This is a genomic window from Amycolatopsis sp. NPDC004368, assembly GCF_053602515.1.
Genome location: NZ_JBSGDT010000027.1, coordinates 1 through 55,821, shown reverse-complemented (window position 1 = coordinate 55,821; position 55,821 = coordinate 1). Strand labels below are relative to the sequence as shown.

Genomic DNA, 55,821 nt, shown 5'->3' with positions numbered 1-55,821 from the left:
GCCGGCCTCGGCGTACGCCTCCAGCAGAGCCTCGTTCCTGCCGCCCACCGCGAACCGCGCCGCCCGCCGCGCCGCGTGCCGGCTGTTGCCGCCGACGTGGATCGGCGGGTGCAGCGACTGCATGCCCTCGTCGGTGACGAAGCTGAAGATCCCGAGCTTCACGAGGCTGTCCCGGTGCCCAGCACCAGGTCCGACGTGTTCACCGCGGCGGCGGTGAGCGCGACGAACGGGTCGAGCGTGCGGTAGTACTCCCGCGGCAGCTCGCCGCCCCCGGGATACGGGGTCCGGCGGCTCACCGGGATGTGCGAGTGCTCGGCCAGGAACAGCGAGTCGAAGCCGCGCTCCTCCACGGCCTCGCCGAGCACGTCGGGGCGGATGCCTTCGTCGGTCACGAACGTGGAGATCCCGAACTTCATGAGATCATCGAACCACGGTTCACCGGTGGTCCGCCGCGAGCCGCGCGAGGTCGTCGAGGGCGGCCAGCGTCTCGGCTTCGGGCAGCGTCGGCAGCATGAAGGTGTAGCGCTCCACGCCGGCTTCGGCGAAGCGCTTCACGTCGCCGGCGTCGGCTCCGCCCCCGAAAACGGTGAACGGCACGTCGGTGCGGCCCTGCTCGGCGAGCCATTCGCGCACGCGCTTGATCTCGTCGGACGGGGTGTGCTGGCGCGGCATCCACGCGTCGCCGTGGGCGGCCAGCCGCTTGAGGGCGGCGGGGCTCTCACCCCCGATGTAGATCGGCGGGTGCGGCGTCTGCACCGGCTTGGGCCAGGCGAAGATCGGGTCGAAGTCCACGTGCTTGCCGTGGTAGGCCGCCTCGTCCTGCGTCCAGATGGCCTTGAGCGCCTCGATCTGCTCGTCGATCAGCGCGCCCCGCGTCTTCGGGTCGGTGCCGTGGTTGGCCATCTCCTCGCGGTTCCAGCCCACGCCCACCCCGAACGCCACCCGCCCGCGCGACACCAGGTCGAGTGAGGCGACTTCCTTGGCCGTGTGGATCACGTCGCGCTGGATCAGCAGCGCGATCCCCGTGCCCAGCACGAGGTTCGTGGTGTTCACGGCGGCCGCCGTGAGCGCGATGAACGGGTCCAGAGTGCGCTTGTACTCCTCGGGCAGGCCACCACCGCCGGGGTAAGGGCTCTCGCGGCTCACCGGGATGTGCGAGTGCTCGGCGAGGAAGAGCGAGTCGAAGCCCCGCTCCTCCAGCGCCTCGCCCAGCACGTCGGGGCGGATGCCTTCATCGGTCACGAACGTGGAGATCCCGAAGTCCATGCCTCGTTCTACCCGATCCGGCGGCGGCCTATTCCCCTCGCGGACGGCAGCTCACCGGATCGGTCGCCGGGGAAAGCCTCAGATGTTGCGCCGGTACTGGCCGCCGACCTCGAAGAACGCCTCCGTGATCTGCCCCAGCGAGCACACCCGTGCGGCGTCCATCAGCACGCCGAACAGGTTGCCGCCGCGGGTGGCTGCCTCGCGCAGGGCCTTGAGGGCCTGCTGGGCGTCCTCGGCGTGGCGGTGCTGGAAGTCGGCCAGGCGGTCGAGCTGGGACTGCTTCTCGTCCTCCGTGGCGCGGGCGAGCTCGACCTCCACGTCGTCCTCTCCCGCGTGGGGGTTGCGGAAGGTGTTGACGCCGACGATGGGCAGCGAGCCGTCGTGCTTCTTGCGCTCGTAGAGGATCGACTCGTCCTGGATCTTGCCGCGCTGGTAGCCGGTCTCCATCGCGCCGAGCACGCCGCCGCGCTCGGAGATGCGGTCGAACTCGACGAGCACGGCCTCCTCGACCAGGTCGGTGAGCTCGTCGATGATGAACGAACCCTGCAGCGGGTTCTCGTTCTTCGACAGGCCCCACTCCTTGTTGATGATCATCTGGATCGCCATCGCACGGCGCACCGAAGACTCCGACGGAGTGGTGATCGCTTCGTCGAACGCGTTGGTGTGCAACGAGTTCGCATTGTCGTACAGCGCGCACAGCGCCTGCAGCGTGGTGCGGATGTCGTTGAAGCTCATCTCCTGGGCGTGCAGCGAGCGGCCCGAGGTCTGCACGTGGTACTTGAGCTTCTGCGACCGCTCGTTGGCGCCGTAGCGCTCGCGCATGGCCACGGCCCAGATCCGGCGCGCCACGCGGCCGAGCACCGAGTACTCGGCGTCCATCCCGTTGGAGAAGAAGAACGACAGGTTCGGCGCGAAGTCGTTGATGTCCATGCCGCGTGCGAGGTAGGACTCGACGTAGGTGAACCCGTTGGACAGGGTGAACGCCAGCTGCGAGATGGGGTTCGCACCGGCTTCCGCGATGTGGTAACCCGAGATCGACACCGAGTAGAAGTTGCGCACTGCGTGCTCGATGAACCACTCCTGGATGTCGGCCATCATGCGCAGGCTGAACTCCGTGGAGAAGATGCAGGTGTTCTGTCCCTGGTCTTCCTTCAGGATGTCGGCCTGCACGGTGCCGCGCACGTTCTTCAGCGCCCACGCGCGCAGCTCGGCTGACTCCTCCGCGGACGGCTCGCGGCCGTGCTCCGCGCGGAAGGCGTCGAGCTTCTGGTCGATCGCGGTGTTGAGGAAAAACGCGAGGATCGTCGGGGCCGGGCCGTTGATCGTCATCGACACCGACGTGTTCGGCGCGGTCAGGTCGAAGCCGTCGTAGAGCACCTTCATGTCCTCGATCGTCGCGATCGAGACGCCCGAGGTGCCGACCTTGCCGTAGATGTCCGGGCGGGTGTCGGGGTCGTGGCCGTAGAGGGTCACGGAGTCGAAGGCGGTGGACAGGCGCTTGGCCTCGGAGTCGGCCGAGAGCAGCTTGAACCGGCGGTTGGTGCGGAAGGCATCACCCTCGCCGGCGAACATGCGCGCGGGGTCCTCGCCGTCGCGCTTGAACGGGAACACCCCCGCCGTGTAGGGGAAATAGCCGGGCAGGTGCTCGCGGCGCAGGAACGACAGCAGCTCACCGGGGTCGGTGTAGCGCGGCAGGGCGACGCGTGGGATCCGGTTGCCCGACAACGTGTCGCGCCACAGCTGCGTGCGCAGTTCCTTGTCGCGAACCTGCACCACGAGCTCGTCCTCGCGGTACTCCTCGGCCAGCGCGCGGAACCGCTCGAGCAGCTTCGTCGTGTCGCCGTCCACATCGGACTCCGCCGCGGCGAGCAGACCGTCGAGCGCGTCAGTGGAAGCGTCCACTGTGTCCAACTCGGACAAAGCCAGCTTCGCGGCCGCCAGGTGGTCACGCTTGCGCACGGCGGCCACCTGCTTGGCGGTCTGCTCGTGGTACCCGCGCACGGTCTCGGCGATCTCGGAGAGGTAGCGCACGCGGTTGCCCGGGATCACCGTGCTCGCATCGGTGGACACCTTGCCGTCCACGGCAGGCAGCACTCCGGCTGACACCGAGAGTCCGAGCCCGGCGAGGTGGTCGCGCAGGTTCTGGTACAGCGCGGTCACGCCGTCGTCGTTGAACTTCGCCGCGCTGGTGCCGAACACCGGCATGTCCTCGGGACCGGAATCGAACGCCTCGCGGTTGCGCACGAGCTGGCGCGCGACGTCCCGACGCGCGTCCTCCGCGCCACGGCGCTCGAACTTGTTGATGGCCACCACGTCGGCGAAGTCGAGCATGTCGATCTTCTCCAGCTGCGACGCGGCGCCGAACTCCGGCGTCATCACGTACAGCGACTCGTCCACGTAGTCGACGATGCCCGCGTCGCCCTGGCCGATGCCCGGCGTCTCCACGATCACGAGGTCGTAGCCCGCGGCCTTGCACGCGAGGATCGACTCCCGCAGCCCGACGGGGATCTCACCGCTGGTGGTGCGCGTGGCGATGGAGCGGAAGTACACCGGCGCTGTGCCATTGCCTCCCGGGCCGGCAGGCCCGTTTTCGAGGCAGTTCATCCGGATGCGGTCGCCGAGCAGCGCGCCGCCGCCCTTGCGCCGCGACGGGTCCACGGCGAGCACCGCGATCCGCAGCTTGTCCTCCTGGTCGAGGCGGAAGCGGCGCACGAGCTCGTCGGTGAGCGACGACTTGCCCGAGCCGCCGGTGCCGGTGATGCCGAGCACGGGTACCTGACGCTTCTCGGCGGCTTCCGTGATGGCCGTGAGCCATTCCTCGGGCAGTTTTTCACGCTGCAGCTGGGTGATCACCCGCGCGAGCGCCGGCACGTCGCCGGCGAGCAGCTTGTCGACCGACGCCGGCGGCTGTGCCGAGAGGTCCACGTCGCAGGCCTTGATCATCGAGTTGATCATGCCCGGCAGGCCCATCTCGTAGCCGTCCTCGGGCGAGAAGATCCGCTCCACGCCCCGGGAGTGCAGCAGGTCGATCTCCTCGCGGACGATCACCCCGCCCCCGCCGCCGAACACCTTGATGTGCCCCGCGCCGCGTTCGCGCAGCAGCTCCACCAGGTAGGAGAAGTACTCGACGTGGCCGCCCTGGTAGGCGGAGATGGCGATGCCCTGCACGTCCTCGGTGATGGCGGCGGTGGCCACCTCGTCGACCGAGCGGTTGTGCCCGAGGTGCACGACCTCGGCACCCTGCGACTGCAGGATCCGCCGCATGATGTTGATCGAGGCGTCGTGGCCGTCGAACAGGCTCGACGCGGTGACGAACCGAACCGGGTTCTCGGGGCGGTAGAGGTCGCTGCTCATCCACCCAAAATACTTTGACTTCCTACTATTGGAAACCCGGGGGCCGGTGACGCGGATCTCAAGCGCGTGCTTCCCCGGGTTGACAGCCGCCAGCTGGGAGCTATATTCAACCTTTCAGTTAATCAACCGAGTGATTGAGAACCGATGGCCACAGATCAGCTCAGCACCACGTTCGCCGCGCTGGCGGACCCCACGCGGCGCGCCATCCTCGCCCGGCTCGCAAAGGGCGAGGCGACGGTGAACGAGCTGGCCGAGCCGTTCGAGGTGAGCCTGCAAGCGGTGTCGAAGCACCTGAAGGTGCTGGAGGCGGCCGGGCTCATCAGCCGCGGCCGCACCCGCCAGTGGCGCCCGTGCCGGCTCGACGCGAAACCGCTGGTGGTCGTGGCCGACTGGGTGAACGAGTACCGGCAGTTCTGGGAGTCGGGGTTCGACCGCTTGGACGAGCACCTGCGGCTCCTGCGGGAGCCCGGAAAGGAGACCGGGTCATGACGCAACGGGACCTGACCATCACGCGCGTGTTCGACGCGCCGCGGGAGCTGGTGTTCCGCGCGTGGACCGAGCCGGAGCGCCTGGCGAGCTGGCTCGGTCCGGAGGACTTCGCCGCTTCGGTGGCCACGCTGGACCTGCGTGCCGGCGGCGCGTGGCGCGCCCGGATCCACAGTGAAAAGCACGGTGTCGCACGGTGGATGCAGGGCACCTACCGTGAAATCAGCCCGCCCGGGCGGCTTGTGTTCACGTTCTCGTGGGACGACCCGGAGGGCCCGGCCGACACTGTCGGCGAGACGCTCGTGACCATCACGCTGGCCGAGGCCGGCGACAAGACCGAGATGACGTTCCACCAGGCGCCGTTCCCGGACGAAGCCGAACGCGCCGGACACCACGAAGGCTGGAACTCCACCTTCGAAGACCTCGCCCGCTACCTCGAGGAGGCCCGATGACCACCGCACTCCCCCGTGTCGTGTCCGCGAGCGAGTGGCAGACCGAACGCGAAGCCTTGCTGGCCAAGGAAAAGGAGCTGATGAAGGCGGCCGACCACCTGACCGCCGAGCGCCGGCGGCTGCCGATGGTGCGGTTCGCGAACGACTACCAGTTCACCTCGGCCGAGGGCCGCAAGAGCCTGCTCGACCTGTTCGACGGCCGGCGTCAGCTGATCGTCTACCACTTCATGCTGCACCCGGGCGACGACGCGGGCTGCCCCGGCTGTTCGCTGGTCGTGGACAACGTGCCGCACCTGGCCCACCTGAACGCCCGCGACGTCACGTTCGTGGTCACCGCGCCCGCGACGCTGCCCGAGATCGAGCGGTACAAGGCCCGCATGGGCTGGGACCTGCCGTGGGTGTCGGCGAACGGCAGCGACTTCACCGAAGACTGCGGGGTCGGCCGGTTCTTCGGCGTGAGCGTGTTCCTGCGCGACGGCGACGACGTCTTCCGCACGTATTTCACCGACGGGCGCGGGGCCGAGACGTTCCTGGCTTCGCACCGCTACCTCGACATCACGCCGTTCGGCCGGCAGGAGGCGTGGGAGGAGGAGTCGCGTGGCTCCGACGAGCCGGGCGGCTGGTGGCGAAGGCACGACGAATACTGACGAGCACCCTCGGCCGAGCGTCGAAACGAGGGCTGAAAACGTTCCGGCCACCGTGTCCGGTCCTGCCGGGCCGCTCCGACCCCACGGTGGACGGCGTCCACGGGGGACGCCGCCGGAGTGGAGGCAACACCATGGGTGAGCTCGTGTACTACGTCCACCTCTCGCTCGACGGGTGCGTCGAGGGCCCGAACGGCGAGTTCGACTGGGCGGTGATGGGTCCCGAGCTGTCCGCGCAGTCGGAGGCGCTCAGCGAGCGCGCCGCCGTGTTCGCCTACGGGCGGCGGGTGTGGGACATGATGGCGGGCTACTGGCCGAACGTGGAGTCCATGTCGGACGACCCGCACGACACCGCGTTCGCGCCGGTGTGGCGCGAGAAGCCGAAGGTCGTCTTCTCGCGCACGCTCACCGATCCCGGCTGGGGCACCGAGGTGCTCAGCGGCGACCTCACCAAGGAGGTCGCGGCCCTGAAAGCGCGCCACACCAAGGACATCCTGCTCATGGGTGGCGCCGACGTGCCCGCCCAACTGGGCCGGCTGGGGTTGATCGACGAGTACCACGTGGTCGTGCACCCGGTGGTGCTGGGCGGCGACCGGCGGCCGTTCGCGGTGGACGCCGAACGGCTCGGCCTGCAGCTCGTGGAGTCCCGGGTGATCGACAGCTCTCTGGTGCTCATGCGGTACCGCCGGGCCACTGAGTGACGACGTGACCCGGCTCCGGCTCGGACCGCGGTTGGGCGGGGCGATCCCCGCCGAGCCGCGGTTCAGCGGGCTTTGGCCGCCCGCAAGGCGATCCACTGCCGCATGGCGTACTCGACCAGCGTGATCAGCGTCTGCTTCGTCGACTCCCGGTCCCGCGCGTCGCAGCGGACGATCGGGATGCTGGGGTCGATCGAGAGGGCCTCGCGCACGTCGTTGATGTCGTGCTCCAGCACACCGTCGAACGTGTTGACGCCGACGATGTAGGGCAGGCCGCGGTCTTCGAAGAAGTCGATCGGCGCGAACGAGTCCGCCAGGCGGCGGGTGTCGGCCAGCACGACGGCGCCGATCGCACCCCGCACCAGGTCGTCCCACATGAACCAGAAGCGCTGCTGGCCCGGGGTGCCGAACAGGTACAGGATCAGGTCGGCGTCGAGCGACACGCGACCGAAGTCCATGGCGACCGTGGTGGTCGTCTTGTTCGGGGTCTGGTCGAGGTTGTCGATGCCGCGGCTCGCGTCGGTCATCATCGCCTCGGTGGTGAGCGGAACGATCTCCGACACCGAACCCACGAAGGTCGTCTTGCCCGCCCCGAAGCCGCCCGCCACCACGATCTTCGCCGATGTCATGGTCGGGGGCGCGGTTTCCCGCGGTGCCTTAAAGCCGACGGAGTCCACTCAAAACCCTTTCCATCAACATCAAGTGTGCTTCGGCGCCGTCATTGCCCGAAATCGTCCGGTGCACCGTGACGAGGCCGGCGTCGGCCGCGTCACTGATCAGCACCCTGGCGACACCCAGAGGCACCCGCAGGACCGCCGCGATCTCGGCGACCGAGCGCGGGGTCCGGCACTCTTCCATGATCGAGATGCTCTCGATCTGTTCGGCAGCCGCCTCGGGGAAGCCCCCCGCGACGACGTGGTCATTGGTGGAGATCAGCGTCTCCAGCTCGAGCGCGTAGTTCGCCCGGGTCCGGCCGCCGGTGAGAGCGTACGGCCGCACGATCGAGGTCTCCTCGGCCGGGTCCACCCGATCGGGGCGGTCCGGCCGGGTGAACGCGGCGGGCATCACGAACTCGCCGCTGGGCGGCCCGGGGTCGAAGAGCCCGCCTGGCCTGGGCCCATCCGCGTCGGTGCTCCCCGGTGGAGAGACTAGAGAGGTCACACGATCTCCTAACTCGGCCGGCGGCACTGGCACCGCCGGCGGCTCCTCCGCCGCGTGCGCTCCCGCGGGCGGGGGTTCGGGGGACTGGGACTCCTTACCGGTCTTCTTCCGCTTCTTGCGCGAGCGGCCCGAATCGAGGCTGAAGCCGTTGAGGAGATCGGCGTACGTGCCTTCTTCCTCTTCGCGGGCAGCACCGGGAGCCCCCGCGCGCGGGGGTTCCTCGCTGTCTCCGGGCTCTCCGCCGAATAATCCGGACCCCGTGCTCATCGCGTAATCATCCCACCGGTTCACCGATCAGTGACCCACCCGCGCCCTGCAGTTGTGCCCGGAGTTCGGGGGTCAGGATCTGTCCGACGCGGTCCACGAGCATCGTCATCTCGTAGGCCACCTGGCCGATGTCGCAGTTGGGCGCCGCGAGGATCGCGAGGCACGAACCGTCGCTGATGGACATCAGCACCATGATGCCGAGCTCCATCTCGACCACGGTCTCGTTGACCGCGCCCGCCTCGAAGCAGCGGGCCGCGCCCTGGGTGAGGCTCACGAGGCCGGAGGCGACGGCGGCGAGCTGGTCGGCGCGGTCCAGCGGCAGCCGGTTGGAGGCCGTGAGGAGGAGCCCGTCGGCCGACACCACGACGGCGTGCGCGACGCCCGGGACCCGCTCGGCGAAGTCGTTCACCAGCCAGCCGAACTGGTTCTGCTGCGGCTGAGCCGTACTCGGCGAGGTCATTCACCCTCCAGTGTTTCGTGGTTGGTCTCAGTGGCCTGCCCAGTGCGGTGCCGGCCGCGCTGGATGCCCTGTTGGAAACTGCTCAGGCGGCCACGCACGTCGTGCGCGTCGCGGGTCGGACGGGGGCTCGCCGCTCCGGCGGGCGGCGGTGCGCTCCCGGGGAGCAACTGCTCTCCGCGGCGCCGCCGGGGCAATCCTGCCGAAGTGAACGAAGTGGGTGTCGACTGGGACACCGATTGGACCGTCCGCCATCCCTCGTCGGACCCGAAAGCCCACTCCGCGGCGGGTGACCCGGCCGCGGCGGCCTCCAGGTTCGCCACCGCGGCGGGCACCTGGCCCGGATCGACGGCCGGCGGTCCCGGCGGCAGGTTGGTCGCGGCGGGCCGCCGGGTCGGCAGCGCCTCGGGCGCCGCGGGACGCCCGGGAACCTCGCCCTCGGGTCGCGCCGCGGGACGCGGGGTGGGCGACGGGCGCGTGCCGTTCCCGTTGCTGCCATTGCCATTGCTGCCGTTGCCATTGCTGCCGTTGCCATTGCTGCCGTTGCCATTGCTGCCGTTGCCGTTGCTCTGCCACCCGCCCTGCGGGTCGAACGCGGGTGGCACCGGCTGATCCGGTTGCGACTCGGGCTGCGCGGTGCGGGCGGCGCCGAAGGCGCCCGCGACGCGAGGGCGGTCCAGGCCAGTCTCACCGGACTGGTCGGGAGCGCTGGTCTGCGCCGCACCGAACGCGCCGGCGGCGGCGCCGTTCTGGTCGGCACCACCGAACACACCGCGGCGGTCCGGGCCGGAGCCGCCGTTGTGCTCGGGGGCATCGGCTCGAGCAGCGCCGAACGCACCCGCTGCTGCCGGGCGGTCCGCGGTCTCCCCGCTCTGCTCGGCACGCGGACCGCCGCGGCGGTCCAGACCAGTCGCGTCGGCCTGCTCGGGCGCGGCCGCATCCAGCGCACCGGCCGCACGCTCGGCGTCCATCGCGTCGAGGGCGCCCGCGAAGCCGGGGTACTCGGCCGTGACCTCGGTGTCCTGCTCGGGCACCCGCTGGTCCGGACCACTGGCCCCGACCGCGTCGGCCGGGCGGTCCGAGGCCGGCTCGCCGTCGAGGCGGTTGAGGGCGTCGGCGCCCAGACCCTGGTCCGCGGCGGGCTCCACGATGCCGTCGCGCACGTGCCGGCGGCCGCGGTTCACGCCGCGCTGGAAGCTGGTCAGGCGGCCACGAACATCGGCCGGGTCGCGGACCGGCAGGGCCGGCTTGGCGGGCTCGGTGGTAGGCAGCTGGTCGGGCGTCGCGCTGCCGGGCATGAGCTGCTCGCCGCGGCGGCGGCGCGGGAGGCCCGACTTCGTGAACGCCGTGGGCTCGACCTGCGACACGGCCTGGACGGTGCGCCAGTTCTCGTCGCTCGCGAAGTCCCAGTTGCGCTCGTCCTGCTCGGGCGTGGTGACCGGGGCGATGCCGGGCGTCTGGGCCGGGCCGGCCGAGGGCTGCTCCCCCGCCTTCGGCTCGGTGCCGGTCTCGTCGTCGGTCTTGGAGGCGGCCCTGGCGGCGGACTGGTCCGGACCAGTGGGCTCGGTGGTCTTGTCGTCCGCGGGCGGCGCGGGCGAGCGGAACCAGGCCGAGAGCATCTCGTCGAAGATCGGGGTGTTCTCGATCGTCGTCTCGGCGGCCGTGGGCGGCGGCACCTCGGGCACCTTCTGCGCCGCCTCGTGCCACCACTCGCTCAGGGTGGTTCCGTTGGCGGAGAACAGGTCCTTGCCCGAGGGCAGCTCGCGGGCGCGCTCGTCGACGGGCTCGGACACCGGCTGGGGCTCCGGCCTCGGCGGCGGCACGTCGACGATCTGCGGCAGCTGCGGCAGCGGGGGAACCGCCGGCGGGGTCGTCTCGTCGCGCGGGATCGGGCTGAACAGCGCCGTGCCCGAGATCTCGAGGTCCGACGGCGGCCGCACGCCCGAGTCGACGGTGTGGCCGTTGGCGAACCCGGCGAGGTCGCTCGCGGAGGGCCACAGCTGCTGCTCGTCGACGCCGGGGATCGGCTGCTGCGGCACGATCGTGCGGTCGAGGCCCGGGCGCGCCGAACCGTTGGCCGGGCGCTGGCGGCGCGGCAGCCCACCGGGGCTCGAGGGCAGCGTGGCGACACTGCCGAACGGGCCGGCCTGCGGCTGGTTTTCCAGAGCGGCGCCGGTCATCACCAGCTCGGGCGGTACCACCACGGTGGCCCGCACCCCGACGATGTCCTTGCCGCCGTGCAGCGAGACGCCGATGCGGTGGCGCCCGGCGAGGCGGCCGACCACGAACAGGCCCATGCGGCGTGAGGTCGCGAGGTCGACGGAACCGGCCTCGGTGAGGCGGCCGTTGGCCTCGACCACCTCGTACTCGTTCATGCCGATGCCCTTGTCGAGGATGTCGACGTTGAGCGAGCCGTCGTCGGCCAGGCGTGTCGCGACCGTCACCTGCGTCTCGGGCGCGGAGAACGCGGTGGCGTTGTCGAGCAGCTCGGCGATGAGCCGCTGCACGTCGCTCGCGGCGAACCCGACGATCTTCACCGCCGGCGGCTGCTGCACCGAAACCCGTTGGTACTGCTCGATTTCCGACACGGCGGCCCGCAGCACGTCGTGCGCGGCCACCGGCTGGCCCGAGCGGCGGCCCGGCTCGGCGCCGGAGAGGACCATCAGGTTCTCGTTGTTGCGCCGCATGCGGGTGGCGAGGTGGTCGAGCTGGAAGAGGGTGGCGAGCTGGTCGGCGTCCTCCTCGTCGCGCTCCAGCCGCTCGATGAGCTGCAGCTGACGCTGCACCAGGCTCTGGCTTCGGCGCGAGAGGTTGACGAACACGCTCGAGTAACCCGCGCGCATCGCGGCCTGCTCGGTCGCGAGCCGCAGCGCCTGACTGTGCACCTTCTCGAACGCCCGCGCGACCTCGCCGATCTCGTCGGACACCCGCACGGGCACCGGCTCGACCTCGACGCTCTGCGCGCGGCCCTCCTGGATGTTGCGCACCGCGGTGGGCAGGTCCTTCTCGGCGACGTCCAGCGCGCTGCGGCGCAGGATCCGCAGCGACCGCAGGATCTGGCGCGTGATGAGGAAGACGACCGCCGCGGCGGCGACCATCGCCGCGAACAGCAGCACGGCGAGCAGACCGGCACTGCTGCCGGCGTCCTCGACCAGCGCGGCCGACGCGGCGGTGGCGTCGGTACCCATCCGGTTGCCGACTTCGGAGAGCTGACCGACGACGGCGTTCGACGCGTCGTTCCACTCCTGCGACGAAACCCGCGCGAGGCCTTCCTCACTGGTGGCGTTCTGCTCGCCGAGGATGATGCCGACCATGCGCTTGCGGTCGTAGGCGGTGTCGGGCTTGAGCGTGCTCTCGAGGTCCTGGCGCTGCGGCGCGGTGGACGCGGCGTTGAAGTCGTCGATGCGGTCGTCGTAGCGCAGCTCGGCGTCGCGGATGTCGCTGAGCTGCTGCTCCTCGAGCCGGCCCTGGGAGATGCCGTAGGTCACCAGCGCCTGGCTGACCGAGACCTGTTCCTTCGCGGCCTCGAGGTCGTGCAGCGCGCTCGGTGTGCCGCCCAGCGCGTCGGCGCTCGCACCCGCGGCCACGGCGGTGTCGGCGCCGATGAGGGCACCGGTCACGGCGTTGTAGTCGCCCACCGCCTCGGCCGGGTCGAGCAGCCCGGCGCCGACCTGCTGGCGGATCACGGCGATCTCGTTGACCTGCGCGGTCGCCGAGTTCACCGCACCGGACACACTGGACTCGGAGGCGCCGACGCGGTTGGCCGCGGTGATGAACGGCTCGACCGCGGCGTCGGTGGCCGCGCGGGCCGCCTTCAGCTCGGGCGTGACGCCGGCGGTGCCCGCGGTCAGCTGCGCCGCGGTGAGCGTGCGCTCCTTCTGCAGGCCGTCGGTGAGCTTGCGCAGCTGGGTGCTCAAGCCCACCAGCTTGTCGATCCGCTCGTAGTCACCGGAACGGCTGACCTGTCCCACGATCGCGGTAACGCCCAGCACGAGCGCGAGGACGATGGGGACCAGCGTCACCGCCGAGAGCTTGACCGGAATGCTCCAGTCCCGCCACCGCAGTGCCGCGCGCCAGCCCGCCGACCGGCTCGGCCGGCGGGGCGGCCGCCCGAGCAGCTTCTCAACAGGCACTTGGCCATCTCCTGCAACGGTCACGAAAGTGACTCCCTGTCCCGCGTCGTCGTGGCTGCCCGTGGGCGGCTTCCGGTGCTCCCGGAACGGTCCACGGCATTCCGCCGACCCGCGCGATCGACCCCGTGAGGACACGAACGTGCAGACCTGGCACCGAGATCACCGGCGTGCTGCTTCCCGGGACTTTGCACGTGCACGGCGCAAGTTGCGTACTGCACGGCGGTGGTCGAGGTCAACTTGTCTGTGCCTATCGATCGCTGCGGTCAGCTGGGCCAAAGAATCGTACACCAATCCCGGGCGAGGATATTGTTCTCCACTTCGCACGGCTGACCTGGGAAAAGTCGTTTCGGACCCGGGTGGGCCCCGGGGATTCGGCCCCGAGCGGAGCCGAAGAGGGAATTTCGGTTACCGGTTGCTCCGGGCCACGGCGTCCGACGGTCACCCGATTAGCCCACGTAGGGTAGTCGAATCCCGCGGAAGATCTACGCTCCGTGCCACCATCGGGTGGGGTGGCTCCCAAGATGAACCCGATGTTGTGGTCTGGCAGCGACTCGCCGCCCGACCCGGTGATTTCTTTCGGGATCCTTCACCGGCCTGGGAATCCTCGTCCCGCGCCGACCGGAGGGACGCCGGACCGGGGCGCCCGCTCCGCGGTTTGGCTACCGCGCGTCACGGTATTCGTCCGATCATTGTCCGCTGCTCCACCATTTGCCGCAGTGTTCCTCAGCTGCGACAACGTCGCGTGACATACGCTCTCACTATTACGAGTGATCTGTTCGTGATCTTCATTGACGGTGCCGTTTTCGCACATTTCCAGCCGAAAAACGAATTCCGGAGACCCTTCCGGAGAACCGGCTTTTTCCGGTCCGAGACGCCGTCGTTACTATGGCCGCCTCCCAGTCCGCAAGGGCAGACCGGGTGCCACTCGAACGAGGGGCCCCGACCCGGCCACCGCCACGGACGCAAGTTGCCGGAGGCAGCCATGCACAACGTCGCGAACACCCCCGCGGCGAGCACCCCGCTCGAGGAGACCGGACAGCTGCCGGCCATGTTCGCCCGCGAGGGCGCCGAGCCGGCGCCGGCCGCCCGGCGTGGTCCCGACTACGACCTGATCCAGCGCAGCCCCGAGTTCACCGCGCTGCGCAAGCGATTCCGCAGATTCGTCTTCCCCATGAGCGTCGGCTTCTTCGCCTGGTACCTGACCTACGTGGTGCTGGCCGCCTACGCCAACGACTTCATGAGCACCCGCGTGTTCGGCCTGGTCAACGTGGGCATGCTGTTCGGCCTCGCGCAGTTCGTGACCACCGCGCTGATCACCCTGGTCTACGTCCGGTTCGCGAACCGCGAGGTGGACCCGCGCGTGGCCGAGCTGAGGGAACGGGCCGCCGTGACGGAAGGATCCCGCCAGTGACCACCACCCAGCTCGCCGAGAGCGTGCCGGCGAGCAACCCGCTCGTGAACACCGGGGTGTTCGCGCTGTTCGTCGCGATCACCCTGTTCGTCGTGTACCGCGCGGGCAACCGCGGCAAGAAGACCACCGCCGACTACTATGCGGCCGACAGCGCCTTCACCGGGCGGCAGAACGGCATCGCGCTCTCGGGCGACTTCCTCTCCGCCGCGTCGTTCCTCGGCATCGCCGGAGCCATCGCGATCCACGGCTACGACGGGTTCCTGTACTCGATCGGCTTCCTGGTGGCGTGGCTCGTCGACCTGCTGCTGATCGCGGAACTGCTGCGCAACACCGGCCGGTTCACGATGGGCGACGTGCTGAGCTTCCGGATGAAGCAGCGTCCCGTGCGCGCCGCGTCGGCGACCTCGACGCTGGTGATCTCGTTCTTCTACATGCTCGCGCAGATGGCCGGTGCCGGTGGTCTGGTCGCGCTCCTGCTCGACGTGCACTCGCGGCTCGGCCAGGCCCTGGTGATCGCGGTGGTCGGCCTGGTGATGGTCGTCTACGTGCTGGTGGGCGGGATGAAGGGCACCACGTGGGTGCAGATCATCAAGGCGAGCATCCTGCTCGTGGCCGCCACGCTGATCACCGTGTTCCTGCTGGGCAAGTACGGCTTCAACTTCTCCAACCTGCTCACCGCGGCCACCGACCGCAGCCCGATGGGCACGCAGCTGCTGGAGCCCGGCGGATCGTACGGCGCCAGCGGCACCACGCGCCTGGACTTCGTGTCGCTGTCGCTCGCGCTGGTGCTCGGCGTCGCATCGCTGCCGCACGTGCTCATGCGCTTCTACACCGTGCCCACCGCTCGTGAAGCCCGCCGCTCGGTGGTCTGGGCCACCGTCTGCATGTTCATCTTCTACCTGTGCACACTGGTGATCGGCTTCGGCGCCGCCGCGCTCGTGGGCAGCGACGAGATCAAGTCCGCCCCCGGCGGCGAGAACTCCGCGGCGCCACTGCTGGCCCTGCACATCGGGGGCACGCTGCTGCTGGGCATCGTCTCGGCGGTCGCGTTCGCCACGATCCTCGCCGTGGTGGCGGGCCTGACGATCACCGCGTCGGCCTCGTTCGCACACGACGTCTACGCGAACATCTTCAAACGCGGCAAGGCCGAACCGGCCGACGAGGTCCGCGTCGCCCGGCTGACCGCCCTGGTCGTGGGCGTGATGGCCATCCTCGGCGGCATCCTCGCCAACGGGCAGAACATCGCGTTCCTGGTGGCGCTCGCCCTGGCGGTCGCCGCGTCGGCCAACCTGTCGACGCTGCTGTACTCGCTGTTCTGGAAGCGGTTCAACACCACGGGCACCCTGTGGAGCATCTACGGCGGCCTCGCCGCGTGCCTGGTCCTGGTGCTGTTCTCGCCGGTCGTGTCGGGTGCCGCCGACTCGATCTTCAAGAGCGTGGACTTCCACTGGTTCCCGCTCAAGAACCCGGGCCTGGTCTCGATCCCGTTCTCGTTCCTGTGCGGTTTCATCGGCACCGTGGTCGGCCGCTCGAAGGCCGACAACGCCAAGCACGCGGAGATGGAGGTCCGGTCCCTGACCGGTATCGGCTCCTGACGGTTGGGGTGTTGCAGGGGGCGGGTCCGGCGAAGGACTCGCCCCCTTTGCCGTGTCGGAGATTCGACACCGTCCACGGTGAACATCCACCGGCAGCGCACTGGGGTCACCGGCGCGAAGGTCACCCGCGCAGGCCGTCGAGCAGCACCTTCATCAGCCGGGCCGCGTCCTCTTCGGACGCGTTCTTGGCGGCCATGCCGATGCCGTGGCCGAGGCGCAGCACGTCGGTGCCCGTGACGTCTGCGCGGACGTCGCCGGTGGTCTGGGCTGCGGCCACCAGCTCGCCGCACGCGGAGCGCAGGCGGGTCTGGCACCACAGGAACGTCTCGGAGCCCGAGTCGATCGAGGCCTTGAGCAAGGCGGCGAGGCCGTGGCGCTCGATGACGTACGCGACCTGCTCCCCCAGCCACGCCCGAAGCGCCTCCAACGGCGGCAGCTCGGCGGCGAGCACGTCGGCTCGGGCAGCGAGCTGGTCGATCTCGTCGCGGTAGACGGCTTCCATCAGCTTCTCGCGCGTCGGGAAGTGGCGGTACAGCGTGCCGGCGCCGACGCCCGCGCGTTTGGCGATGTCGTCGAGCGGCACGTCGATGCCGTGTTCCCCGAAGGCGTCCTTCGCGGTGGCGACGATGCGGTCGTAGTTCCGCTTCGCGTCCGCCCGCATCGGCCGCGCTGCCTCCGCCGTCATCCACGCACCTCCTCGCACCCAGCCCCCAGAAACGGAGAGATTCTCCGAATCCCCTTGCGGAACCGGAGACGCCCTCCATATTATCGCGAACGCAACCAAGTGGAGAGTTTCTCCACTTACCTCGTCCCTCTCTGGGAGTCCTCCTTTGACCGAGTTGACCGAGCGATCCTCGTCGGCCGAGCCTAGGCCGAGACGCCGGGCCGCCGCGTCCGGCCTCGTCCTGGCGATCGTGCTGACCTGCCAGCTCATGCTGATGCTCGATGCCACCGTGATGAACGTGGCACTGCCCCGAATCCAGTCCGATCTGGGCTTTTCCGCCGCAGGCCTGTCGTGGGTGATGACCGCCTACAGCCTGGTGTTCGGCGGCCTGCTGCTGCTCGGCGGACGCGCGGGCGACCTGTTCGGCCGGCGCCGCATGTTCGTGCTGGGCACGGCCGTGTTCACCCTCGCGTCGCTGGCCGGCGGGCTGAGCACGAGCGCCGGGTTCCTGATCACCGCGCGAATCCTGCAGGGTGTCGGCGCCGCGATGGCCGGGCCGAGCACGATCGCGCTGATCACCACCACGTTCACCGAGGCCAGGGCGCGCGTCCGCGCGCTGTCTCTGTTCTCCGCCGTGGCCAGCGGCGGGTTCGCGATCGGCCTGATCGTGGGCGGCCTGCTGACCGAGTGGATCTCGTGGCGGGCCGCGCTGTTCATCAACGTTCCGTTCGGGCTGGCCATCGCGGTGCTCGCGCCGAGGTTCGTGCCCGCGCCGCCGCGCCGGTCCGCGCACCTCGACGTGCCCGGTGCCGTGCTCGGCACGCTCGGCGTCGCGTCGCTCGTGCTGGCGTTCACCCAAGCCGCGACCGACGGCTGGGGCGCGCCGGTCACGGTCGGCGCACTGGCGGCGGGTGTGGTGCTGCTGATCGCGTTCGTGCTGCTGGAACAGCGGGTGGCCCAGCCGCTGGTGCCGCTGCGCCTGTTCGCCGAACGCAACCGCGCCGCGGCCTACGCGAGCTTTTTCCTCGGGCCGATGGCGATGATGTCGATGTTCTTCTTCCTGACGCAGTTCCTGCAGGACGTGCGCCACTTCGCCGCGCTGGCCACGGGGTTCGCGTTCCTGCCGATGGCCGCGTCGATCTTCACCCTCAGCCGGCTCATGCCGCGCCTGCTGGCGCGCTTCGGGCCGAAACCACTGGCGGTGACGGGAACCGTGTTGATGGTCTCGGGCGTCGCGTGGCTATCGCTGCTGACGCCGGACAGCGGTTACGTCGCTTCGCTGCTCGGGCCGCTGCTGCTGATGGGCATCGGTGGCGGGCTGGCGTTCTCGCCGCTCAACGTGATCATCATGTCCACCGTGCCGGCCGAGGACGCGGGCGCCGCCGGTGGCGTGCTGCAGACCATGCAACAGGTCGGCAGCACGCTCGGGTTGGGGATCCTCGTGACCGTGTTCGGCGCGGCGACGCGGTCGGCCTCGGCTTCGGGTGTCACGGGCACGCCGCTGCTGGTCGACGGGATGACCGCGGCGTTCCTGGCGGCGAGCGGGTTGGCCGCCCTCACCGTGGGGGTCGCGCTGACCTTCCGGCGGGGAAAGGCAGTGACCGCTTAGAACACTGACCGCTCAGAAGATGTCCTGGCCGGCGTGCACCCGGTGCGTCACCCGGCGCTCGACGATGAACGAGACGAACGGGACGCATCCCGCGAGCAGCACGAGGATCGTGCTCTTGATCGACCAGCGGGCCTTGATCGCCAGATCGATGCTGCAGGCCAGGTAGATCATGTAGAGGACACCGTGGATCGGCGAGTACACGGCGGCGGGCGTGGCGTTGCCGAAGCCGTACTCGATCACCATCGTCGCGCACAGCACGAGCAGGCCGACACCGGTGATCCACGCGGTGGTGCGGAACCGCACCAGGGCCCCGTTCAGTCGCGCCGGGCGGGTCTGGACGGCACCGTCGGTGCTCGTGGTCATGGGTTCGTCCTCACTTCCGAGGTGGTGGTTCAGGCCTGGTCGCGGGCGTTGAGCTCGCGCAGGTAGCGGTTGTACGCAGCGAGTTCGTCGTCCTCTTCGGCCACGGGGGCGGGCCGCCGGGCGGGTTTGGCGGGGGTGGCCGGCCGCGGGGCGGGCACGGTGACCACGGCCTCCTCGGCGGCGGTCTCGCCCTCGGCCTCTTCCCGTTCGCGCAGTTTCTTGATCCGCCAGAACATGAAGGCGGGGAACAACCCGAACAGCGGCCACTGCAACACGTAGCCGAGGTTCTGGAACGTGCCGTTGGCCGAGGTGAACCGGTCCCACTGCCACCACGCCAGCCCGCAGCACAGCAGCAGGCTCACCACGCACGTCGCGGCGATCAGGAGCCTGCGTCCGAGCGGGGACACGGCCGGGCCGGAGTTCACTGCCACGGACCTGACGCTAGCACTGGGAACCGGGAGCGAAGCTGAGAGGCGGGCCCGCACGTGGTCCGCCTCTCAGCCGGTGACCTCGGGGTTCGCACGGATTTCACACGAGCGCGGCGGTCGGCGGCGGGGGTCAGCCGGCCTGCACGGCCTTGGCCGACTGGGCATATCCGTCGGCGAGGCCGAAAACCTTCTGCGCGTACTCGGTGGAGTTGTTGTAGGACAGGATCCCCGACCACCAGCCCGACGGCGTGGCCATGTCGCGCCCACCCGCGCACAGGTAGCGGCCGGCGGCGAGCGCGGCGTCGTCGATCTGCTGCGGGTCGCCGAGGCCGTCGCCGTTGCCGTCGGCGGCCCACTTGCGCCAGGTGCTGGGGATGAACTGCATCGGGCCGACGGCGCGGTCGGCCACGGCGTCGCCGTCGAAGCGGCCGCCGTCGGTGTCGCTGATGGCGCGCACGCCCGACGAGCCGTCGAGCGGGACGCCGATGATCGGCTTGGACGGGCGGCCGTCGGCCCCGAGCACGGCACCGCCGTACTGGCCGTGGTTGGACTCGATGCGGCCGATGCCGGCGAGGGTGGCCCAGGAGATGCGGCAGCCCGGGTCGGCCGAGCGCATCGCGAGCTCCGCGTTGCCGTACGCGCGCAACGCCCGCGCGGGCACTCCGGTGACGGCGGCGACCTTCTTGGCCCACTCGTCGAGCGGGTCGGCCGTGGTGGACCGCGCCGACTGCGGCGTGGTCTGCTGGTCGGCACCACCCGCGACGACGGCGCTGACCGGGGCGATCGACCCCGGCCGCACGTCGGCCGCTTTCACGCTCAACGCGGGGATGTCCGTGGTCGTCGGGCTCGCCACGGGCGCGGACGCCCTCGTGACCAGCCACGTGCCGCCCCCGGCGACCGCGAGGACCACCAGCACCACCGCGAGCCGCACCGCCACCGCCGCGCCACCGCGGGCGCGACGCCGGACCGGTGCGGTCCCGGTCGTGGACTCGGCTGCGTTGGCGGCAGTGGTCTCGGTGGTGGACTCGGTGGCGTTCTCGGCTGCGTTGTCGGCAGTGGTCTCGCCGTCGGTCTGTCCGGTGAGGGGCACGAACTCCGGTCCTCCAGCGTGGCGGTCGGTCGATCACACAACGAGCCCGCGCAGGTTAGCGTTACGCACGGGTTCGGATCGCTGCCGCCACGCCGGTTCACCCGGCCGTGTCGAGAAGGGTCAGGCGGACTTCTGCTGCCGCGCCAGGCGCGCGACGCACCACGCCGGAGCGCTGCCACGACGGAGGTGCTGGAGCACGGTCATCGGGCCGAGCCGGCGGCTCAGGTCCGAGGGCGCCAGGCCCGCCGCGCGGTAGTCGAGGGCCCGCTGGTCGAGTGGGCTGATGCCGGCGTCCCACCACAGTTCGGCCTCGGCGACGTCGCCGACCATCTGCCACCAGCCGGCTGCGGCCACCAGCAGCTCGTCCGGAACCTCGGGCAGGCGCACGCGCATGGCGTCGAGGTAACCGGGATCCGCGGCGTCGACCTGCGCCCAGCGCGAGGGACCGGATCGGGCGCGCTGACCGGGGATGCCGGGCGGAGCCTGCGGCGCATCGGCCAGCCAGGCGGACGTGATGCGGTTGACCTCCTGCTCCTCGGCGGTCTGCTCGCGCTCCGCGGCCCACTGCCGGATCAACGCGTCCACTCCGGGATCTCCGGTCATCCCTGCCTCCTCATTGGTCCCCGACGGGCGGGCCCTGACGCCTGCCCCGTTGCGCGTCCACGACTTGCACCCAAACCGCGTGACCGAGCGGAAAAACCCCGCTGTGACCCGGCTCCCGGGGGACCGGAGAACCGGCTGATCACGCAATGTGAGCACCGTAGGGCCGGGCCCGCTTTGCGCGCCATACCCCGGCCCCCACAAATTCCGTGACCAGGCCCTTTCAGGGGGCAATCCACCCGGATGGTCGAGCGATCAGCTCGGATTTCGGGATCGAGTTACTCTCAGTGATTACCGGCCGGTAATGAGGCGTCGCGTGATCACGAGAAGAGGGTCTGGAAGAAGGTGATGATGGCCTCGGCGCCGTCGCGGAGCCACCCCAGGACCTGGTGCACGAGGTCGGCCGACTGGGTGGGCTGGGTGATCAGGAAGAACAGCACGAGGACCACCACCCCGATGACCACGATCTTCTTCACGCCACCTGACATGGCACCATCCGATCCGCTCCTCCGGCTCCCACGTCGGACACCGGCCGCGACCCCGAGGGGTCACGCTCACTCTAATGACGACGTGCCCCGCGGGCCCGCCCGGCAATCGCTCAGCGGGACGCCCACCACGACCGGGTGAGAGTTGTCCGAACGAGTGACGCCTGTCCCGTTCGGCCACCCGCTAGGCTGCCGCGATGGACGACGTGGTTCTCCGCCCGCTGAGCGAGGCCGACCTCGACCTGCTCGAGGCCCTCACCAACGACCCGGCCGGCGTGGGCGAGTTCCAGTGGTTCGGCTGGCACGACGCCGACTACCTCCGCCGCCGCTGGCGCGACGGCGCCATCATGACCACCGAGGGCGGCCTCCTGGTGCCGACACTCGGCGGCGCGGTGCTCGGGTTGCTGTCGTGGCACCGCTCCCGCTCCGGCCCCAGCTCCTACTGCTGGAACATGGGCCTCGTTCTGCGCCCCGAGGCACGAGGCCACGGCCACGGCACGGAGGCGCAACGGCTGCTGGTGCGGTACTTGTTCGCGCACACGCAGCTCAACCGCGTCGAGGCCACCACCGACGTCGACAACCGGGCGGAACAACGCTCCCTCGAAAAGGCGGGCTTCACCCGCGAAGGCGTGTTGCGCGGGTACTGCTTTCGCGACGGTGCTTGGCGGGACAGCGCCGTGTACTCGGTGGTGCGGTCGGATCTGGAGTGGCGGTGAAAAAGTCGCGGTGACCCGCCGGCGCCCTCAGGCGATAGCGCCTGCCGTCCGCAAAGCCGCCACCTCGTCGGCCGAAAGACCGAGGTCCGCCAGCACGTCCGCGGTGTCCGCGCCCGCCGCGTGGGGGGCGTGCGGGGTGTCCGGCGGGGTGCGGTCGAAGCGGGGTGCCGGGGCCGGCTGGACCGTGCCGCCGATGTCGACGAAGGTGCCGCGGGCCGCGTTCTGCGGGTGGGCCGCGGCTTCCCACGGGGAAAGGACCGGCGTCAGGCAGGCGTCGGTGCCTTCGGCGCGCGCGAGGAGGTCGTCGAGGGTACGGGCGGCGACGGCGGAGGCGATGAGCTCGCGCAGGCGGGGCCACTGGGTCTGGTCGAGGTGGGGTGGCGCGTCCGCCAAGTCGAGCACCTTCACCAGGTCGCGCCAGAAACGCATCTCGATCGCGCCGATGGCGACGTAGCGACCGTCGGCGGTTTCGTAGGTGTCGTAGAACGGAGCGCCGCCGTCGAGGAGGTTCTCGCCTCGGGCGCCCTGCCAGAGGCCTGCGGCGCGCAGGCCGTGGAGGCTGGTGGTGAGCAGGGCCGCGCCCTCGACCATCGACGCGTCGACGACCTGGCCGCGGCCCGAGGAGGTGCGTTCGTGCAGCGCGGCGAGCACGCCCATCGCCAGCACGAGCCCGCCGCCGCCGAAGTCGCCGACGAGGTTGAGCGGCGCAACGGGCGCGGAGCCGGCTCGCCCGATCGGTTCGAGCGCCCCGGCGACGCCGATGTAGTTGATGTCGTGCCCGGCGGACGACGCGAGCGGGCCGTCCTGGCCCCAGCCGGTCAGGCGGCCGTAGACGAGCCGCGGGTTGCGTTCGTGGACCACCGAAGGGCCGAGCCCCATGCGTTCGGCGACGCCGGGACGGAAACCCTCGATCAGCACGTCGGCCTGCGCGGCGAGTTTCAGCACCACCTCGACACCCTCGGGCGTTTTCGTGTCGACGCCGATCGACCGCCGGCCGCGCGCGAGCGGGTCGTTCGGGATGCCGAGCACGTCGGCACCGGGCGTCGCGCGGTCCACGCGCACGACGTCGGCGCCGAGGTCGGCCAGGATCATGCAGGCGAACGGCGCGGGCGCGAGCCCGGCCAGCTCCACCACCTTCAGCCCGCCCAGAGGTCCGGCTTTCACGGCGGAAGTCCTTTCGTCGGCCGAAAAACTCAGAGCGTGCGCGAGATGATCTCCTTCATGATCTCGCTGGTCCCGCCGAAGATCCGCGAAATCCGGACGTCGGCCCACGCGCGCGCGATCGGGTACTCCGTCATGTAGCCGTAGCCGCCGAACAGCTGCACGCACTCGTCCACGACCTTGTTCACGCGCTCGGTCGTCCACAGCTTCGCCATGGCCGCGCCCTGCACGTCGAGTTCACCGCGCAGGTGCCGTTCGATGCACTGGTCGAGGAACGCGCGGGACACCGCCGCTTCCGTCGCGGCCTCGGCGAGCTTGAACTTCGTGTTCTGGAACCCGAAGATCGGGCGCCCGAACGCCGTGCGCTGCTTGGTGTAGTCGATCGTGAGGTTCACGGCCGCCTCGAGCCCGGCCACCGCGGTCACGGCGATGATCAGCCGCTCCTGCGGCAGCTGCAGCATCAGCTGGACGAAGCCCTGGCCCTCGGCGTCGCCGAGCAGGTTGGCGGCGGGCACGCGAACGTCGTCGAAGAACAGCTCCGCGGTGTCCTGGCCCTTGAGGCCCACCTTGTCGAGCACGCGGCCGCGGCGGAACCCCGGCGTGTCCGTCTCGACCACGATCAGCGACACGCCCTGCGCACCCGCGTCGGGGTCGGTCTTGCACGCGACCACCACGAGGTCGGCGTGGAAACCGTTGGTGATGAACGTCTTCGCGCCGTTGAGCACGTAGTGGTCACCGTCGCGCACGGCCCGCGTCTTGATGCTCTGCAGGTCCGAACCCGTGCCCGGCTCGGTCATCGCGATGGCGCCCACGAACTCGCCGCTGGCGAGCTTCGGCAGCCACTCGCGCTTCTTCTCCTCAGCCGCGTACGCCAGCAGGTAGTGCGCCACGATTCCGTTGTGGACGGTGACGCCCCACGAGTTGTCCCCGGACCGGGCCTGCTCCTCGTACAGCACGGCCTCGTGCGCGAACGTGCCGCCGCCCCCGCCGTACTCCTCGGGGATCGACAGGCACAGCAGCCCGACCTCGCCGGCCTTCGTCCAGACCTCGCGGTCGATCTTCTTCTCCGCCGCGAACCGCTCCTGGTGCGGCACGAGCTCCTTCTGCAGGAAGGACCGGCTGAGCTCCCTGAGGTCTTCGAGTTCGGTGGTGCTCCACGAGCTCTTCTGGATCTGCAACGGCACGGCGACGCCTCCTGCGAAGCTGGAAAACATTACGCGTGGAAGGTAAGTTCTGTTCGGAATGTACATCCGCGCAGTCCGGTCCGTAAAGCGGGAGGGGCGATGACCGAGGCCAGGACGCACCGCACCCAGGCCCAGCGCCGGGAGCAGACGCGCACGGCCCTGCTCGACGCGACCGTCGAGTGCCTGGTCGACATCGGCTACACCCGCACGTCGATGCAGGAGATCTGCGCACGGGCGGGCGTGTCGAAGGGTGCGGTGCAGCACCACTTCGCCACGAAGGCCGAGCTGATGGCGGCCGCCGTCGAGCACCTGACGACGAAGCTGCGCACGCAGCTGGCGGCGTCACGGCAAGACCTGCCGGGTGGCGCGTCGGGGGTGGAGGCCGCGATCGACCTGCTGTGGGCGGGGTACTCCGGCACCCTGTCCACCGCCGTCACCGAGCTGTGGGTGGCCGCGCGCACCGACCCCGAGCTGCGGGCCGCGATCCGGCCCGTGGACCGGGCGCTCGGCCGCGCGACGCTGGCCCACGTGAGCCAGGTGGCCGGCGACCTGCCGAAAGAGCGGGCCGACACGCTGTTCTGGCTGACCGTGAACCTCACCCGCGGCCTCGCCCTCGACGCCGAGCTGGGCGGCGACCCGAACCGGCGCCGCGAGCTGCTGCAGGAGTGGAAGCGGATCGCGGTGCTCATGTACTCGCAGCCGTGAAGCGGCAATCCTTAGCGCGACGGCGTTCTTCGTGGTGGAATCGCACATGCCCTGAGCAGGCGAAGGAGCCCCGATGACCAGCGCGCCGCAGTACCCGCCGCCAGCACCCGTCACCGAGCCCGGCGCGGTCTCGCGCCAGCTCGCGGGAATCCTCGGGGTGTTCTCGGCGGCGCTCGTGGTGGCGGGCACGTTCCTGCCGATCGCGGCGACGCAGGTGACCGCCGCGGGGCAGGTGCAGAGCTCGTTCGCGATCACCGCGTGGAACCGGCAGGTCGACGTCGCGCCGCAAAGCGAGCGGGATCTGTTCGCGATCAGCCACGTCGCCCGCTTCGGCATTCCACTCTCGGTGGCGGCCGCCGTGCTGGTCGTCGGCGCGCTGCTCGCGTTCACGCGCTTGCGCGGCGCCGCCCGCACGATGCTGATCGCCGGCGGCGCCGCCGTGGCCGCCGCCGTGTGGACGGTGAGCATGGACGTGTCGGCCAGCCTCAGCTTCGAGCAGACGACCGGCATCGTCACCGCCCACTACACGACCGGCACCGGGTTCTGGGTGCTGCTCGGGGGCGGGGTGATCGCGGTGCTCGTGCTGGCGCTCGCCGCGTTCGGCGGGGGCCGCTGGACCGCGCCGTGGCTGCCGCTGCCGTACCCACCGGCGGCCCCGTACCCGGCGACCGAGGAACCGGTGATCCACACACTCCCGGATCCTGCGGCCCAGGTCCGGACCGAACCTCCCGGAGCGTCGACGCCGGCCGATGCCGCACCGCCGTCCACCGATCCGTGGACCGAACCACCGGCGGATCGGACCTGGGCAGAGCCGCGCGCGGACTCCGCGCCCGCGTCCGACCAGACCTGGGCCGAGCCGAGCTGGACCGAGCCGGCAGCAGCCCAGGGCGAGCTGTCGCCGGAAAGCGAGCCCGCTCCCCCGCTGTTCCCGCCGCAGGACGTGCAGCCCGAGCCGGGCGTCGACCCGCCGGGCAGGCACCGCGACTCCGATACGTGAATCCGTTTCAGATTTCCGGTTGGCCCGCCGCCATACCGACGGTATGCTGTACTCGTCGGTAACACCGGTCTGAACGGAGACGGCATGACCAGCACGACACCGGCGAACCTCAGCGGCGAGACGGCCCTGCCCGCGACCGTTGGGGGTGTTGACGGCGCTCCCTCGGCCGCGCGCGCGGCGCAGCTCGTAGCCCGCGTGACCGGCGGTGCGGACTCGGCGCCGATCCGGATGGCGGCGCCGTTCACCGGGCTGCCGGTCACCACGATCCCCCAGGCGACCGACGCCGACGTGCGCTGGGCGTTCGCGGCCGCGCGCACGGCCCAGCGCGAGTGGGCGGCCCGGCCGGTCTCCGAGCGGCAGCGGTTCCTCGTGCGCCTGCACGACCTAGTTCTCGCCCGCCAGGCCGAAGCCCTGGATCTCGTGCAGGTCGAGGCCGGCAAGGCGCGGCTCGACGCGTTCGACGAGGTGAGCGCGGCCGCGCTCGTGGCGGCCCACTACGGCAAGCACAGCGCGAAGATCCTGGCGCCGAAGCGCGCGGCCGGCGTGATCCCCGTGCTGACCAAGGCGGGCGAGCTGCGCCACCCCAAGGGAGTCATCGGCGTCATCACGCCCTGGAACTACCCGGTGGCGCTCACCGCGATGGACGTGTTCCCGGCGCTGGCCGCGGGCAACGCCGTGGTGCAGAAGCCCGACAACCAGACCGCGCTCTCCGCGTTGTGGCTGCACGAACTCGCTGCCGAGGCCGGTTTGCCGGACGGGCTGTGGCAGGTGGTGCTCGGCAGCGGCTCGGACGTCGGCCCGGCGCTGCTCGAAGAGTGCGACTACCTCTGTTTCACCGGCTCCACGCCCACCGGCAAGACCCTCGCGACGCAGATCGCCGCGCGGCTCACGAGCTACTCGCTCGAACTGGGCGGCAAGAACCCGATGATCGTGCTGCCGGACGCCGACCTGACCAAGGCCGCGACCGGCGCCGTCACCGCGTGCTTCTCCTCCGCCGGGCAGCTGTGCGTGTCGGTCGAGCGGATCTACGTGCACGAAAGCGTGCGTGAGGAGTTCACCCGCGCGTTCGTGGCGCGCACGGCCGCGCTGAAGCTGGGTGGTGAGCTGAGCTTCGGCCCGCAAATGGGGTCGCTGACGTCACCGAGCCAGCTCGAGACCGTGTCGGCCCACGTGGAGGACGCGCGGGCCAAGGGCGCACGCGTGCTCACCGGCGGGCGGGCGCGCCCGGACCTCGGCCCGCTGTTCTACGAACCCACCGTGCTCACCGACGTCACGCCGGACATGGTGCCGTTCGCGCAGGAGACGTTCGGGCCCGTGGTGTCGATCCACGGCTACACCGACGTCACCGACGCCATCGAACGCGCCAACGACACCGCGTTCGGCCTCAACGCCAGCGTCTGGTCGCGCAACGGCCGTGCCGGGTGGGAGGTCGCGGCCCGATTGAAGGCCGGGACGGTGAACGTCAACGAGGGGTATGCCGCGACGTTCGGCAGCGTCGGCGTGCCGATGGGCGGGATGAAGGACTCCGGCGCGGGGCGCCGCAACGGAGCCGAGGGCCTGCTGAAGTACACCGAAGCGCAGTCGATCGCGGTGCAGCGCGGGCTCGCGTTGCGGCCGCCGCGGCGCGTGCCGGGCGGGGTGTGGGCCCGGGCCATGACGTCGAGCATGAAGCTGCTGCGGCGCCTGCCCGGGCGCTGATCAGTCCTCCAGCCCCAGCAGCTCGACGGCGGTGCGGTCGAGGATGTCCGTGACGGCGTCGCCGGGCAGTCCCGAGCGCTGCACGTAGGTCACGGACTCGGTGAAGGCGTCGCCCTTCTGGTACGGGAAGTCGCTGCCCAGCACCAGGCGGTCGGCTCCGAGGACCTCGGCCGCCAGGCGCAACGCCGGAATGTGGTTGTGCCCCACCGTGTCGTAGAAGATGCGGCGCGCGGCGAGGCTCGGCAGCTCGGGAGTTTCCGGTGCCTCCCAAGGGTTTTGCCGGTCGATGCGCGGGAGCAGCATCGGCAGTGCACCGCCGAGGTGGGGCAGGATGATCTTCATCCGCGGGAAGCGGCTGGGAATCCCGGCCACGATCAGGTTCATCACGGCGACCGTGTCCTCGATCGGCGCGCCGATCTGCCACGTGAGCTCCGCCCCGATCAACGCCGATTCGGCCCCCACCCCGGCCGGGTGCACGAACAACACGCTCCCGCGACGGTCGAGTTCCTCGTACACGGGCAGGAACTTCGGGTCGCCGAGGGTGCGGCCCAGCACCGACGTGGTCACGGCGGCGCCCAGGAAACCCAGGTCTTCGATCGAGCGGGCCAGCTCCGCCAGCGCCGCGTCGGTGTGGGGCAACGGCAACGAGGCGAACGCCCTGAACCGGCCGGGGTGCTCGCGAACGAGCTCGGCGTACTCGTCGTTCACGAACCTCGCGGCCTCGACGGCGGCCTTCTCGTCCTCGAAGTGCGGCGGCGCCGGCGTGGTCGAGAGCACCTGCAGGTCGACGCCCGCGGTGGTCATCTGCGCGAACCGCGCGTCGAGCTCTTCGGCGGTCGCCCCCGCGCCCAGCGCCCCCTGACCGGCGGCCTTCGTGTTGCCCAGGCGGGTCACCAGATCCAGGTAGGCCTGGCTCCACAGGTGAGCGTGGACGTCGACGCGCATCCGGCGGTCCTCCCGGGTGGTCAGCATGCTCTTTGATCACCAGTCAACCACCGCGGCGGCGCATCGGCACGCGCCCGGTTCAGTCCTCCGCGACGGGCGTGGTCAGCAGGCCGCGGTCGTACGCGATGGCCACGGCTTCGGCCCGCCGGCTCGCGCCCAGTTTGGCCATGACGCGCGAAAGGTGCACCGACACCGTTTTCTCGCTGATGTACAACTCCTCCCCCACTTGACGGTTCGTGCGGCCGAGCGCGACGCGTTCGAGGACATCGCGTTCGCGGTCGGTGAGGGGGTGGGGGCCGGCCGGTGCGGCGGGTGCCGGGGCGAGGCCGGGCAGGTCGGTGCGGGCGCGATGGGCCAGGTCGCGCACGGCGTCGCGCAGGGGCAGCGCACCGAGGCGCGACGCGACCGCGTGGGCGGAGGTGAGGGCGTCCGCCGCGGGCAGGCCGCGCGCGAGCCGGGCCTGGGCTTCGTAGTAGCGGCACACGGCCTGTTCGTAGACCGCGCCGTAGCCGAAAGCCTCGGCGGCGGCGGACCACAGCTCGGGGTCGGCGGGGCCGTCGAGGCCCGACGCGGTGGCTTCGAGGCGGGCGAGCCAGGCGTGGCCTTCGGGCCCCAGCGTGCCGGAGCGCGGGCTGCCCTCGACGGCGGTGCGGCGGCCGTGTTCGGCCAGGCGCCGGCCGACGGCCGCCAGGTCTTCGGCAGTGCCCTGGTCACCTCGCAGGCGGGCGTCGGCGGCGCGGGCGGCGACGGACGCCAGCCCCAGCGCCACGATCCGGATGCCGCCCAGCAGCCACGGCTCGATCTTCTCCAGCCACGTGATGAGCTCCTCGGTGACGCGCACCGCTTCCTCGTGGTCGCCGCGCCAGGTCGCCAGCTCGATGGCGGCGTCGCCGGCCGACAGCGCGATCTGGATGTCGGCCGCCCACTGCTCGCGCAGCCCGGGCAACAGCCGCGCGGCGTCGTCGAAGCGGCCGCGCGCCACGAGGAACAGCACCCAGTTGGCCAGGATCCGCGCCGCGACCGCGCTCGACACCCCGCGCCCCGCGCGGCCGGCGGCGTCTTCGGCCGGCCAGTCGCCACTGAGGTAGCGCAGGTAGAGCTGCCGGGCCCGCAGCTCGAGCCCGAACGAGCTCCACGTGAGCCCCGACTCCTCCGCGCGCGCCACACCGTTGGCCACGTGCGTGAGCGCCTCGGCCATCTCGGCCTGGTCGTCGTAGCTCAGGGCGAGGAAGTACAGGCCGCGCAGCTCGGTGTTGAGGGCTTCGGAGTCGCGAGCCTTGCGCACGGCCTGGCGCAGCCGTTCTCGAGCCAGCGCGGCGTCGCCCGCTCCGTCGGCCAGCGTGCCGAGGGTGATGAGCGCCGACGCCTCGGCCCCGACCGCGCCGACGGCCCGCGCGTCGGACAGCGACGTGAGCGCGTTGTCCAGCGCCTCGCCCGGCTGGTCGAGGAACCGCAGGAACCCGGCGCGCGTGGCGAGCACGAACGCCCTCGTGGCGCTCGGTTCGGTGTCCTTCACCAGTTCCCACGCCCGGTCGACGGCCAGCGTCGCCTCGTCGAGCGTGCCCTCCAGCGCCAGCAGCGCCTCGGCCAGCCGGCGCCACACCTTGGCCGCGCGCAGCGGCGACACGTCGGGCGTCAGCAGCTCCGTGGCCGACCGCGCGTAGGCCGCCGCCCGCTCCGGCTCTCCCGACGTGCCCGCGAAGTACGAAGCCTCGTGCAGCAGCCGCAGCTCGTCGACGTCCTCGGGCCGGTCCTCGCCGGGCACGGCGTCCCAAATGGACAGTGCCTGCTCGGCGTGCCGCAGCGCCGTCCCCGGCGCACCCAGTTTCTCCGCTTCGGCCATCGCGCGAAGCAACGCCGGCAGCGCGGTGACGAAGTCCCGGCTTTCGAGACTGTGGAACGCCAGCTTGGCGTCGTGCCCCCGCCCCTGCGGGATCGAGCGGATCCACGCCGCATACGCCGCGTGCGTGCGGTTGCGCTCCCCCGGCAGCAGGTCTGCGTACACGGCTTCGTGCAGCAACGCGTGGCGGAACACGTACAAACCGTTTTCGATCACGATCACGTGGTGCTGCACGGCCTCGCGCAGCGCTTCGTCGAGTTCCAGCTCGCCGACAGCCGCCACCTCGGCGAGCGCGGCGTGCGACACCGGTTCGTTGGCCACGGAGATCACCCGCAGCACGCGCCGGGTCTCAGCCGGGAAGCGCTCGACGCGGGCGAGCAGCACTTCGGCGAGCCCAGCCGGCAGATCGCGGCAGTCGGCGTCGGTGGCCAGCAGCTCTTCGAGGAAAAACGGGTTGCCCTCCGACCGCGCGACGAGGTCGGCCACCACGTCGGCCGGCAACGGCTCGTCGGCCAGTGCCTCCACGAACGCCCGCGCGTCGGCCGGCCCGAACGGCGCCAGCGCGAGCTGCTCGACCGTGGCCAGGCGGACCAGCTCCGACAGCAGCCCCCGCAGCGGGTGGCGCCGGTGCACGTCCTCCTCGCGGTAGCTGCCCACGACCAGCAGCCGCTGCGCGCGCAACCTGCTGGCCAGGAAGGACAGCAGGTTGCGCGTGGACGAGTCGGCCCAGTGGAGGTCCTCGAGCAGGACCACCACCGGCCGCGACTCGGCGACCTCGGTCAGCACCCCCAGTACCGCGTCGAACAGCTGGAGCTGACCCAGGTCTTGTTCCTGCTGCGGCCGGCGCATGACCTCGCGCTCGCCGGCCGACACCTGCCCGTGCTCACCCGGCCCCATCGGCTGGGGCTCGCCGCTCTGCGGCAGCAGCCGCGCGAGCGCCGGTCGCGCCCGCACCGCGGCCGCGATCGCCGGATCCGCCGACGAACCCAGCGGCGCCAGCGCCTCGGCGAACGGCAGGTACGGCAGACCGCCGTCGCGCACGTCGATGCACCGGCCGGTGAGCACCAGGGCGCCGGCCGACGCGACGTGCTCGCCGAGCGCGGTGAGCAACCGGGTCTTGCCGACGCCCGCGTCGCCCGCGATCAGCACCGCGCCGGCCTCGCACCGCTCCGCACGAGCGAAGGCGCCACGAAGCCGCCGCATCTCGTGAGTGCGGGCGACCAGCGGGATTCCGGAGCCTAAGCGGGGCACGAGGAGCATTCTGTCCTACCCGACCGACAGTTCCGCCATGCTTTTCGCCGGGAGCGCTACGCCCCCGGCGAACGAACCGGTCACCGCGCCAGGTGATCGGCGCGGGAGCCCACTTGCGCGGGCGTGCGGCGTTCCTGCGCCGGCACCGACACGCTGGTCACCCGGTTGGCCCGCAACCACCGCACGAGCCGGCTCTGCTTGGTCAGCCGGGCGGCGCGGCCGGCCTTGCGCAGCTGCTCCTCGCGGTAGGCCACCTCGGCGCTCATCGCGTCCGGGAGCTGGTACGTCATCGCTTCTTCCCCATCCTCTGCGAATGCCTTGTTCGGTGACACTCACAGTCGTCCTGAGGAGGGGCCCCGGGCATCGGACGATCACCTCGTCCTGGACGCCGAACGACCCCTTACCCGTGACGCCGACCGGCAGGGGGCAGGTCAGCGGGGTAAGGGGTCGTCGGGTGGAACGTCAGTTCCGCGCCGGGCCGCCGGCGCGCACCGCCGCCAGCAGCCCCCGCCAACCCGAGGCGGGGAGGCGGAAAGCACCCCCTTCGGGGTCCTTCGAGTCGCGCACCGCGGCGTCGCCGCCGACGAACGCGATCTCGACGCAGTCGTTTCCGCCGCCGCTGTGGCTGCTCTTGCGCCAGGTGACCCGGGAAAGGTCCGCGTCCGGCATCATGTTCCCCACTTCCTCACTGTGTCCTTTGTTCCAGGTGGTGCACTGCGACCGGCGTGGTCGCCCGTTCGGCGAACCGGCCGGCCGCCTCGGTGATCAAGTCGACCGAGTCGTCCGGTTTCAGTGCGGCAGCGCGCAGGTGGTCGAACATCAGCGCGTAGCGCCGGACGTCTTCGGGTTGCTCGAGGTAGAGGCCGCTGGACGTGCTGTCGTCGACGTAGACGACGTCGGGGTCGGCCTGCTCGGGAAACCCCATGATGAGGAAAGGGCCTTCCATGCCGGGGTGCGCCCCGGCGCCGAAGGGGACCACCTGGATGGTCACGTTCGGTTTCTCGGCGACCGAGGCCATGCGGAAGAGCTGCTCGGCCATCACCTCGGGGCTGTCGACCACGCGGTGCAGCACCGCCTCGTCGACCACCGCCCAGTACTCCACCGGCGGGGTGTCGCTCAGCAGCTCCTGGCGGGCCATGCGCGCGGCCACGCGACGCCGGATCTCGGCGTCCTCGGCGTCGGGCCGCAGCGCCCTGATCACGGCGTGGGCGTAGCGCTCGGTCTGCAGCAGCCCCGGCACGAGCAGCGCCTGGAACGCGCGCAGCGAGGTCGCGTCGGCCTCGAGCCCCACGAACGTGCCGGTGAACACCTCGTTGTACGCGTGCCACCAGCCGCGCTTGCGCGCCTCGCGGGCCAGCTGGACGAGCGCCTCCTGCTCGTCGCCGGTGATCCCGTAGAGGGCCAGCATGTCCCGGGCGTCGCGCGGGGTGACGCCGACGTGCCCGGTCTCGATGCGGCTCACCTTCGAGGCGGAGCACTCGAGCTTCTCGCCCACCTCGTCGATCGTGAGGTCGGCGGCTTCCCGGAGCCGCCTCAGCTCGCTCGCGAGCCTCCGGCGGCGAACGGTGGGTCCCTGGCCTCGCGCCACGACAGCACCTCCGGATCGTCTTCCGCGGAACGCGCACCTTAGACCAACGACGGCCGACGCTGCCCGCACCGCATATCTAACCAGCCGTCCGACTGGTCAGTGGGGTATTAACACCGCGGAATTCCCGCCTTCGCGGCGGGGCTCCACCCTGCAATTTGCAGATTGCGCTTGTACTCTGACCCACACGTGAACCGGAACTCCCACGGGGCGCCGGACGCTCCGGCGCCGGTGATCATTCGGGTTCCTGAGCAGCGTAGACGACGACCAGCCGGAAACAGACACCGAGTGCGCGGGCGTTTCCGGCGGAAGGTGTCCGGGGCCGCCCCCCGACCGGTCCCGGGCACCTTCACCTTGTGTTGGCGGCGCGACGTCAGTTCTGCGGCAGCCGAACCGGCGCGTACTCCGTCGATTACCCGGCTACGCATTTCGCATAATTACGCCACCCGTAAGTGTGATTAATTCGGCGTGCCCCACCCAGTGGCACACTCTCGGTAGACCTCGGTGCGACCGTCCTCACAGGACGCGCAGGAGTCCCTCTTGGACGACGGTGGCGATGTGGGTGCCGTCCTGCGCGAAGAAGCGGCCGGTGGCCAGGCCGCGGGCACCCGAGGCGCTCGGCGAGGTGCTGTCGTAGAGGAACCACTCGTCGGCGCGGAAGGGCCGGTGGAACCACAGCGCGTGGTCCAGGCTCGCGCCGAGGACCTTGTCGACGTCCCAGTACACGCCGTGGCGCGCGAGGATGGAGTCGAGCAGCGTCATGTCCGAGGCGTAGGTGAGCACGCAGACGTGCAGCAGCTGGTCCGCGGGCAGTGTCCCGTCGGCGCGCATCCACACGCGGTTGCTGGGCGGGCGCTCGCCGGTGGCGCGGGTGATCCACGGCGGGTCGCCGACGTAGCGCACGTCGATCGGGCGGGGGCGCTCGGTGAAGCGCAGGTCGAAGCCGGCGGTGCGCTGGCGGAAGGTCGGCAGCGTGTCCGGGGCGGGCACGTCGGGCATCGGCTCGCCGTGGTCCAGGCCTTGCTCGTCCTTCTGGAACGACGCGGACAGCGCGAAGATCGCCTTGCCGTGCTGGATGGCGGTGACGCGGCGGGTGGTGAACGAGCGGCCGTCGCGGATGCGGTCCACCTCGTAGAGGATCGGCACGCTCGGGTCGCCGCCGCGGATGAAGTAGGCGTGCAGCGAGTGCACGCGGCGGTCTTCGGGGACGGTGCGCCCGGCCGCGACCAGGGCCTGCCCGGCGACCTGGCCGCCGAACACGCGAGGCGGGGAGTGCGCGGGCGAGACCCCGCGGTAGAAGTCCTCCTCCACCTTCTCCAGGTCGAGGAGGTCTACGAGCCGGTCGAGCACCGCCTGCCCGCCGCCGGCGGCCTCGTCGAGCCCGGCGGCGGCGGTCCTGGCGATCTCAGTCATGTCCGAACCCTATTCGGTCGGCATGAACACGTCCCTTATGCGTGGTCGTCTTCACCGAGGCGGTGCACGTGGATGAGGTTCGTGGAGCCGATGGTGCCGGGAGGCGAACCGGCCACGATCACCACGAGGTCGCCGCGCTGGTACTTGCCCATCTCGAGCATCGCCTGGTCGACCTGGTGGATCATCTGGTCGGTCGAGGCGACCTCCGGGACGATCGTGGTGACCGTGCCCCAGGTCATCGACAGCTGGCTGCGCACGCTCTCCTCCGGCGTGAACGCCATCAGCGGCAGCCGCGTGTGCAGGCGGGCCAGGCGGCGCACGGTGTCACCGGACTGGGTGAACGCGACCAGCGCCTTGGCGTTGAGCCGCTCGCCGATGTCGCGGGCGGCGTAGGAGATCACGCCGCGCTTGGTGCGCGGGACGTGCGTGAGCGGCGGCACGACCGGCGAGTCGGTCTCGACCGCCTCGACGATGCGGCCCATCGTCTGCACCGTCTCGATCGGGTAGCGGCCGACGCTGGTCTCACCGGAGAGCATCACCGCGTCGGTGCCGTCGAGCACCGCGTTGGCGACGTCGGAGGCCTCGGCGCGGGTCGGCCGGGAGTTGCTGATCATCGACTCGAGCATCTGCGTCGCGACGATGACCGGCTTCGCGTTCTCGCGGCAGATCTGGATGGCGCGCTTCTGCACCAGCGGCACCTGCTCCAGCGGCAGCTCGACGCCGAGGTCGCCGCGGGCGACCATCACCGCGTCGAAGGCCAGCACGATCGCCTCGAGGTTGTAGACGGCCTCGGGCTTCTCGATCTTCGCGACGACCGGCAGCCGACCCTTGCCGACGCGGTCCATGACCTGGTGGACCAGGTCGATGTCGGCCGGCGAGCGCACGAACGACAGCGCGATGAAGTCGACGCCCAGGTGCAGCGCGAACTCGAGGTCCTCGATGTCCTTCTCGCTCAGCGCCGGCACGGAGACGTCCATACCCGGGAGCGAGACGCCCTTGTTGTTGCTGACGGGGCCGCCTTCGGTGACCTCGCAGACCACGTCCTGGCCCTCGACGCCCTTGACCACGAGGCCGACCTTGCCGTCGTCCACCAGGAGGCGGTCGCCCGGCTTGGCGTCCTTCGCGAGGCCCTTGTAGGTGGTCGAGACGCGGTCGTGGGTGCCCACCACGTCCTCGACGGTGATCCGGACGACGTCGCCCGTGTGCCACTCGGCCGAGCCGCTGGCGAAGGTGCCCAGGCGGATCTTCGGGCCCTGGAGGTCGGCCAGAATGCCCACCGGCCGGCCACTCTCGGCCGCAGCGGCCCGGACCAGGTCGTAGACCTGCTTGTGGTCGCTGTGGCTTCCGTGGCTGAAGTTCATCCTCGCGACGTCCATTCCGGCGTCGACGAGTGCCCGCATCTTCTCCGGGGTGGAGGTGGCGGGACCCAGCGTACAAACGATCTTCGCGCGTCGGCTCACGTTCGATGAGAGTAGTCCTTCATCCCGCCGACGTCTGTACCGATACCGAAAGTTCGGAGGAAGTGTTCAGAAACCATTCAGATGACTAACCTCCGTGGTTATGACGGTGGTTCGCCGGCTCGTCGCCGCGATCTCGGCGTTCGCCCTGGTCGGGGCGTGTTCCGCGGCGCCGCAGCCGCCGTGGCGGCGCCTTGACCTGCCCGTTTCCGGTACACGCGTACTGGGATTCGTCCGAACTTCATCGGGAATCGTCATGACCGGCTCGGTGCCGGGACCCGCCGGACGGGCCCCCGGAGCGTGGTCGAACGGCGCCGCGGTGCCCCTGTTCCCCGCGACGGGCTACGGGCGGCAGGCCGAGCTGACGCAGCCCGCGGCGTCGGGCGAACGGCTGCTCGCGCTGGGGTCGGCCTTCGGCGGAGCCCACGCCAACCCGCGCCCGACCATCTGGACCGGCACCGCCGCCGGGCTGACCGAGCACGAGCAGCCGGTGGAACTGCTCGGGGGCGAGCGGGCGGTGACCACGTCGGGGACGGCGGTGTCACCGGCGGGCTACCTGCTGACCGGCCAGTGGGACCACCGGGCCGGGGGCGTCGGGGCGGCCGCGTGGGCTTCGGGTGACGGGGTGTCGTGGACGTTGAGCGAAGACCCGGCGCTGCTCAGCACCGGCGTCGAGCAGACCCGCCTGCTGTCCGCCGCCGGTGGTGGCCCGGGTTTCGTCGCGGTGGGTGACGTGCGCTCGGGGCCGACGGTGCGCCCGGCGGCGTGGACCTCGGCCGACGGGGCGGCGTGGACGCGGGTCGCGCTGCCGTTGCCCGCCGCGTCGGCCTCGGCTTCTGCGTCGGCTTCTGCGTGGCGGGTGAGCTGCGCGGTCGCGGACTGCACGGTGGTCGGGACGACGGCCGAGCAGCGGCTGGCGTGCTGGACCGGTCCGCCGTGGACGGCCTTCGCGGGCGGTCCGGTGATTCCTCCGTCGCAGCTGCTCGAGGTGGCCGGGCTGACGATCGACGCGTCGGGTCACCTCGACGTGGCGGTGAAGGTCGACGGACAGCCCCGGCTGTGGCGCGTCGGCCGCCACTGCGAGGACTTCGCCCAGCTCCCGCTGCCCGCGCCCGCGAAGTCGCTGGCCCTCGTCGCCGACGGCCCCGAGCTGCTCCTCGCGACGACGAACGACGGCGAAAGCCAGGTCTGGCGCTACCGGCTCCCCCGCTAGCGGCGGGGTTGCTCGCTCGGCCCCACGTGGTCGCGGGCCCATTCGTTGAACGCGCGCAGCTGCCGCCACGACTTGCGCACGCGGTCGAAGGCCTCGCGTTCGTGGAGGAAATCGGCGGGTTCCCAGGCGCGGGCGGCGTACACCGAGCGGTAGCGCAACAGGTCGAGCCGCGGGTGGTCTTCGGCGAAGCCGCGGGGGCGGGACTTGAGGCGGTCGCCGAGGATGTCGAACCCGGAACGCTTGAGCTTGGCCAGGATCTGTTCGAGGACCGGGCCGTGCAGCTCGGTGTCGACGGCCGTGCGGAAGCGCGCGAGCTGGTCGGACGCGAGGTGGAAGCAGCCGCCGCCCACGCGCAGGCCCGCGGGGCCCAGCTCGACGTAGTAGGCGCCGCCGCCGCGGCCGGCTTCGATCACGCCGCCGCAGTGGGTCTTGTACGGGGTCTTGTCCTTCGCGAAGCGCACGTCGCGGTACGGGCGGAAGACCTTGGCCTCGCCGAAGCCCTCGCCGAACTCGGGCTCCAGCTCCTTGAGCAACGCCTCCATGGGCTCGCGCACGTCGGACTTGTAGGTCGCGACGTGTTCGTCCCAGTAGGACTTGGAGTTGTCCGCCTCCAGCCCGTCGTAGAAATCGACGGCGTACTCACCGAATCCCGTGAACTTCACGCTTCGCACGATAATCCGCGGCACCGACAGTTTCCGCGGCGGATGCTCCCCGTGCGGCCGGCGCGGGTGCCGGCCGCACGGGAGGCGGTCACTTCGCGACGGCCGACATCAGCTCGCCGTCGGGTGTGTCGCCGGACAGCTCCCACACCATCGCACCGCCGAGACCCTGCTGCTTGGCGTAGGCGATCTTGCCGCCGAGGGTCGACGGGGTGTCGTAGCTCCACCAGTTCGAGCCGCACTTGGCGTACGCGGTGCCGGCGATCGTGCCGGTCGACGGGCAGCTGGTCTTGAGGACCTTGTAGTCCTCGATGCCGTCCTCGAACTTGCCCTTGGCGGGGCCGGTCGCCGTGCCACCGGGGGTGCTCTGCGTGACGCCGGTCCAGCCGCGGCCGTAGAAACCGAGGCCCAGCAACAGTTTCGACGCCGGGACGCCCTTGCTCTTGAGCTTCTGGATCGCCGCGTCGGAGTAGAAGCCGGCGGTCGGGATGCCCGCGTAGGACGTGAGGGGCGAGTGCGGCGCCGTCGGCCCCTGCGCGGCGAACGCGCCGAAGTAGTCGTAGGTCATCACGTTGTACCAGTTCACGTACTGCGCGGCGCCCGCGTAGTCGGCGGCGTCGATCTTGCCGCCGCTGGTGCCGTCGGCCGTGATCGCGGCCGTGACGAGCTTGGCCGAGCCGAACTTCGCGCGTACGGCCGCCATCAGGTTCTTGAACGCCGCCGCGCCGCTCGCGTCGCAACTGAGGCCGCAGGCGTTGGGGTACTCCCAGTCGAGATCGATACCGTCGAACAGGCCGGCCCAGCGCGGGTCGTTCACGAGGTCGTAGCAGGAGTTCGCGAACGCGGTGGGGTTCTTCGCGGCCTGGGCGAAGCCGCCGGAGAGGGTCCAGCCGCCGAAGGACCACAGCACCTTGAGACCGGGGTGCTTGGCCTTGAGCTTCTTGAGCTGGTTGAAGTTGCCCGCGAGCGGCTGGTCCCACGTGTCGGCGACGCCGTCCACGCTGCCCGCCGCGTCGTAGGTCTTCTGGTAGTCGGCGTAGGTGTCAACCATGGCGCAGCCGCCGTTGGTCACGTTGCCGAACGCGTAGTTGATGTGCGTGAGCTTCGCGGCGGAGCCGGAGGTCTCGATGTTCTTCACGTGGTAGTTGCGGTCGTAGACACCCCACTCGGTGAAGTAGCCGACCACCTTGCCGACCGAGGCCTGCGGGGCGGCCGGTGCGGCACTGGCCACCACCGGCGCGGTCACCCCCGCCACGGCGAGTGCGGCGCTGACCAGGCTGACGAGCGCCAAGAAGCTCTTTCTGCGCGGACGGGGCATGCCGGCTCCCTTCGGGGAGTCACACCAGGTGACCGAATGGGTACAGTGAGGACCCTCACACCGTAAGTGGACTAGACCAATAGGTCAATGGTCCAGTCCAGGGAATGAAGAGGACAATTCGGGCAGCACGAACCGCAGTTCACCATAGCGGTGGACGCCTTCCTTGAGGTGCGACAGGCTCACGGGCTTCCAGCGCCCGCCGATGAGCTCCACCGGGCACCAGTACCGCCTGTCCGTCATCACGGCCTCCTCGCTACGCACCGAAAAGTACGTGGTTGCCCGGCCGGACCGAGTGCGGTCTGCTGGCCGCATGACGGTGCAATACCTGCGCTACACGATCCCGGCCGAGCGCGCGGCCGCGTTCGAGGACGCGTGCGCCGCGGAGCTCTCGAAGGCGCCCCGGTGCACCGGCCACGACCTGCGGCGCAGTGTCTCCGACCCCACGCGCTACGTCCTCACGATCCACTGGGCCTCACCCGACCACCACCTCGCCCCCGACGGCCCGCTTGGGGCTTTCGCCGGCTCCGGCCAAGATCTGGGCCACTACGCGTCCACCAGCGAGCCCCCCACGCTGTACGAGTGGGCCGGCGGTGCTCCCGCGCTCGTCCGGCTGCTGCAGGTGTTCTACGGCCACGTGCTCGAAGACCCGTTGCTGGAGCCCGTGTTCCGCGGCATGCACGCCCACCACGCCGAACACGTCGCCACCTGGCTCGGCGAGGTCCTCGGCGGCCCACCGGCCTACTCGACCCACCACGGCGGGCACCCGCACATGATCGGCCGCCACCTCGGCCGCGGCATCACGGAGGAACAGCGCCGCCGCTGGGTGACGCTGCTGCTGGACGCACTGGACGAGACCGGCATGCCCGACGACCCGGAGTTCCGGGCGTCCTTCGCCGGCTACGCCGAGTGGGGCAGCCGGCTGGCGGTGGTGTTCTCGGCACCGGGAGCTTCACCGGCGGTGGATGAGCCGGTGCCGCAGTGGGGGTGGGTGCGGCCGCCTTGGCCGGCACCCGCGGATTAGCCGATCGGCGCAAACCAAGCCCACCAAGGCAATCCGGCCGCAAGAACCCGCAAGCCGGGCGGGGCCGAAACCCCGCCCGGCGCAAGAAGACTCAGCCGAAGAAGACTTCAGCCTCTTCGTAGCGCTCCAGCGGCACCGTCTTCAGCTCTTCGGTCGCCTCCGAGAGCTTGACGCGGACGATGTCCGTGCCCTTCAACGCCACCATCACGCCGAAGTCGCCGTCGGCGACCGCGTCCACGGCGTGGAGGCCGAAGCGCGTGGCGAGCACGCGGTCGTACGCGGTCGGGGTGCCGCCGCGCTGGACGTGGCCGAGCACGACGGCCCGGGACTCCTTGCCGGTGCGCGCGGCGATCTCGTCGGCCAGCCAGGTGCCGATGCCGCCGAGGCGGACGTGGCCGAAGGCGTCCTTTTCGCCGGTCAGCAGGCTCTCCTCGCCGCCCTCGGGCAGCGCGCCCTCGGCGACGACGATGATCGGCGCGTACTCCTTCTCGAAGCGGCGCTCGACCCACTCGACGACCTGGTCGACGGAGAACTGCCGCTCCGGCACCAGGATCACGCTCGCGCCGCCGGCCAGGCCGGAGTGCAGGGCGATCCAGCCGGCGTGGCGGCCCATGACCTCCACGACCAGCGCGCGGTGGTGCGACTCGGCCGTGGTGTGCAGGCGGTCGATGGCCTCGGTCGCGATGGAGACGGCGGTGTCGAAGCCGAAGGTGTAGTCGGTGGCGCCCAGGTCGTTGTCGATGGTCTTGGGCACCCCGACGACGCCGATGCCGTCGTCGGTCAGGCGCTTCGCGACACCGAGGGTGTCCTCGCCGCCGATCGCGATCAGGGCGTCGATCTCCTGCTCGGCGAGCACGGCCTTGATCTTCTCGACGCCGCCGTCGACCTTGTACGGGTTGGTCCGCGACGAACGCAGGATCGTGCCGCCGCGCGTGAGGATGTCCTCGACGTCGCGCAGGCCGAGCGGCTTGCTCTCGCCGGTGAGCGGCCCCTGCCACCCGTTGCGGAAGCCGGTGAACTCCCAGCCGTGCACCTCGATGCCCTTGCGGACCACCGCGCGGATCACCGCGTTCAGGCCCGGGCAGTCACCGCCACCCGTCAGCACACCGACACGCATCTCTTGCCTCCGTCGTTTCTCATGGGGAGATCGCAGTCACAGTCCGACGCCAGAGTAGCGGCATTCGTCTGGATCGGTGCAGCGCGTACCACCTGGCGAATCGGTCCGCGCACCACCGGCGGTGAGGAGTGTGCTAGCTTGATCGCGTGCAGCGCTATTTCTGGTTTACGAAGCCGGCCCCGGGTGGGCACGGCGGCGTGAACCTGCGCTGAGCCCCACCCGAGCCGGATTCGAAACCGGCTCGGCGAACTCCCGCGGGTCGGTGTCCACCAGGAAGGAACCACCCGCCGTGACCACCCCGCAGCTGACCGCCGGGCCCGCCGATGCGAGCACCCTCGACAACCAGCGCACCACGTCGATCAGCCCGCTGATCTCCCCCGCCCTGCTCCGCGAGGACCATCCCGTGGACGCCGCCGTGGCGAAGGTCGTGCACGCCGGCCGCACCGAGACCGTCGACATCCTCGACGGCCGCGACGACCGCCTCGCCGTGGTCGTCGGCCCGTGCTCGGTCCACGACCCCGCGGCCGCGCTGGAGTACGCCCACAAGCTGGCCGCCAAGGCCGAGGAGCTGCGCGGCGACCTGCACATCGTGATGCGCGTGTACTTCGAGAAGCCGCGCACCACGCTGGGCTGGAAGGGCCTGATCAACGACCCCGACCTCGATGGCACTTTCGCCGTGAACAAGGGCCTGCGCCTGGCCCGCAAGCTGCTGCTCGACGTGTCGGCGCTCGGCCTGCCGGTGGGTTGCGAGTTCCTGGACCCGATCACGCCGCAGTTCATCGCCGACATCGTCACGTGGGGCTCGATCGGCGCGCGCACGGCGGCGAGCCAGGTGCACCGCCAGATGTGCAGCGCGCTGTCGATGCCGGTGGGCATCAAGAACTCGGTGGAGGGCGACATCCAGGTGGCGGTGGACGCCACCCGCGCCGCCGCCGCGTCGCACGTGTTCCCGGGCATCAACACCGACGGCCTCGCGGCCCTCCTGACGACATCGGGCAACCCCGACTGCCACGTGATCCTGCGCGGCAGCTCACAGGGCCCCAACTACGACGCCGCCTCGGTCAGCGAGACCCTCGGCCGCCTCGCCAAGTCGGGCCTGCCGGAGCGCGTGATCATCGACGCCAGCCACGGCAACAGCAACAAGGACCACGTCCGCTCCCGCGAGGTCGTGCTGGAGCTCGCTTCCCGGATCGCCGCCGGCGAGCGCGGGATCGTCGGGCTGATGATGGAAAGCTTACTGACGGCAGGCGCGCAGAAACTGGTGCTGGGCCACGCTTCGGAGCTCACGTACGGGCAGTCGATCACCGACGCCTGCCTCGACTGGGACACGACGGCGGACCTGCTGGACACGCTGGCGGGTGCGGTGCGAGCGCGGCGCTGAGCGAATTTCGATCGGGCGCCTCGGTTCCGGCCGGGGCACCCGGGCCGCGGGCGGGCAGGTATCAAGACCGGCGAGGGAAGAAGTTGCTCATCCTCGCAAGTGCGCTGGCCCTCGAGTGGGTCGAACGACGTCGCCGAGATGCGAGTGCGGCGGCGAGCCTCAGTGGGTACAGCCGGGCTGGGTGTGGAGCCACGCTGACGCGGCCGCGATCACCTCGTCGGTGGTCGCGCTCGCGGGCAGTGGGTGGTCGGGTTCGATGGGGGTGTTGTCGTAGACCCGGCCGGTTCGGTCGGCGTCTCGCACGGTCGTGATCAGCAGTTGGGCGCCGTCGCTGAGGGGGAAGACCGCGTTGCCCGTCGCGAAGCCCGCGGTGGGCTGGCCGAACGTGGTGGCGCGGGCGAGGCCGCGGAAGGCGATGAGGGTCGCTTCGCCCGAGCTGCCGGTGCGGGCGGAGGTGAGGACGGCGACCGGGGGTTGCGGGTGGGCCAACCGAAACGGGTTGGCTTCGGCATACGCCGCGGTGCCGACCGTGAGGCGGCCGGCGTGCAGGGTCCACGGGGTTGAACCGTCCGGGCCTTCGAACGAGCCCAGCGGACCGTCGTCGAGAAGCGGAGAAACAACGGTCAGCATCGGGTGCATGTCGCCGCCGCCGTTGTCGCGCAGGTCGACGATCCAGCCGCACGGGTGGCTCGCGTCGCCGGAGCGGAGGGCAGCCACGCCGGCGGCGACGTAGCGGCCTGCCGCGGCCGGGTTCAGGTGGAATTCGGGCACCGTCAGCACGGCCACGTCACCGTGGGTGCGGCCGCTGGGCACGGCGACGGTCGCCGGTGGCGCGGGCACGGCCTGCACGGGGCCGCGCAGGCTCGTATGCGGATTGCTCAGCTCGGCGATCACGTTGCGGATCGCCGAGTACGTGCCCGCCGGCTCGGTCACGCCCTCGATCCGGCGCAGAGCGGCGGCTTGCGCACCCGGCCAGTCGACGGAGTCGCGATCGATCGAATGAGCCCGAAGCAGGGCGAGCGCGGTGAGCAGGTAGGCGCGCACCGGATCGGGGCGCGGGACCGCCGCGGCCGTGACGAGTCCGAGCACCGACACCAGCACGACGAACCCGACCAGCACTCGGCGCACCCAGAACTCCCCCAGGAGAAAACCTCAGCGACGCCGGAACGCCGGTTCGATCACTTCCCAGCGTTGCAGGTTGTGTTTCGCGTCCGCAAGCGCGTCGTGTTGATCCGTCGGCGCCAACGGCAGCTTCGGCTTCCCCGCGTCTTCCCAGCGTTGGCGCAGGTCGCGGGTGAACCGCGGCAGCTGGCGGGGCAGGGCGGGCATCGGGCCCCACAGCTGGGCGAGGGCGACGTGGTCGTAGGCCGCGAACCAGGCCCACAGTTCGATGCCGCCCGGGGGCTTGCCGAAGAACTCGAGCAGGTCGGTGCGGATCTTCTCGCGGCTGCGCCACGCGCGGTCAGCCGGGGACGGCAGCTTGGGCAGCACGTTGTCGCGCACCCACGGGCCCGCCTTGGCCGGATCGAAGTCGGTGGAGACGGCGTAGAACTCGCGGCCGCGTTCGTCGACGACACCGATCGACACCAGGTCGATGGTCACGCCGTCTTCGATGAATTCGGTGTCGTAGAAGAAACGCATCACGAAAAATTAGCAGCGGCGCGAAGCGCCTCCGTTGAGGGTGGTGGAGGGGAGGAAGGCGGAGCCTGGCCAGCTAGCCTGCCTTGGCCTCGGGCACCCGGTCGGCGTCGCGACCGGAGGGCTGCGCGGGCACCTTCGGCTTCACGCCGGAAGCCTCGGCCGCCAGCAGTTCCTTGGCCTTCGCGGCGTAGATGTCCACGTACTCCTGGCCAGAGAGCTCCATGAGCGCGTACATGATCTCGTCGGTGATCGAACGCTCGATGAAGCGGTCGCCGGACAGGCCGTCGTAGCGGGAGAAGTCGAGGGGGGCACCGAAACGGATCTCGAGGCGGCGCGGCCACCACATCTTGGAGCCGATCGGGTTGACCTTGTCCGTGCCGATCATGGCCACGGGCACCACCACGCCCTTGGACTCCAGGGCGATGCGCGCGACGCCGGTCTTGCCCTTGTACAGCCGTCCGTCGGGCGAGCGCGTGCCCTCCGGGTAGATGCCGAGGAGGTGACCCTGCTTCACGAGCCGGGTGGCGGTGTCGAGGGCGGCCTGCGCCGCGTTGCCGCTGGAGCGGTCGATGGGGAACTGGCCGACGCCGGTGAAGAACCACTTCTTGAGCAAGCCCTTGAGGCCCGGCTCGGTGAAGTACTCCGACTTCGCCGGGAACGTCACCTTGCGCTTCACGCGGATCGGCATGAAGAACGAGTCGGCCACCGCCAGGTGGTTGCCGGCGAGGATCGCGCCTCCGGTCTCGGGGATGTTCTCGGCGCCGACGACTTTCGTCGGCCAGAGCAACCTGAGCAGTGGTCCGATGAAGACGAACTTCATGAGCCAGTACAGCACCGCGCGCCAGTCCTTCCCGAGGCTCAACGACAGTTCCCAGTGGTCAAGCCTACGAAACCGGGCGGTGTGCGCACAATGCGGGACGAGCCGCTACTGGGTGGCAGCGATCGATCTCACAGCGCCAGCAGCGGGTTTCGGGCACCGGCCGGGCCCCCACAAGACCACCCGACCGTGAGAGCATGGAAGACCTACACCTCATCCGATCGGAAGGGCGTTCGTCATGGGCGTGCTCGCCGGCGCGGAACCGTTCGCCCACACCGGTTCCTCCGGGGCCGGTTTCCTGCTGTGCCACGGCTTCACCGGTACGCCGGCGGGGCTGCGGGCCTGGGGTGACCACCTGGCCGAGGCCGGGTTCGGCGTGCGCTGCCCGCTGCTGCCGGGACACGGCACGCGCTGGCAGGACCTCAACCGGACCACCTGGGAAGACTGGTACGGCGCCGTCCGCGAGGAGCTGCTCGCCCTGCTGCCCGGACACGACACGGTGTTCGTCGGCGGGCTGTCGATGGGCGGCACGCTCGCGCTGCGGCTGGCCGAGGAGTTCGGTGACCGGATCGCCGGGATCGTGCTGGTCAACCCGTCGGTCACGCGGCTGAGCGCCGACGCGAAGCTGCTGCCGCTGCTCGCGCGCGTGGTCCCGTCGATCTCCGCGATCGCCAACGACATCGCTAAGCCGGGCGTGACCGAGCTGGCCTACCCGCGCACGCCGGTGCGCGCCGCCGCGAGCCTGGCGCGCCTGTGGAAGATCGTGCGCGCCGATCTGGGCAAGGTCACGCAGCCGGTGCTGCTGCTGCACTCCGCCGTCGATCACGTGGTGGAGCCCGAGAACTCGCGGATCGTGCTGGCCGGGATCGCCAGCACGGACGTGACCGAGGTGGTGCTCGAGAACAGCTTCCACGTCGCGACGCAGGACAACGACGCGGAACTGATCTTCAACCGCAGTGTCGACTTCGCCCGGGCGCTGCGGGCGGGACAGGTGGGTGCCTGATGACCCGGGGGAAAGGCACGGACGGCCCCGAGGACGTCGACGCGACGTTCGCCGAGATCGTGGCCGACCTGCGCGCCGAGGGCGTCGGCTTGTTCCTCCCCGAGGACGCGCTCGAGCTCGCCGACGACCCGACGGCCGAGCAGGCCGGTGAAGAGGCCGCGCCGCCGGTCGCGAAGACCGACGCGAAGCCCGACAAGGCGCCAGAAGCCGACGACTCCTGGCGCACGGGCGGCACCACGTGGGACACCACGATGTTCGAGGACGACCCGGCCGAGGACGACGAGCACTTCGTGCCGCCGGAGCCCCCGCCGCTGCCGCGTCCGCGCAAGGGCGCGTTCGTGGTGCTGCTGTTCTTCGTGGTCGGGTTGTTGCTGCTGATCGTGCCGAACCTGATCGGCGTCGGGCCCGCGCTGGCGACGCCGCTGGGCATCCTGGCGCTCGCCACGGCCATCGCGCTCCTGCTGCTGCGGGTGCGCCAGGGCCCGCCGCCCGGCGCCGACCCGACCAACGGCGCCCAGGTCTGACCGGGCGGGTATGCGGATCGACTTCAACCCTTCGCGCCGTTCGACGATCGGGGCGGAGTGGGAGCTGGCGCTGGTGGACCGGCGCAGCGGCGAGCTGGCGTCGGTCGCGGAACGGATCCTCGACGCGGTGCGCCCCGACGGCGCCGCCGAGCACCCGAGGATCAAGCAGGAGCTGCTGCTCAACACCATCGAGGTGATCAGCGGCGTCTGCGACACCGTCGCCGAGGTGAAGGCCGATCTGGCCGCGTCGCTCGACGTGGTGCACACCGTGACCGATCCGCTGGGCGTGGAGCTGTTCTCGGCGGGCACGCACCCGTTCTCCAACTGGTACCACCAGAAGGTGACCGACAAGGCCCGGTACGCCAAGCTCATCGACCGCACCCAGTGGTGGGGCCGGCAGATGCTGATCTACGGCGTCCACGTGCACGTGGGTCTCGACCACCGCGACAAGGTGCTGCCGGTGCTCGACGCGCTGCTCAACTACGCGCCGCACCTGCAGGCGCTGTCGGCGTCGTCGCCGTACTGGGGCGCGGAGGACACCGGCTACGCGTCGAACCGCGCGCTGATGTTCCAGCAGCTGCCGACAGCCGGGCTGCCGTTCCAGTTCCGCGAATGGGCGGAGCTGGAGCACTACGTGTCGGACATGTTCACCACCGGCGTGATCGACCACTTCTCCGAGATCCGCTGGGACATCCGCCCCGCGCCGCACTTCGGCACGATCGAGATGCGCGTGTGCGACGGCCTGCCCACGCTGGAGGAGGTCGGCGCGATCGCGGCGCTGACGCAGTGCCTCGTCGAGGACTTCAGCACCCGCCTGGACGCCGGCGAACGGCTGCCGACCCTGCCACCGTGGCACGTGCAGGAGAACAAGTGGCGCGCCGCCCGCTACGGCACCGACGCGATCATCATCCTCGACGCGGCCGGGCGCGAACGGCTCGTGACCGACGACATCGCCGATCTGCTGGAGCGGCTCTCCCCCGCCGCGCGGCGCTTGGACTGCGTCGACGAGCTGCGCGACGTGGAGACGATCCTCGAGTACGGGCCGAGCTACCGGCGGCAACGGGCGGTGGCGAAGCAGCACAACGGGTCGCTGAAGGCCGTGGTGGCTTCGCTGGTCGCGGAGATGCGGGACGGGATCGCACGTTAGCGATTGCGGTGCGCGCCGCCGTCAATTCGCCCGGCGCATCCGAGCGGAGCACGCCCTAACGGTCCAGCTCCCGCAGCAGCGTGCCCGGGCCCATGATCGAGGCGCCTTCCGCGGTGACGCGGGCGCGCAGCTCGCGGTCGGCCGTGACCACCACGGTGTGGTCCTGCGGGCGGGTGTTCGCGGTGACCTCGACGATGTGCGAGTCGCCGTCGGTCGGCGCCGTGGCGATTTCCACGCCGGGCACCGGGTCGATCCCCCGCGCCTGCCCCTCGACGACGAGCACGACCCGCGGCCACCACGCCCAGCCCGGCCCGGCCCCGATCCCCGCGACGGCGTCGGCGATCCCCCGTTCGGCGAGCCCCGCCAGCCGGTCGCGCAACCGCTCGGCGGCGCCGCGGCGGTCGCGCCACCAGCCGTCGGGCCGGGAGCCCACCACGTTGGCCCCGTCGACGACGAGGACGAGCTCGCGGCCGAGCTGCTCCCGCAGGCCCGGCCACGATTCGGCGAAGTCGCGGTGCAACGGCAGGTCGGCCACCCCGTCCGGCGCGACCCAGCGCAGCTCGGAACTCTCCTGGTTGGCCACGCGCGCGTCGAGCGTGCTGTCGGCGACACCGAGGACGGTCGTGTAGCGCCAGGTGCCGTGGTCCAGCACCGACGCCGCCAGCGCGCGGAACGCGGTCTTCGGCACGTCGGCCTCTTCCCAGGCCTCGCGGGCCGCCGCCTCGCGCGCGGTCTCGCCCGTCTCGAGCGCGCCGCCGGGCAGGGCCCAGGTGCCGCCGTTGTGCACCCACCAGGCGCGCCGCTGCAACAGCACCCCGCGGGCGGGATCCGAGAGGAGCAACCCGGCCGCGCCGTGCGCTCCCCAGTGCAGCCGCCCGCACTCGCACCGCACGAAACGATTGGCGGTCATCGGCGTCACCGGTCCACCTTTTCACACGAAAGCGGTCGCGGGCAGCCTCCGCGCGCCGGAGTGATCGCCACACGGAGGTGGCACGGCAGTCAGCCGGCGACCCCGACCACCGGAGCCTTCGCCGTGGCCAGAGCCAGCGCCGCCGCGCCGACCACGTGACGGGGTCGGCACCGAGCACCAACCGAACTTCGCCGAACGCGACTTGGCCGACCCCCGGCGCGGCAACGACCCGACCGCCGCCGGCCAGCGACCTGCCTGCCCAGCGCAAGCGGAAGATCGGCCGACGACCTCGCACCAGAGGCGCAGCGTCGACCATGGTGGTGAAGCCGGGAACGAGCACCACGGAACTTCGCAGAATGCGACCTGCCCGGCAACCGGCCCAGCGACGACCCGACCACCGTTGGGAACCCGCTTGCTCAGCGCAAAGCCGCAGGTCAGCCGGCGACCCCGACCACCGGAGCCTTCGCCGTGGCCAGAGCCAGCGCCGCCGCACCGACCACGGCGGCGAAACCACCACCAAGCACCAACCGAACTCCGCAAAACGCGACCTACCCGGCGCCGCGACGACCCGACCCCGCAGCCCGGCAACCTGCCCCCAACCCAGCCCAAAGCCGCAGGTCAGCCGGCGACCTCCACCACCGGAGCCTTCGCCGCGTCCAGTGCCAGAGCCGCCGCGCCGACGATCGCGGTGTCGTCGCCGAGGTGGGCGGTGCGGATGCGGGCCAGGGGGCGGTAGCGGGCGCCGGTGATGGCGCCCGCGTAGTGCTCGCGGGCTTCGTCGAGGAACAGGGGCGCCGATTCGGACACGCCGCCGCCGATGACGATGATCTCGGGGTCGAAGACGTCGGCTACCAGGGCCAGGCCTTCGCCCAGCCACTTGGCCAGTTCGGCCATCGCGCGCAGGGCGATGGGGTCGCCGTCGCGGGCGGCGCCGGCGACGCGGCGGCCCGTGACGGAGCCCGGGTCACCCGCGACCTCGCGTGAGAGGACCGTGGAGCGGCCCGGGTAGCGGGCCAGCAGCTCGACGGCGGTGGCGGCGAGCGCCGTCCCGCTGCAGTAGCGCTCCCAGCAGCCGTACTTGCCGCACGGGCAGGCGCGCCCGCCCGGGACCACCGTGAGGTGGCCCAGCTCGGGGGCGACGCCGTAGGCACCGCGGTAGATCTCGCCGTCGAGGAGCAGGCCGGCGCCGATGCCGGTGCCCAGGGCGACCAGGGCCGCGACCTTCGCCCCGCGCGCGGCGCCGAAGCGGTGCTCGCCGACGACGGCCGAGTTCACGTCGTGCTCCAGTGTCACCGGCAGGCCCACGCGCTTCTCGATGCGGTCGGCCACGGGCGCGTCCCGCCACGCGAGGTGCGGCGCGAACATCACCGACCGGCGGTCGCGCGCCACGAAACCCGCCACGGCCAGGCCCACGGCCGCGACGTCGTGGCGGTTGCGCAGGTCCTCGACGACGCCGGCGATGGCGTCCTCGAGCGCGTTCTCCTCACTCGGCGTCCCGACGCGTGCGGTGTCCAGGAGCGATCCCCGCTCGTCCACCACACCGGCGCGCACACTCGTGCCGCCGACGTCCACCCCTATCGTCAGCACTCAGATCTCCTGCTCCGGCCGCCAGTCTTCCCGCTTGCGGACGGCGATGTGCTGCACCCGGGTGACGGCTCCCGGGTCGTCCGCGGGCCCGGTGGGTCCGGCCGCGGGTCTGGGCGCGGGCCGGAACCCCGGCATGTGCACACCCTCGTCGGGCTCCCAGCGATCCGCGAGCACCGCCCGCAACAGCGCCACCAGCTGCGCCGCCTGCTCCAGCAGCCGGGCGGCGAACTCCGGCCGTTCCCCGCGCACGACGGCGACGATCGCACACAACGGGCACCACCCGCACCCCGAGCCCTCCGAAGCATCAGGAGCCCCAGCAGCCTCATGAGCCTCAGCAGGCCCGTGCCCCGAGGCCACCAGACCTTCCAGCCACGGCGCGGCCCGCTCCACCACCAGCTCCACCAGCAGGCGGATCTCCTCCGCCAGCCGCAACCCTTCGGCCGCGTACGCCTCCTGCTCGCTCACGCACGACCCCGGTTCCCGGCCAGGCTGATGACCAGACCATTCGCGTCGGACTCCGCGCCGGTGATCCCGCAGGGCCGCAGCGTCTCGGGCAGGGCGATCAGCCGGCGGAAGCCGTCGACGGTGATCGCCAGATCGTCGTCGACGCGGGCGAGGTCCACGTCGGACTCCCGCTGCAGCGGGATCGCCACCCGCAGCCGGAAGCCGTCGTCCGAAGGCGTGACCTGCAGCAGCGGCGTCACGGGCTTTCCGTTACCGGACAAGGGATCCCGCGGGCCATACAGCTCGCGAGCCAGCTCGGCCAGCGCCTCGGCACCCACCGGCTCACTCGCCCGGTGCTCCACGCGGGCGAGAGCGCCCGGACCGAACCCGGCGGCCGCGAGCTCGGCCAGCACGGCGTCCTGCTGCGCGCGCCGCGTGCGCAGCCACGTGGCGGCCGAACCACGCCAGAACCCGGGCGCGGGCATCAGGCGGTTGGCGATCAGCCCGTCGACAGCGATGCCGCGCAGGGCCAGCGACGTGAGCGTGCGCCGCGCCTCGGCGACCACGACCCGCTCGGGCGTGAGCACCAGCCGCACGGTCGTCACGCTCGGATCGGTGAGCAGCTCGCGCAGCGAGTCCAGGTGTGCGCCCAGGCGCCGCACGGACCCGGCGACGCGGCTCCGCCGTCCGTGGGTCTTGCCCAGGTACCCCGCGACGGCTTCGGGCAGCGCCAGCAGCCGCAGCGTCTCGGCGGTCGGCCCGCAGTCGACCACCACCGTGTCCCACGGCCCGTGCCCGGCCAGGCGCTGCACCTCACCCAGGGCGAGCAGCTCGTCGACGCCCGGGAGCACGGTCAGCTCCTCGGCGTCGAGCGTGTCGAGCCCGGCTCCCGCCAGCAGCGTCCGCAGCTGGTCGCGCAGCTCGTGCCAGGAGCGGTCGGCCAGCGCACGCGAGTCCACCTGGGCGGCCCACAGCCCCGCCGGGGAACCGTCGCCACGCACGTCCACTTCGGATGGTTCGGTGCCCAGCGCCGCGCCGAACGCGTCGCCGAGGGAGTGCGCCGGGTCGGTGGACACCACGAGGGTCTTCCTGCCGCGCCCGGCCAGCGCGGTGGCGGTGGCCGCGGCGAGCGTGGTCTTCCCGACACCCCCCTTGCCGGTGAACAGCAGGATCCGCATGTCGCCTAGCCTTCGGCCCTTCGCTTCAGCTCCTTGAGCGCCGTGTCCATCACCATCTTCTCGGCCTTGCGCCGCAGCAGGCCGATCATCGGCAGCGCCAGCTCGACCGAGAGCGTGTAGGTGACCTTCGTACGCCCGTCCCGCAGCGCCTCCAGCGCGTAGCGGCCGTTCTGCGCCTTCTGCATCTGGCCCTTGACCAGGTGCCAGCTCACGCCGAGGCCGCCCGCGTCCCAGTCGTACTCGAGCGTGTAGACGTCCTTGATCGGCCCGGCGTCCAGGGTCAGCTTCACCTGCTTGGCTCGTCCGGCGTCGTCGGTGCCCAGCACCTCGACCTCCTGGACGGCCTTGGCCCACTCCGGGTACGCGGGGAAGTCGGCGATCACCGTCATCACCCGTTGGGGCTCGGCGTCGACCTCGATGGACTGCGTGGACTGCTCGGCCATGGAACGAAGCGTAGCCGGACTACGTCATCACCAGCGCAGCACGTAGGGCTGCCCGGTCTCCTTGAAGTGACCCACGTTGCGGCACTCGGTGTAACCGAGCCGCCGCCGCGAGGCCAGCGGCTGGTGCACGTGGCCGAACACCGACCAGCGCGGTCGCTGGTCGCGAATGAGCTCCAGCAGGGCCTGCGAACCCAGCTCGGCGCGGCGCGCCACCACGTCGTAGGTCAGCTCGGGCACGGCCGGCGGGATGTGCGTGCACAGCACGTCGACCTGCGAAAGCTTGGCCACACCCTCGTCGAACTCCTCGCGGGCCCGCAGGTACGGGCGCCAGGCCGCACCCTTGCGCGGGCGAGGCACCACCCCTTCGGGCAGCACGGCGCCACCGACGAAGCCGAAGCGCAGGCCGCCGATGGTGGCCACCTCGCCGTCGAGCACCTGCACGCCGTCACCGACGAACTCCGGCCACAGCACGGGCGAGTCGACGTTGCCGGGCGTGGCGTAGGTCGGGGCGGTCATCGAGGCGAACAGCGTGGCGTACTGCTCGCGCACGGCCTCGTCGACGGCCGCGGCCGGGTCGTCGAGCGTGGCCCACAGCGTGCGCGAGTAGGCCACCGTCTCGTCGCGCGTGCCCTCGCGGCGCAGGCGGGCGAACTGCGCCACCTTTTCAGCGCCGAAGAGGGCACCCATGATGCCTTTGTCGTGCTCGCGGTAGTCGACGAAATCCAGCAGGTCGCCGAGCACGACCAGCGCGTCGGCCCCTTCACCCGCCCGCTTCAGCGCGTCGGCGTTGCCGTGCACGTCCGAAACGACGTGAACCCGCACAAGACCCTCCTAGTCCGTGGCCCCGGTGGTCTCGGGCTCTTCGGTCCCGTTGTCTCCGGTCCGGGGTGGGATCCCGGGCTCACGCCCGCCTTCGAGGACGTCCTTCAGCCCCAGTGCGAGGTGCTTCGCCGCGCGGGCCCGCCGGTCGAACTCCCGGCGCAGCTCACGCGGAGTCAGCGTCCGCGGCGCGCCGCCGGGGCCGGCGGGCGTCGCGCGCAGGAAGTAGTGCAGCACGGTGCCGTCGAGCACGGGTTCCAGCCAGACCTCCATGGTACCGACGAGCGCACCGGTCACGGTCCAGCGCAAACCCTTGTCGCCACGGTCGGTGTACACCTGGAGGGAGAGGTCCGGCCAGTAGCGCCGCCAGGCGCCCGGGTCGGCGAACGCCGCGGCGACCGTGCTCGGCGGCACGACGATGAAGGTCTCGTCCACGAGATCGAGAGCGGGTGGTCCGGGGTTCACCGCCGCAGAATGTCACGACCTCGTGCGGCGAGCCGCCGCGGCGTGGTCTTAAGGTCTACGGCAAGCTAAGTTGACCGGCGGGTAACCCCGCACGCGTCGAACACGGAGGTCCACGTGCGCGAATACAGCGCCCCCGCCGGGAAGCCGGTGACCGACGACGAGAACCTGGCGGACGTCGTCTGGGCGAACGCCGAGCGGTTCTCCGACGTCGTGAGCTTCCGGCGGCAGGTCGACGGCACCTGGCTGGACGTCACCGCCAAGGACTTCGCCGACCAGGTCGCGGCCGTGGCCAAGGGGCTGATCGCCGCCGGCGTCGCCCACGGCGACCGGGTCGCGCTGATGTCGAAGACGCGCTACGAGTGGACGCTGATCGACTTCGCCATCTGGGCCGCGGGCGCGGTCACGGTGCCGATCTACGAGACGTCGTCACCCGAGCAGGTGCACTGGATCCTCTCCGACTCGACCGCCACGGCCGTGCTCGTGGAAACCGGCACGCACCGCGGCGCCGTCGACGAGATCCGCGACCGGCTCACCGCGCTGCGCCACACCTGGCAGATCGAGGGCGCCTCCCCCGCCGTCGACGAGCTGACCGCGCTGGGCGCCGAGGTCACCGACGAGCAGCTGCACGCGCGCCGCCGCGAGGTCCGCGCGGGTGAGCTCGCCACGATCGTCTACACCTCGGGCACCACGGGCCGGCCCAAGGGCGTCGAGCTGACGCACCGCAACCTGCTGGCCGAGATCCGCGCCGACATCGACGCGTTCCCCGAGCTCATGGAGCAGGGCAACTCGCTGCTGTGCTTCCTGCCGCTGGCCCACATCCTGGCCCGCGCGCTCGCCGTGACCGCGCTGTCGGCCCGCGTGACGCTGGGCCACACGTCGGACGTGAAGAACCTCGTGGCCGACCTCGGCACGTTCCGGCCGACGTTCGTGGTCGCCGTGCCGCGTGTGTTCGAGAAGGTCTACAACTCGGCCAAGCAGAAGGCCCACGGCGACGGCAAGGGCAAGATCTTCGACGCCGCCGAGGCCGTGGCCGTCGAGTACAGCGAGGCGACGGACAAGGGCAGCGTGCCGCTCGGACTGCGGGCCAAGCACCTGCTGTTCGACAGGCTCGTGTTCAGCAAGCTGCGCGCGGCCCTCGGCGGCCGCTGTGTCGCCGCGGTGTCCGGCGGTGCCCCGCTCGGCGTGCGGCTGGGCCACTTCTTCCGCGGCATCGGCATGCCGGTGTACGAGGGCTACGGCCTCACCGAGACCTCGGCGGCGGCGGCCGTGAGCGTCCGGACGGCGTTCCGGGTCGGCACCGTCGGCAAGCCCGTGGCGGGCACCTCGGTGCGCATCGCCGACGACGGCGAGATCCTGCTCAAGGGCGACGTCGTGTTCGACCGGTACTACAACAACCCGGCCGCGACCGCCGAGGCGCTCACCGAGGGCTGGTTCCACACCGGCGACCTGGGCGAGCTCGACAGCGAGGGTTTCCTCAAGATCACCGGCCGCAAGAAGGAAATCATCGTGACGGCGGGCGGCAAGAACGTCGCGCCGTCGGGCCTCGAGGACACGATGAAGGCGTCGCCGCTGATCAGCCAGGCCATGGTGGTCGGCGACCAGCGCCCGTTCATCGCCGCGCTGGTGACCATCGACGAGGAGTTCTTCCCGTCCTGGAAGATCCAGCACGGCAAGCCCGCGCAGGCCACCGTGTCCGACCTGGCCGGCGACACCGACTTGCTGAGGGAGATCCAGGGCGCCGTCGACGAGGCCAACAAGCAGGTGTCGCACGCCGAGGCGATCAAGAAGTTCACCGTGCTGGCCAAGGACTTCACCGAGGCGAGCGGCGAGATCACGCCTTCGCTGAAGCTCAAGCGCAACGTGGTGACCAAGAACTACGCCTCGGACATCGACGCCCTCTACAAGCGCTAGTCGTCGTGTTGTCTGCCTCGGCTCCGCCGAGGCGTGCGAGACCGCCTTTGAGCCGGCGTCTCGATCAGGCGGTCGGATCGGCCGGGGGCCGATCGCACCGCCTGATCG

At 71.0% G+C, this 55,821-nt stretch carries 54 protein-coding genes and 1 pseudogene (1 of these 55 only partly in view); 18 read left to right on the top strand and 37 right to left on the bottom strand.

Annotated features, from left to right (window positions below):
• The 4 genes and pseudogenes from ACWEOE_RS30395 to icmF all read right to left on the bottom strand — a co-directional run.
• Positions 1-162, bottom strand: the 5' portion of a protein-coding gene (locus ACWEOE_RS30395) for a hypothetical protein (RefSeq protein WP_452015132.1). It extends 96 nt beyond the left edge of the window; the window shows 162 of its 258 coding nt (coding positions 1-162); its start codon is at positions 160-162; the stop codon falls past the left edge of the window.
• 2 nt (positions 163-164) lie between these two features.
• A pseudogene (locus ACWEOE_RS30390) lies at positions 165-416 on the bottom strand (LLM class flavin-dependent oxidoreductase); the annotation flags it as partial.
• A 19-nt stretch (positions 417-435) separates the two neighbouring features.
• The gene (locus ACWEOE_RS30385) at positions 436-1,266 is read right to left on the bottom strand and encodes an LLM class F420-dependent oxidoreductase (RefSeq protein ID WP_452015130.1); all 831 of its coding nucleotides are present in this window, start codon (positions 1,264-1,266) and stop codon (positions 436-438) included.
• 78 nt (positions 1,267-1,344) lie between these two features.
• The gene (gene icmF / locus ACWEOE_RS30380) at positions 1,345-4,620 is read right to left on the bottom strand and encodes a fused isobutyryl-CoA mutase/GTPase IcmF (protein ID WP_452015128.1); all 3,276 of its coding nucleotides are present in this window, start codon (positions 4,618-4,620) and stop codon (positions 1,345-1,347) included.
• 144 nt (positions 4,621-4,764) lie between these two features.
• Here icmF and ACWEOE_RS30375 point away from each other — a divergent pair, with 144 nt between their 5' ends.
• The 4 genes from ACWEOE_RS30375 to ACWEOE_RS30360 all read left to right on the top strand — a co-directional run bounded on the left by ACWEOE_RS30375 (position 4,765) and on the right by ACWEOE_RS30360 (position 6,903).
• On the top strand, positions 4,765-5,109 hold the full coding sequence (locus ACWEOE_RS30375; protein ID WP_452015127.1) for an ArsR/SmtB family transcription factor: 345 nt from the start codon (positions 4,765-4,767) through the stop codon (positions 5,107-5,109).
• Positions 5,106-5,558, top strand: a complete 453-nt coding sequence (locus ACWEOE_RS30370; protein WP_452015126.1) for an SRPBCC family protein — start codon at positions 5,106-5,108, stop codon at positions 5,556-5,558. The genes ACWEOE_RS30375 and ACWEOE_RS30370 overlap by 4 nt, the downstream gene beginning before the upstream one ends.
• A complete protein-coding gene (locus ACWEOE_RS30365) occupies positions 5,555-6,205 on the top strand; it encodes a DUF899 domain-containing protein (RefSeq protein WP_452015124.1) in 651 nt (216 codons plus the stop codon). Before ACWEOE_RS30370 ends, ACWEOE_RS30365 begins: the two co-directional genes overlap by 4 nt.
• Positions 6,206-6,336: 131 nt before the next feature.
• Positions 6,337-6,903 (top strand): dihydrofolate reductase family protein, encoded by a 567-nt coding sequence (locus tag ACWEOE_RS30360; RefSeq protein ID WP_452015122.1) that lies wholly within the window; start codon positions 6,337-6,339, stop codon positions 6,901-6,903.
• A 62-nt stretch (positions 6,904-6,965) separates the two neighbouring features.
• Here ACWEOE_RS30360 and ACWEOE_RS30355 read toward each other — a convergent pair whose 3' ends face one another.
• Genes ACWEOE_RS30355 through ACWEOE_RS30340 form a run of 4 tightly spaced genes read right to left on the bottom strand, consistent with a single transcriptional unit; the run spans position 6,966 to position 12,918 of the window.
• Positions 6,966-7,577 carry a GTP-binding protein gene (locus tag ACWEOE_RS30355; RefSeq protein WP_326569773.1) on the bottom strand — a complete coding sequence of 204 codons (612 nt, stop codon included), beginning with the start codon at positions 7,575-7,577 and terminating at the stop codon, positions 6,966-6,968.
• The gene (locus tag ACWEOE_RS30350; protein ID WP_452015120.1) at positions 7,558-8,328 is read right to left on the bottom strand and encodes a DUF742 domain-containing protein; all 771 of its coding nucleotides are present in this window, start codon (positions 8,326-8,328) and stop codon (positions 7,558-7,560) included. Before ACWEOE_RS30350 ends, ACWEOE_RS30355 begins: the two co-directional genes overlap by 20 nt.
• Before the next feature lie 7 nt (positions 8,329-8,335).
• Positions 8,336-8,788 (bottom strand): roadblock/LC7 domain-containing protein, encoded by a 453-nt coding sequence (locus ACWEOE_RS30345; protein ID WP_220238205.1) that lies wholly within the window; start codon positions 8,786-8,788, stop codon positions 8,336-8,338.
• Entirely contained in the window at positions 8,785-12,918 is a 4,134-nt protein-coding gene (locus ACWEOE_RS30340; protein ID WP_452015118.1) for a nitrate- and nitrite sensing domain-containing protein, read from the bottom strand. The genes ACWEOE_RS30345 and ACWEOE_RS30340 overlap by 4 nt, the downstream gene beginning before the upstream one ends.
• A 982-nt stretch (positions 12,919-13,900) precedes the next feature.
• Between ACWEOE_RS30340 and ACWEOE_RS30335 the strand changes: the two genes are divergently transcribed.
• Together ACWEOE_RS30335 and ACWEOE_RS30330 are read left to right on the top strand one after the other, a co-directional pair.
• Positions 13,901-14,329, top strand: a complete 429-nt coding sequence (locus tag ACWEOE_RS30335; RefSeq protein ID WP_452015116.1) for a DUF485 domain-containing protein — start codon at positions 13,901-13,903, stop codon at positions 14,327-14,329.
• Positions 14,326-15,924, top strand: coding sequence for a solute symporter family protein (locus tag ACWEOE_RS30330; RefSeq protein WP_452015114.1), 1,599 nt, complete (start codon positions 14,326-14,328; stop codon positions 15,922-15,924). The genes ACWEOE_RS30335 and ACWEOE_RS30330 overlap by 4 nt, the downstream gene beginning before the upstream one ends.
• 121 nt (positions 15,925-16,045) lie before the next feature.
• Here the strand turns inward: ACWEOE_RS30330 and ACWEOE_RS30325 are convergent, their stop codons facing one another.
• On the bottom strand, positions 16,046-16,609 hold the full coding sequence (locus ACWEOE_RS30325) for a TetR/AcrR family transcriptional regulator (protein ID WP_452015112.1): 564 nt from the start codon (positions 16,607-16,609) through the stop codon (positions 16,046-16,048).
• 154 nt (positions 16,610-16,763) lie between these two features.
• Between ACWEOE_RS30325 and ACWEOE_RS30320 the strand changes: the two genes are divergently transcribed.
• A complete protein-coding gene (locus tag ACWEOE_RS30320; protein WP_452015239.1) occupies positions 16,764-18,197 on the top strand; it encodes an MFS transporter in 1,434 nt (477 codons plus the stop codon).
• Between the two features lie 12 nt (positions 18,198-18,209).
• Here the strand turns inward: ACWEOE_RS30320 and ACWEOE_RS30315 are convergent, their stop codons facing one another.
• From ACWEOE_RS30315 to ACWEOE_RS30295, 5 genes are all read right to left on the bottom strand, one after another.
• Positions 18,210-18,560, bottom strand: a complete 351-nt coding sequence (locus ACWEOE_RS30315) for a DUF3817 domain-containing protein (protein WP_452015110.1) — start codon at positions 18,558-18,560, stop codon at positions 18,210-18,212.
• A 29-nt stretch (positions 18,561-18,589) separates the two neighbouring features.
• Positions 18,590-18,991 (bottom strand): hypothetical protein, encoded by a 402-nt coding sequence (locus tag ACWEOE_RS30310; protein ID WP_452015108.1) that lies wholly within the window; start codon positions 18,989-18,991, stop codon positions 18,590-18,592.
• 127 nt (positions 18,992-19,118) lie between these two features.
• Positions 19,119-19,925: a lytic transglycosylase domain-containing protein gene (locus ACWEOE_RS30305; RefSeq protein WP_452015237.1), complete on the bottom strand. Its 807-nt coding sequence runs from the start codon at positions 19,923-19,925 to the stop codon at positions 19,119-19,121.
• 273 nt (positions 19,926-20,198) lie between these two features.
• A complete protein-coding gene (locus tag ACWEOE_RS30300; protein ID WP_285969097.1) occupies positions 20,199-20,681 on the bottom strand; it encodes a helix-turn-helix transcriptional regulator in 483 nt (160 codons plus the stop codon).
• 317 nt (positions 20,682-20,998) lie between these two features.
• Positions 20,999-21,166, bottom strand: coding sequence for a hypothetical protein (locus tag ACWEOE_RS30295; RefSeq protein WP_452015106.1), 168 nt, complete (start codon positions 21,164-21,166; stop codon positions 20,999-21,001).
• Between the two features lie 194 nt (positions 21,167-21,360).
• Here ACWEOE_RS30295 and ACWEOE_RS30290 point away from each other — a divergent pair, with 194 nt between their 5' ends.
• The gene (locus ACWEOE_RS30290) at positions 21,361-21,879 is read left to right on the top strand and encodes a GNAT family N-acetyltransferase (RefSeq protein ID WP_452015104.1); all 519 of its coding nucleotides are present in this window, start codon (positions 21,361-21,363) and stop codon (positions 21,877-21,879) included.
• Between the two features lie 27 nt (positions 21,880-21,906).
• Here ACWEOE_RS30290 and ACWEOE_RS30285 read toward each other — a convergent pair whose 3' ends face one another.
• Both ACWEOE_RS30285 and ACWEOE_RS30280 read right to left on the bottom strand, forming a co-directional pair.
• Positions 21,907-23,043: a CaiB/BaiF CoA transferase family protein gene (locus ACWEOE_RS30285; RefSeq protein ID WP_452015102.1), complete on the bottom strand. Its 1,137-nt coding sequence runs from the start codon at positions 23,041-23,043 to the stop codon at positions 21,907-21,909.
• A gap of 29 nt (positions 23,044-23,072) precedes the next feature.
• Positions 23,073-24,224, bottom strand: coding sequence for an acyl-CoA dehydrogenase family protein (locus ACWEOE_RS30280; RefSeq protein WP_452015100.1), 1,152 nt, complete (start codon positions 24,222-24,224; stop codon positions 23,073-23,075).
• A gap of 99 nt (positions 24,225-24,323) precedes the next feature.
• Between ACWEOE_RS30280 and ACWEOE_RS30275 the strand changes: the two genes are divergently transcribed.
• From ACWEOE_RS30275 to ACWEOE_RS30265, 3 genes are all read left to right on the top strand, one after another.
• Positions 24,324-24,929 (top strand): TetR/AcrR family transcriptional regulator, encoded by a 606-nt coding sequence (locus ACWEOE_RS30275; protein ID WP_452015098.1) that lies wholly within the window; start codon positions 24,324-24,326, stop codon positions 24,927-24,929.
• A 73-nt stretch (positions 24,930-25,002) separates the two neighbouring features.
• Positions 25,003-25,926, top strand: coding sequence for a hypothetical protein (locus tag ACWEOE_RS30270; protein ID WP_452015096.1), 924 nt, complete (start codon positions 25,003-25,005; stop codon positions 25,924-25,926).
• 84 nt (positions 25,927-26,010) lie between these two features.
• On the top strand, positions 26,011-27,624 hold the full coding sequence (locus ACWEOE_RS30265; protein WP_452015094.1) for a succinic semialdehyde dehydrogenase: 1,614 nt from the start codon (positions 26,011-26,013) through the stop codon (positions 27,622-27,624).
• Here ACWEOE_RS30265 and ACWEOE_RS30260 read toward each other — a convergent pair whose 3' ends face one another.
• The 7 genes from ACWEOE_RS30260 to pyk form a co-directional block, all read right to left on the bottom strand.
• Entirely contained in the window at positions 27,625-28,596 is a 972-nt protein-coding gene (locus ACWEOE_RS30260) for an amidohydrolase family protein (RefSeq protein ID WP_452015092.1), read from the bottom strand. It abuts the gene before it with no gap.
• Positions 28,597-28,648: 52 nt separating this feature from the next.
• On the bottom strand, positions 28,649-31,669 hold the full coding sequence (locus ACWEOE_RS30255; RefSeq protein WP_452015090.1) for a helix-turn-helix transcriptional regulator: 3,021 nt from the start codon (positions 31,667-31,669) through the stop codon (positions 28,649-28,651).
• A gap of 71 nt (positions 31,670-31,740) precedes the next feature.
• The gene (locus tag ACWEOE_RS30250) at positions 31,741-31,950 is read right to left on the bottom strand and encodes a hypothetical protein (protein WP_452015088.1); all 210 of its coding nucleotides are present in this window, start codon (positions 31,948-31,950) and stop codon (positions 31,741-31,743) included.
• A gap of 172 nt (positions 31,951-32,122) precedes the next feature.
• A complete protein-coding gene (locus ACWEOE_RS30245) occupies positions 32,123-32,332 on the bottom strand; it encodes a DUF397 domain-containing protein (RefSeq protein ID WP_452015235.1) in 210 nt (69 codons plus the stop codon).
• A 13-nt stretch (positions 32,333-32,345) separates the two neighbouring features.
• Positions 32,346-33,248, bottom strand: a complete 903-nt coding sequence (locus ACWEOE_RS30240; protein WP_452015086.1) for a helix-turn-helix domain-containing protein — start codon at positions 33,246-33,248, stop codon at positions 32,346-32,348.
• Between the two features lie 513 nt (positions 33,249-33,761).
• A complete protein-coding gene (locus tag ACWEOE_RS30235) occupies positions 33,762-34,658 on the bottom strand; it encodes an acyl-CoA thioesterase (protein ID WP_452015084.1) in 897 nt (298 codons plus the stop codon).
• A gap of 35 nt (positions 34,659-34,693) precedes the next feature.
• Positions 34,694-36,118: a pyruvate kinase gene (gene pyk / locus ACWEOE_RS30230; protein ID WP_452015082.1), complete on the bottom strand. Its 1,425-nt coding sequence runs from the start codon at positions 36,116-36,118 to the stop codon at positions 34,694-34,696.
• 100 nt (positions 36,119-36,218) lie between these two features.
• On the opposite strand from pyk, the gene ACWEOE_RS30225 reads away from it, so the two are divergent.
• Positions 36,219-37,328: a hypothetical protein gene (locus ACWEOE_RS30225; protein WP_452015080.1), complete on the top strand. Its 1,110-nt coding sequence runs from the start codon at positions 36,219-36,221 to the stop codon at positions 37,326-37,328.
• Here the strand turns inward: ACWEOE_RS30225 and ACWEOE_RS30220 are convergent.
• The 3 genes from ACWEOE_RS30220 to ACWEOE_RS30210 form a co-directional block, all read right to left on the bottom strand.
• Complete coding sequence (locus ACWEOE_RS30220) at positions 37,325-37,990, bottom strand: DUF2461 domain-containing protein (RefSeq protein WP_452015078.1); 666 nt, start codon at positions 37,988-37,990, stop codon at positions 37,325-37,327. The genes ACWEOE_RS30225 and ACWEOE_RS30220 overlap by 4 nt on opposite strands.
• Before the next feature lie 88 nt (positions 37,991-38,078).
• Positions 38,079-39,305, bottom strand: a complete 1,227-nt coding sequence (locus ACWEOE_RS30215) for a glycoside hydrolase family 18 protein (RefSeq protein ID WP_452015076.1) — start codon at positions 39,303-39,305, stop codon at positions 38,079-38,081.
• 84 nt (positions 39,306-39,389) lie between these two features.
• Entirely contained in the window at positions 39,390-39,545 is a 156-nt protein-coding gene (locus tag ACWEOE_RS30210; protein ID WP_452015074.1) for a winged helix-turn-helix transcriptional regulator, read from the bottom strand.
• Between the two features lie 70 nt (positions 39,546-39,615).
• Between ACWEOE_RS30210 and ACWEOE_RS30205 the strand changes: the two genes are divergently transcribed.
• Complete coding sequence (locus ACWEOE_RS30205; RefSeq protein ID WP_452015072.1) at positions 39,616-40,326, top strand: globin domain-containing protein; 711 nt, start codon at positions 39,616-39,618, stop codon at positions 40,324-40,326.
• Positions 40,327-40,417: 91 nt separating this feature from the next.
• Here the strand turns inward: ACWEOE_RS30205 and ACWEOE_RS30200 are convergent, their stop codons facing one another.
• Positions 40,418-41,443, bottom strand: coding sequence for a 6-phosphofructokinase (locus tag ACWEOE_RS30200; RefSeq protein ID WP_452015070.1), 1,026 nt, complete (start codon positions 41,441-41,443; stop codon positions 40,418-40,420).
• A 289-nt stretch (positions 41,444-41,732) separates the two neighbouring features.
• Here ACWEOE_RS30200 and ACWEOE_RS30195 point away from each other — a divergent pair, with 289 nt between their 5' ends.
• Positions 41,733-42,824 carry a 3-deoxy-7-phosphoheptulonate synthase gene (locus ACWEOE_RS30195; RefSeq protein ID WP_452015068.1) on the top strand — a complete coding sequence of 364 codons (1,092 nt, stop codon included), beginning with the start codon at positions 41,733-41,735 and terminating at the stop codon, positions 42,822-42,824.
• Between the two features lie 159 nt (positions 42,825-42,983).
• On the opposite strand, the gene ACWEOE_RS30190 is transcribed toward ACWEOE_RS30195, so the two are convergent.
• The 3 genes from ACWEOE_RS30190 to ACWEOE_RS30180 all read right to left on the bottom strand — a co-directional run bounded on the left by ACWEOE_RS30190 (position 42,984) and on the right by ACWEOE_RS30180 (position 45,300).
• The gene (locus ACWEOE_RS30190; RefSeq protein ID WP_452015066.1) at positions 42,984-43,952 is read right to left on the bottom strand and encodes a S41 family peptidase; all 969 of its coding nucleotides are present in this window, start codon (positions 43,950-43,952) and stop codon (positions 42,984-42,986) included.
• A 24-nt stretch (positions 43,953-43,976) separates the two neighbouring features.
• On the bottom strand, positions 43,977-44,465 hold the full coding sequence (locus ACWEOE_RS30185) for a polyadenylate-specific 3'-exoribonuclease AS (protein WP_354873748.1): 489 nt from the start codon (positions 44,463-44,465) through the stop codon (positions 43,977-43,979).
• Between the two features lie 73 nt (positions 44,466-44,538).
• Positions 44,539-45,300, bottom strand: a complete 762-nt coding sequence (locus ACWEOE_RS30180) for a lysophospholipid acyltransferase family protein (protein WP_452015233.1) — start codon at positions 45,298-45,300, stop codon at positions 44,539-44,541.
• Between the two features lie 220 nt (positions 45,301-45,520).
• Here ACWEOE_RS30180 and ACWEOE_RS30175 point away from each other — a divergent pair, with 220 nt between their 5' ends.
• The 3 genes from ACWEOE_RS30175 to ACWEOE_RS30165 are packed head-to-tail and all read left to right on the top strand — an operon-like array spanning position 45,521 to position 47,956.
• Positions 45,521-46,285 carry an alpha/beta hydrolase gene (locus tag ACWEOE_RS30175; RefSeq protein WP_452015063.1) on the top strand — a complete coding sequence of 255 codons (765 nt, stop codon included), beginning with the start codon at positions 45,521-45,523 and terminating at the stop codon, positions 46,283-46,285.
• Positions 46,285-46,809, top strand: a complete 525-nt coding sequence (locus tag ACWEOE_RS30170; protein WP_452015061.1) for a hypothetical protein — start codon at positions 46,285-46,287, stop codon at positions 46,807-46,809. Before ACWEOE_RS30175 ends, ACWEOE_RS30170 begins: the two co-directional genes overlap by 1 nt.
• Positions 46,810-46,819: 10 nt before the next feature.
• Entirely contained in the window at positions 46,820-47,956 is a 1,137-nt protein-coding gene (locus tag ACWEOE_RS30165; protein ID WP_452015059.1) for a glutamate--cysteine ligase, read from the top strand.
• A 55-nt stretch (positions 47,957-48,011) separates the two neighbouring features.
• Here the strand turns inward: ACWEOE_RS30165 and ACWEOE_RS30160 are convergent, their stop codons facing one another.
• From ACWEOE_RS30160 to ACWEOE_RS30130, 7 genes are all read right to left on the bottom strand, one after another.
• Complete coding sequence (locus ACWEOE_RS30160) at positions 48,012-48,875, bottom strand: NUDIX domain-containing protein (RefSeq protein WP_452015057.1); 864 nt, start codon at positions 48,873-48,875, stop codon at positions 48,012-48,014.
• 609 nt (positions 48,876-49,484) lie between these two features.
• Entirely contained in the window at positions 49,485-50,438 is a 954-nt protein-coding gene (locus tag ACWEOE_RS30155; RefSeq protein WP_452015231.1) for an ROK family protein, read from the bottom strand.
• A 15-nt stretch (positions 50,439-50,453) separates the two neighbouring features.
• Entirely contained in the window at positions 50,454-50,918 is a 465-nt protein-coding gene (locus ACWEOE_RS30150; RefSeq protein WP_452015055.1) for a hypothetical protein, read from the bottom strand.
• A complete protein-coding gene (locus ACWEOE_RS30145; RefSeq protein ID WP_452015053.1) occupies positions 50,915-52,075 on the bottom strand; it encodes an ArsA family ATPase in 1,161 nt (386 codons plus the stop codon). The genes ACWEOE_RS30150 and ACWEOE_RS30145 overlap by 4 nt, the downstream gene beginning before the upstream one ends.
• A gap of 5 nt (positions 52,076-52,080) precedes the next feature.
• Positions 52,081-52,518: an SRPBCC family protein gene (locus tag ACWEOE_RS30140; RefSeq protein ID WP_452015051.1), complete on the bottom strand. Its 438-nt coding sequence runs from the start codon at positions 52,516-52,518 to the stop codon at positions 52,081-52,083.
• A gap of 27 nt (positions 52,519-52,545) precedes the next feature.
• Complete coding sequence (locus tag ACWEOE_RS30135) at positions 52,546-53,340, bottom strand: metallophosphoesterase family protein (RefSeq protein ID WP_452015049.1); 795 nt, start codon at positions 53,338-53,340, stop codon at positions 52,546-52,548.
• Positions 53,341-53,349: 9 nt separating this feature from the next.
• A complete protein-coding gene (locus tag ACWEOE_RS30130) occupies positions 53,350-53,802 on the bottom strand; it encodes a polyketide cyclase / dehydrase and lipid transport (protein ID WP_452015047.1) in 453 nt (150 codons plus the stop codon).
• A 114-nt stretch (positions 53,803-53,916) separates the two neighbouring features.
• Here ACWEOE_RS30130 and ACWEOE_RS30125 point away from each other — a divergent pair, with 114 nt between their 5' ends.
• The gene (locus ACWEOE_RS30125) at positions 53,917-55,713 is read left to right on the top strand and encodes an AMP-dependent synthetase/ligase (RefSeq protein ID WP_452015045.1); all 1,797 of its coding nucleotides are present in this window, start codon (positions 53,917-53,919) and stop codon (positions 55,711-55,713) included.
• Positions 55,714-55,821: the final 108 nt, after the last annotated feature.

What these genes read in the sequence shown, in the direction of transcription:
- ACWEOE_RS30210 (WP_452015074.1), bottom strand. Translation starts at nt 39,545, where the DNA reads ATGACGGACAGGCGGTACTGGTGCCCGGTGGAGCTCATCGGCGGGCGC.
- ACWEOE_RS30260 (WP_452015092.1), bottom strand. Translation starts at nt 28,596, where the DNA reads ATGCTGACCACCCGGGAGGACCGCCGGATGCGCGTCGACGTCCACGCT.
- ACWEOE_RS30215 (WP_452015076.1), bottom strand. Translation starts at nt 39,305, where the DNA reads ATGCCCCGTCCGCGCAGAAAGAGCTTCTTGGCGCTCGTCAGCCTGGTC.
- ACWEOE_RS30145 (WP_452015053.1), bottom strand. Translation starts at nt 52,075, where the DNA reads ATGCGGATCCTGCTGTTCACCGGCAAGGGGGGTGTCGGGAAGACCACG.
- ACWEOE_RS30245 (WP_452015235.1), bottom strand. Translation starts at nt 32,332, where the DNA reads ATGATGCCGGACGCGGACCTTTCCCGGGTCACCTGGCGCAAGAGCAGC.
- ACWEOE_RS30255 (WP_452015090.1), bottom strand. Translation starts at nt 31,669, where the DNA reads ATGCTCCTCGTGCCCCGCTTAGGCTCCGGAATCCCGCTGGTCGCCCGC.
- ACWEOE_RS30385 (WP_452015130.1), bottom strand. Translation starts at nt 1,266, where the DNA reads ATGGACTTCGGGATCTCCACGTTCGTGACCGATGAAGGCATCCGCCCC.
- ACWEOE_RS30375 (WP_452015127.1), top strand. Translation starts at nt 4,765, where the DNA reads ATGGCCACAGATCAGCTCAGCACCACGTTCGCCGCGCTGGCGGACCCC.
- ACWEOE_RS30325 (WP_452015112.1), bottom strand. Translation starts at nt 16,609, where the DNA reads ATGACGGCGGAGGCAGCGCGGCCGATGCGGGCGGACGCGAAGCGGAAC.
- ACWEOE_RS30370 (WP_452015126.1), top strand. Translation starts at nt 5,106, where the DNA reads ATGACGCAACGGGACCTGACCATCACGCGCGTGTTCGACGCGCCGCGG.
- ACWEOE_RS30315 (WP_452015110.1), bottom strand. Translation starts at nt 18,560, where the DNA reads ATGACCACGAGCACCGACGGTGCCGTCCAGACCCGCCCGGCGCGACTG.
- ACWEOE_RS30300 (WP_285969097.1), bottom strand. Translation starts at nt 20,681, where the DNA reads ATGACCGGAGATCCCGGAGTGGACGCGTTGATCCGGCAGTGGGCCGCG.
- ACWEOE_RS30140 (WP_452015051.1), bottom strand. Translation starts at nt 52,518, where the DNA reads ATGGCCGAGCAGTCCACGCAGTCCATCGAGGTCGACGCCGAGCCCCAA.
- ACWEOE_RS30345 (WP_220238205.1), bottom strand. Translation starts at nt 8,788, where the DNA reads ATGACCTCGCCGAGTACGGCTCAGCCGCAGCAGAACCAGTTCGGCTGG.
- ACWEOE_RS30365 (WP_452015124.1), top strand. Translation starts at nt 5,555, where the DNA reads ATGACCACCGCACTCCCCCGTGTCGTGTCCGCGAGCGAGTGGCAGACC.
- ACWEOE_RS30185 (WP_354873748.1), bottom strand. Translation starts at nt 44,465, where the DNA reads ATGCGTTTCTTCTACGACACCGAATTCATCGAAGACGGCGTGACCATC.
- ACWEOE_RS30175 (WP_452015063.1), top strand. Translation starts at nt 45,521, where the DNA reads ATGGGCGTGCTCGCCGGCGCGGAACCGTTCGCCCACACCGGTTCCTCC.
- ACWEOE_RS30360 (WP_452015122.1), top strand. Translation starts at nt 6,337, where the DNA reads ATGGGTGAGCTCGTGTACTACGTCCACCTCTCGCTCGACGGGTGCGTC.
- ACWEOE_RS30350 (WP_452015120.1), bottom strand. Translation starts at nt 8,328, where the DNA reads ATGAGCACGGGGTCCGGATTATTCGGCGGAGAGCCCGGAGACAGCGAG.
- ACWEOE_RS30290 (WP_452015104.1), top strand. Translation starts at nt 21,361, where the DNA reads ATGGACGACGTGGTTCTCCGCCCGCTGAGCGAGGCCGACCTCGACCTG.
- ACWEOE_RS30170 (WP_452015061.1), top strand. Translation starts at nt 46,285, where the DNA reads ATGACCCGGGGGAAAGGCACGGACGGCCCCGAGGACGTCGACGCGACG.
- ACWEOE_RS30335 (WP_452015116.1), top strand. Translation starts at nt 13,901, where the DNA reads ATGCACAACGTCGCGAACACCCCCGCGGCGAGCACCCCGCTCGAGGAG.
- ACWEOE_RS30265 (WP_452015094.1), top strand. Translation starts at nt 26,011, where the DNA reads ATGACCAGCACGACACCGGCGAACCTCAGCGGCGAGACGGCCCTGCCC.
- ACWEOE_RS30275 (WP_452015098.1), top strand. Translation starts at nt 24,324, where the DNA reads ATGACCGAGGCCAGGACGCACCGCACCCAGGCCCAGCGCCGGGAGCAG.
- ACWEOE_RS30205 (WP_452015072.1), top strand. Translation starts at nt 39,616, where the DNA reads ATGACGGTGCAATACCTGCGCTACACGATCCCGGCCGAGCGCGCGGCC.
- ACWEOE_RS30295 (WP_452015106.1), bottom strand. Translation starts at nt 21,166, where the DNA reads ATGTCAGGTGGCGTGAAGAAGATCGTGGTCATCGGGGTGGTGGTCCTC.
- ACWEOE_RS30225 (WP_452015080.1), top strand. Translation starts at nt 36,219, where the DNA reads ATGACGGTGGTTCGCCGGCTCGTCGCCGCGATCTCGGCGTTCGCCCTG.
- ACWEOE_RS30200 (WP_452015070.1), bottom strand. Translation starts at nt 41,443, where the DNA reads ATGCGTGTCGGTGTGCTGACGGGTGGCGGTGACTGCCCGGGCCTGAAC.
- ACWEOE_RS30250 (WP_452015088.1), bottom strand. Translation starts at nt 31,950, where the DNA reads ATGACGTACCAGCTCCCGGACGCGATGAGCGCCGAGGTGGCCTACCGC.
- ACWEOE_RS30270 (WP_452015096.1), top strand. Translation starts at nt 25,003, where the DNA reads ATGACCAGCGCGCCGCAGTACCCGCCGCCAGCACCCGTCACCGAGCCC.
- ACWEOE_RS30165 (WP_452015059.1), top strand. Translation starts at nt 46,820, where the DNA reads ATGCGGATCGACTTCAACCCTTCGCGCCGTTCGACGATCGGGGCGGAG.
- ACWEOE_RS30235 (WP_452015084.1), bottom strand. Translation starts at nt 34,658, where the DNA reads ATGACTGAGATCGCCAGGACCGCCGCCGCCGGGCTCGACGAGGCCGCC.
- icmF (WP_452015128.1), bottom strand. Translation starts at nt 4,620, where the DNA reads ATGAGCAGCGACCTCTACCGCCCCGAGAACCCGGTTCGGTTCGTCACC.